Below are 57671 nucleotides of genomic sequence, written 5' to 3' on the forward strand. Positions count from 1 at the left end.
GGTCCTCGGTCAATTCATGCCTACGTGCCACCACGACCACACATCAAATCAAACCGGCACCTCAACCGCCCAGACTTTGAGGACACTCTCTAGGGAGCGCCGCACCCGGCCGGGCCTGAGCGCCGGCGGCAGCCGCCGCTGCCGAGAGGGATCGCTCGACCGTGGCCCGACCGGGCGACGGTCGAGACTCAGGCCGGCAGGCTGCCCGCGACCACGGGCCGCCCGGATTCGGCCGGATCGACCCGGACGGGCCCGACCCGGCCGCGCGCATCATCGCCGACCGCCCGGCACCCTCGAACCGCCCCGGCCCGCGGCACGCCGTGCCGTATCCCGTGACCGGCGTGTAGCCCGTAGGCGAAATCGCGAACGAATCGGATCAGACCCTGCATATCGACCTCCACTACACAGATCTGTAAAGTCCTGCTTCCCCTACGATAGGTACACAGGTCTGTGAACACAAGGAGTGGGATATGCCCGGCACAGCGCACAGCGCGGAAACGAAGCTGACACCGGCAGCTCGGCGCATCCTGGACACGGCGGCCGAACTCTTCTACGCCCGCGGTATCCATGCCGTCGGCGTCGACACCATCGCCGCCGAATCCGGTGTCACCAAGCGGACCCTCTACGACCGGTTCGGTTCCAAGGACGGCCTGCTCGTGACCTATCTCGAAGATCGCGATCGCCGCTGGCGAGCCCGCATCGACGCACACCTCGCCGAGCAGAGCGACCCTCTGCGCCGGTTGCTGACACCGTTCGACGTCCTCCCCGAATGGCTACCGGACAGCAGTAGGGGCTGCAGTTTCATCAACGCGTTCGCCGAACTGCCCGAACCGGATCACCCGGGCAGACAGGTGATCGTCGCCGAGAAGACATGGCTGCGCGACTACTTCCGCGACCACGCCGCCGCCGCGGGTGCGGCCACCCCGGACCTGCTCGCGGTACAGCTGCTGAGCCTGCACGAAGGCGCGATCATCAGCTATTCGATCACCGGCGACCACAGCGCACCGGCCGCGGTACGCGCGGCCGCGCAGCAGCTCGCCGAGCAGGCCACCGAGAAGTGACCCGTCGCTCGGCGAGCGAGCGGAACCACGATCAGCCGCGGATCCGGGCGAGCACCACCTCGACCGCGGAGTCGGCGGGAACGTCCTCGGTTTCCCCGGTGAACCGGTCGCGCAGTTCCACCTTGCCCTCGGCCCACCCCCGGCCGATGACCAGGACGTAGGGCATGCCCAGCAGCTCGGCGTCCTTGAACTTCACACCGGGCGAGGCGGTCCGGTCGTCGAAGAGAATGTCGAGACCCTGTGCGTTCAGCGCCGAGACCACTTCCTCGGCTCCGGCCCGGGCTGCCTCGTCCTTGTTGGCGATCACCACGTGCACGTCGTAGGGCGCGATCTCGGTGGGCCAGCGCAGGCCCTTGTCGTCGTGCTGCTGTTCGGCGACGACCGCCACCATGCGCGAGACGCCGATCCCGTAGGAGCCCATCACCAGCCGCACCGGTTTACCGTTCTCGCCGAGCACATCGACCTCGAAGGCATCGGTGTACTTGTAGCCGAGCTGGAAGATGTGGCCGATCTCGATACCGCGCGCCGAGACCAGCGGGCCGCGACCGTCGGGCGACATGTCCCCGTCGCGCACCTGCGCGGCCTCGATGGTGCCGTCCGGGGTGAAATCACGACCGGCCACCAGGCCGACGACATGTTTGCCGGTCTCGTCCGCGCCGGTGATCCACGAGGTTCCCGCGACCACACGGGGATCCACCAGGTAACGGACACCGTTGGCCTGCAACGCCTTCGGGCCGATATAGCCCTTCACCAGGAACGGGTTGGCGGCGAAATCGGTGTCTGCGAGCAACTCCACCTCGGCGGGCTCGACCGACGCACCGAGCCGTTTGTCGTCGACCTCACGATCGCCGGGAACACCGATACCGACGATCTCGGTCTTCCCGTCCGGGTGGCGCAGTTTCACCATGACGTTCTTCAAGGTGTCCGCCGCGGTGACCGGCCGGCCGTAACGCTCGGCGATCCCCGCGCCGTTCGCCCAGTCCACCAGGGTCGCGATGGTCGGAGTGTCCGGAGTGTCGTACACCTGCGCCGCGGGCTGCCCCTCGATCGGCAGCGGCTCCGGCGCCGCGGTGACCACGGCTTCCACATTGGCGGCGTAACCGGATTCCCGGCACACGACATAGGTGTCCTCGCCCACCGGGCTGTCGGCCAGGAACTCCTCGGAGGCACTGCCGCCCATGGCACCGGAGGTCGCGGCGACGATCACATACTTCACGCCCAGCCGGTCGAAGATGCGCTGGTAGGCCTCGCGGTGCGCGTTGTAGCTGGCCTTCAGACCGTCCTCGTCCAGGTCGAAGGAGTAGGAGTCCTTCATGATGAACTCGCGCCCGCGCAGGATGCCGGCCCGGGGCCGTTCCTCATCGCGGTACTTGGCCTGGATCTGGTACAGGGTGACCGGCAGGTCCTTGTAGGAGTTGTACTCACCCTTCACGGTGAGGGTGAACAATTCCTCGTGGGTGGGACCGAGCAGGTAATCGGCACCTTTGCGGTCCTGCAACCGGAACAGGGCGTCGCCGTACTCGGTCCAGCGGTTGGTGGCCTCGTAGGGTTCACGCGGCAACAGCGCGGGTAGCGAGATCTCCTGGGCGCCGATGGCGTTCATCTCCTCGCGCACCACCTCCTCCACCTTGTGCAGCACCCGCAGGCCCAGCGGCAGCCACGAGTACACACCAGGCGCGATGCGGCGCACATAGCCGGCGCGCACCAGCAGCTTGTGGCTGGGCACCTCGGCGTCGGCGGGATCGTCGCGCAACGTACGGAGGAACAGTCGGGAGAGGCGGGTGATCACGGTTGCCCAGCGTAGCCCCTGCGCGTTCGCCGGCCACACTCGATTACCGCTGGCGAGCGCACCCGTGAGCACGACCGCCCGGCCGCGGTCGCGGCACCCGGCATCCCCGCCACCGGGGCCGGCGGGCGCACCCGGCGACGACCGGTACCGTAACCGGTCGTGCTGGTGCTGCTCCCTCCTTCCGAAACGAAATCCGACGGTGGTTCCGGCGGCCCGCTGGATCTGTCCGCGCTGGCGTTCGGCTCGCTCACCGAGATCCGCGATCGGCTGGTCGGCGATCTGGTCGCCCTGGCCGGAGATCCGGCGGCGTCGCGCGCCGCACTCGGGCTCGGTAAGAACTCCGAAACCGAACTGGCCCGCAACGCCACGGTCCGCACCTCCCCGACCCGGCCCGCACTGGAGCGCTACACCGGAGTCCTCTACGACGCCCTCGGCGCCGGTTCGTTCACCAAAGCGCAGCGCGCCAAGGCTATGGCCCGGATCGCGGTGGGTTCGGCGCTGTTCGGCGCCGTCCGCGCCGGCGACCCCATCCCCGCCTACCGGCTGTCGGGCGGCTCGAAACTGCCCGGCCACCCGACCCTGGCCGCCGTCTGGCGCGACCGGCTGGGCCCCGCCCTGCGCGAAGCGGCCGGCGACGAACTGGTCGTGGACCTCCGTTCGGGCATCTACCAGCAACTGGGGCGCGTACCGGGGGCAGTCACCGCGACGGTGCTCACCGAAGCGCCCGACGGATCGCGCAGCGTTGTCAGCCACTTCAACAAACACCACAAAGGCCTGCTGGCTCGTGCCCTGGTACTCGGCCGCTCCGAACCCACCGATATCCGCGCTGTCGCCCGGGTCGCGAACCGGGCGGGTCTGCGCACAGAGATCGCCTCCGCTACCGAACTGGTCGTCCTCACCTGATCCGCGGCGGGCGGCTGCGGCGCACAGTGCGCCTGTCCGTAGGCTCGAGCCTTGTGCCGAACACGTCAGCCGATACCGACAACCTGTCCACCGGGGACTCCAACTACCTGGTCGGACTCGATCTGAACGGACGCCGGGTCGTCGTCGTCGGCGGCGGCAGCGTGGCACAACGGCGGCTGGGCCTGCTCGTCGCCGCCGGCGCCGCCGTCGAAGTGATCACCCGTGCGGCCACCCCCGCGGTGGAGGGTATGGCCACCGCCGGTCAGATCACCCTCACCCTGCGCGATTACAGCGACGGTGACCTCGACGGCGCCTGGTACGCCATCGCCTGCACCGACGAACCCGATACGAACGCCGCGGTCGTCGCGGCGGCGACCGAACGCCGCATCTTCTGCGTCCGCGCCGATCACGCGCAGTCCGGGACGGCGGTCACCCCGGCCACCGCCCGCTACGACGGGATGAGCCTGGGCGTACTCGCCGGCGGTCGGCACAAGCGGTCCGCCGCGGTGCGTACCGCGCTGCTCGAGGCATTGCAGTCCGGTGTGGTCACCGACGACGCGACACCCATGACGCCCGGTGTCGCGCTGGTCGGCGGGGGCCCGGGCGATCCGGATCTGATCACCGTGCGCGGCCGACGGCTGCTGGCCCGGGCCGATCTGGTGGTGGCCGACCGGCTCGCCCCACCGGAGCTCCTGGCCGAACTGGGACCCGATGTGGAAGTGGTGGACGCCGCCAAGATCCCCTACGGGCGCGCGATGGCGCAGGAGGCGATCAACGACGTTCTCGTCGCAGGCGCCCGGGCCGGCAAATTCGTGGTCCGGCTCAAGGGCGGCGACCCCTATGTGTTCGGTCGCGGCTACGAGGAACTCGAGGCCTGCGTGGACGCCGGTGTACCGGTGACGGTGGTCCCCGGGATCACCAGTCCGATCTCGGTTCCGGCCGCCGCCGGGATACCGGTCACCCACCGCGGGGTGACCCATGAATTCGTGGTGGTCAGCGGCCACATCCCGCCGGACCATCCGGATTCGCTGGTCGACTGGCCCGCGCTGGCCCGGCTACGCGGCACCCTGATCCTGATGATGGCTGTGGAACGGATCGAGCAATTCGCCGCGGTACTACGAGAAGGCGGCCGTCCCGCCGAAACCCCCGCGACCGTGATCCAGGAGGGGACCCTGCGTGGCCAGCGGGTACTGCGGGCGACCCTCGCCGATGTCGCCGAACGTGTGCGCGCCGAAGGTATCCGGCCGCCCGCGATCGTTGTGATCGGACCCACGGCAGGGTTCAGCGGCGAGGCGGTGACGGCCGGCGACCGTCGGTTACAGTGACCCACTGTGCTCGATAACCCCCCAGCTACCCAGTACCCGGTGACGAAACGGGCCTTCGGTCTCGCCATTCTCGTGCTGAGCGGGTTACAGCTGATGGTGGTGCTGGACGGCACCGTAGTGATCTTGGCCCTGCCGCGACTGCAGGAGGAGATGGGCCTGTCCAGCTCGGGCAGCGCCTGGACCATCACCGCCTACGGGCTGCCGTTCGCAGGTCTGATGCTGCTCGGCGGGCGGATCGGCGACTCGTTCGGGCGGCGACGCATGTTCGTTGTCGGGGTCGGTCTGTTCACACTGGCCTCGATGCTGTGCGGTCTGGCCCAGAGCGAACAGATGCTCGTCGCCGCACGTGCCTTCCAGGGCACCGGCGCCGCACTCGCCGCGCCCACCGCGTTCGCGTTGGTCGCCAGCACCTTCGCGCCCGGCAAGGTGCGCAACCAGGCCTTCGCGATCTTCGGATCGATGGTCGCGCTGGGCTCGGTCGGCGGGCTGGTGATCGGCGGAGCGCTCACCGAGGCCAGCTGGCGATGGATCTTCCTGATCAATGTGCCGATCGGCGCACTCATCGTGATCGGCGCGCTGCTCGCACTCCGCGATACTCACCATCACCGTCTCACACTGGATGTGCGCGGCGCCTTCCTCGGAACCCTGGCATGCGCCCTGATCGTCTGGGGCGCCACCGAAGGACCGGAACTCGGCTGGGGCGACCCGCTGGTCTACGGCACCCTGATCGCGGGCGCGGTGCTGCTGCCGGTTTTCGTCTTCGCGGAACGCCATGTGGACAACCCCCTGCTGCCGTGGACGCTGTTCGACAGCCGCGACCGCGTCTCCACCTTCGTGGTGATCCTGCTCGCCAGCGGCATATTGGGCGCCACCACCTATTTCGCGGGCCTGTTCGTTCAGAATGTGGTCGGCTACAGCCCACTGGTGGCCGGGGTCTCGTTCATTCCGTTCACCGTCGGCGTCGGCCTGGGCAGTGCGGTGGCCACCCGGCTGGCCCTGCACGTCGCTCCGCGCTGGCTGCTGTCCGGTGCCGCGGTGGTGCTCATGGCCGGTCTCGGCTACGGCTCCACCCTGGATGCCGATGTCGGCTACTGGAGCACTCTGCTGCCACTGTTCTCGGTGATCGGTTTCGGGATCGGGATCGCCATGGTGCTCATACCGCTGTGTGTGCTGGTCGGCGTACCGCCGGACGAGATCGGTCCGCTCTCGGCGATCGGCCAGATGTTCCTCAACCTCGGCACCCCCATCGCCATCGGCGTGCTCACTCCCCTCGCAGCGTCCCGGACGCTGTCCGAAGGCGGCACCATCAAGAAACCGGCCGAGATGACGGCCGCGGAGATCACCGCCCTCGGCGACGGTTACACGCTCGCGTTGCTGGTCGCGGCAGTCGGCGGACTGCTGGTGGGCATCATCGCGCTGACCCTGCGCTACACCGCGCAAGAAGTCGCCCGGGCCCAACACGCCCAGGACGAGGCACAGGCTGTGTGATCGGCCCCGCCTTCGGCGGGGCGGGCGGGGCCCTCGTGACCCCGGTTCTTCACTCCTACGCTCCTCCGCTTCGCTCCCCCGCTCCGTCGCTCCAGAACCGGGGCGGGCCCCGCCTTTATGGTGGGCTCCGCCTCCGGCGTCGTTGGCCGAGACCTTCATGGCCCTGAGTCTTCACTCCGGCGACCGGGCACTTCATACCCGGCGCTGTCGCTCGAGAACCGGGGCGGGCCCCGCCCTGGTGGTGGGCTCGGCCTCCGGCGTCGTTGGCCGAGACCTTCATGATCCTGAGTCTTCACTCCGGCGACCGGGCACTTCACACCCGGCACTGTCGCCCCAGAACCGGGGCAGGCCCCGCCCTTGCGGTGGGCTCCGGCGGCGCGGCGGGGCCCGGCGAGCCGCCGCCGAGGTGGAACATCGGGCGCGGCCAGGAGGGTTCGGTGCGGTCAGAGCCTGCCGGTGATCTTGGTCGGGGTGATCCGCACCGCCACCCGGGGGCCGTCGTCCACCGAAGCCGGATTGAACTCGGCGTAGCGCTTTCCGGTGTACTTGATCGACATCCGATCGCCGACGAGCATATCGGGGTCGGGGGTGAGGGTGGCGGTCCCGCGGATCTCGGCGTAGACGTACGGGTTGTCCGGCGGAATGATCAGCACCGAGATCCGTGGATCCCGGGCCAGGTTCTTACCCTGCACCCGGTCGGTGGTGGTGGAGTAGAGCAATTCGTCGCCGTCCCGGTCGATCCAGGTGACGGTCAGATGCGGGTGTCCGTCCCGGCCGATGGTGGCCACGGTGACGTACAGCTTGGCATCGTCGATGTACTGCTTGACGGTATCGGGCAACGAGATCACGCTCATGATCACGAGCAACCCACGCCCGCCGGTGTTCATTCCGGCTCAGCCCGGCGGACTCGCCTCCAATTGCGCCAGCAGCAGCGCCATCAGTCCCGTCTCCTGGGTCTGCGCGGTGATCATCTCCCGGGCCACCTGCTTGACCACTCCCTGGGTGAGCAGCGCGTCGGCGACGCGAGCCATGCCGATACCGCCCTCGTGGTGACGCTGCATGAGCCGCAGGAACAGGATCGCGGCATCGCGGCCACGCGCGGCCGACAGCGCGTCGAGTTCGGCCTGGGCGGCCATTCCCGGCATGGCGGCCGCATCCGGATCGTGCGCGGCGTGGTGGTCGTGGGTCTGTTCGGGCATCCAGCTCATCGGCGCGGAGCCGGTGACCGGCGCACCGGCCAGGCGTAACCAGCCCAGCAGGGTGCCGATCTCGGAGATCTGGGTGTCCTCGATCTGACCCGCCAGACCCCGTACCGCGGGGTCGGCGCCCGGATCGAGCCGCTGCACCATCACCAGCGCCTGAGCATGGTGGGCCGCCATATCCTGGATGAACCCGATCTCCGTGGCCGACAGGATCTCCGGCGGGCCCGGGTCGTCGACGAACAGCGGACGGATCGCCGCCCCCAGCACCAGCAGTAACCCGGCCGCCACGACGACGGCGACCGCGTTGCGCAGCCGGTTCACGACCGGTCTCCGGCCGCTCGATCCCGGTCGGTCGCCCCCGGACCGCCCGGATTCCTCCGGTTGCGCGTCACGCTCATCCTCGTCCTCCCGCAATCGTGCGGCCGTCACGAACCGCACATCACCCCGGTCATCGAAGGATTATGGTCGGCCCGGCGGATGGCGGGGCCGATACGCGAGGTTCTCGCAGGCCGAGGATCCGCCGAATCGGGCCCCGGCCGGACTGAAACACGTTACAGTTCCCGCACGCGGGCGGCCCGACGGCGTGTCACCGAGACGGTGGTGGGCCGGTCGCCGCGCCGAGGCCGGATGGCGTCAGGAGGACGATGATGCCCGACGATGTGAACCCCACCGAACATATGCAGCTCACCACCAGCGAACGCGATCTGGATTCGCTGGCCGGGCAGCTCGCCGAATGGCTGCGACAGCGGGTCGGGGCCGACGACCCCCCGGTGATCAGCAACCTGCAGCGCCCGCAGGCCGGTGGACTGTCCAGCGCCTCGGTGCTGTTCGACGCGCACTGGAAATCCGGCGGCGAAGCCGACGGGGGCGCTTTCGTCGCGCGAATGATCCCGGAGGAGGGCGCGTTCCCGGTCTTCGAGAAATACGATCTGGAACTGCAGTATCGGGTCATCGGCGAGGTCGCCGCCGCCACGGATGTCCCGGTGCCGCGCTTGCGCTGGCTGGAAACCGGCAGCGCGGCGTGCGGCGCCCCGTTCTTCGTGATGGACCGGATACAGGGGCGGATCCCCGGCGACAATCCGCCCTATGTGTTCGCCGGCTGGCTCTACGACGCGACGCCCGCCGAGCGCTCCGAACTCACCCGCAACACCCTCGAGATCCTCGCCCGCATCCACGCGTTACCCGATCCGGCACAACGGTTCCCGGAACTGGACGGGCCCGGTTCGGCGTTGCGCCGCCATATCGACGCCGATCGTGCCTGGTACAACTGGGCGCTGGCCGACGACGGTTACGAGATCCCGCTGATCGAGCGGGCTTTCGACTGGCTGGACCGCAATTTCCCGGACGATCCGGGGCCCGATGTGCTCAGCTGGGGCGATGCCCGGCCCGGCAACATCATCTACGACGGGTTCACCCCGATCGCGGTATTGGACTGGGAGATGGCCGCTCTGGGACCACGCGAACTCGATCTGGCGTGGATGATCTTCCTGCACCGCTTCTTCCAGGACATCGCCACCGGTTTCGATTTCCCCGGGCTCCCCGACTTCCTGCGGCGCGACGAGGTGGTGGCGCAGTACGAGAAGGTCAGCGGCCACACCGTCCGGGACCTGGACTTCTACCTCACCTATTCCGCGCTGCGGCACGCGATCGTCATGGCCCGCATCAAACGCCGGATGATCCATATGGGCGAGGACACCGCACCGGCGGAGCGCGACGACTACATCATGCATCGCGCCACCCTGGAAGCCATGCTCGACGGCACCTACGGATGGGACTGAGATGAGCGAAACCACCGCCCACACCCCGGCCACGGCTCCCGGCCCGCTGGACGAGTTCCCGATCCACCAGACGCCGCTACCCATCGCCCGGGCCGCGTCCAGTGACCGGAACTTCTACGACCGCAGCTACTTCAACGCGCACAACCGGGACGGCGCCCTCATGCTGGTCACCGGATTCGGGGTGTACCCGAACCTCGGGGTCGTCGACGGTTACGCGGCGGTGCGCCGGGGCGAGGAGATCACCTCGGTGCGGTTCTCCGACGCCCGCACCGACCGGAGCCTCGATATGGCGGTCGGCGGATACCGGATCGAGGTCGTCGAACCTCTGCACCGGGTCCGCGTGGTGTGCGAGCACGAGGACCTGGGCCTCGATATCACCTGGACCGGCGCTTTCCCGGCAATCCAGGAGCAGCCGCACGTCATGCTCGCCGGTAACCGCCCGACCTTGGACGCCTCCCGATTCGCCCAGGTCGGATCCTGGGCAGGCACGATAACGCTGCGCGGCGAGGACATCCCGGTGGATCCGGCGATCTGGACCGGTACCCGGGACCGGTCCTGGGGAATCCGTCCCGTCGGCGAAGCAGAACCCCCCGGGCGGGCCGCCACCGAGGGGTCGGGCGGGTTCTGGTGGCTGTACGTACCGCTGCGCTTCGACGATTTCGCGGTGGTGGTGATCATCCAGGAGAACCCGGACGGCTACCGCACCCTCAACGACGCCGTGCGGGTGTTCCCGGACGGTTCGGTCGAACAACTGGGCTGGCCGCGGATCACCATCGACTACCGGTCCGGGACTCGCCATCCCGAACGCGCGAGCCTGGAACTGGCCACTTCCGACGGTAAACCGCTGACCATCGATATCCGCACCGTCACCGGGATCCCGCTGCATATCGGTTGCGGTTACGGTGGCGACCCGGACTGGCAGCACGGACAGTGGAAGGGCCGGGACTGGTCGTGGGCCAACAGCTACGACCTGACCGATCCGGCGATCGCCGGGCGGATCCCCTGGGGTGTGACCGACCATATCGCGCACGCCCGCTGCGGAGATGCCGAGGGCTGGGGTCTTTTCGAGCACGCCAGCGTCGGACGGCACGACCCCACCGGATTCGCTGATCTGCTGTCGGTGGCACCGTAGCCGTCGAGTTCGACGACGACCGGCACTGCGTGGTCCACACCTGTGCCGGTGCCGTCGGCGGATCTTCTCCGGCGTCGGACGATCGGCGATGTGGAAGCGGGACTCGGCGGAATCGGACCGGTTGACGGTCGCGGTGTAGATGCACCGGCCGGCCCCGGGCCGAATGGGTGATCGGGTTGTTCACCCGCTCGACGGGTACCTCGTCGTCGGCCGTGCCCGCCTCCGCCCGGAAGCATCGGCTTCCAGAGTAAGTGGAATCAGGCCTGTCGCGGCGAATTCCGGTCGGGTCGCGCGGCGGTCGCAGCCACCACGACACCCTCGACAACCTGTCGCGGCACCAGCAACGGCCCGGTACCGGCCAGCAGCGCCGCGGCTTCGGCCACACCCGGAACGCCCAGTGCGGCGAGCACCCGATCCGACGGGTTCGGCACCGGTACCCGCGCCAGTCGCTCGGCGCAATAGCCGTGCAGCGGAACTCCCAGCACGGCGGCCGCCCCCAGGGGACCCGGTTCGCCGGCTCGGCGGTCCAGAGTCGCGAGGCAGGCTATCCGCTGTCCGGGAAGGATCTCCGCCAGCGCCGCGAGAACCCCTTCGACGGACAGACCCGGACGCAGCCCGAGCCCGACCGCGAGCGGCTGCGGCGACACCACCGGCGGTATGGGGACGGCACCGGATCGCCGGGCGCAACCCGTCACCGGGTTCTGCCCGGGCCCCGACGAGCATGGTGGTGTGATCGCATCACCGGGCGCGCGCGGCAGGCCGCGTGTGCTGATGGGCGCGTGCGGCAGTGACGAACCGGCGCAACGCGACCGGGTTCCCGGCCGGATGGGTATGCAGGTAGGACGCATGGACCCCGGATACGAGCGCACCCTCCCGCAGCTGTTCACCCGCGGTGCGCCATCCCCAGGCCGGCGGGGCTTCGCCGGATCCCACCAGCCGGGTCCGATGGAACTCGTGGCCGCGCACCCGCTCACCGGTCCGCCACAGGGCGGAATCGCCCAGCGCCACCGCTTCCCGGTAACCCAGGGTGAGGCGCGGTCCGAATTCGGCGACCGCGTCGATCACACCCGCCATCGGATGACCGTCCAGGGATCGGGTGAGGTACAGCAGCCCGGCGCATTCGGCGTGGATCGGCAACCCCGCCCGGGCTCGGGCCGCCACTGCGGCGCGCAGCTCGGTGTTGGCCGCCAGCGTGCCCGCGTGCTCCTCCGGGAATCCGCCCGGCAGTACCAGCCCGGCGGTATCGGCCGGCAGGGTGTCGTGCAGCGGATCGAATACCGCGACCTGCGCGCCCGCGGCGGTGAGCACTTCCCGGTGTTCGGCATAGCCGAACGTGAAGGCCGGTCCACCGGCCACCGCGATCACCGGATCCGGCCCCACGGGCGGAGGTGTGTCGCCCGCGATCTCGGCTGCCGCGTCCCAGCTGGGCCCGGCCTCCGGCGCGGCGGCCAGGGCGGCGACCGCGGCCAGGTCGATATGCCGGGCGGCCAGCTCGGTCATGGCGTCCACCGCGCGCATCGCGGCGACACCGTGTTCCACCGCTGGGATCAGGCCCAGGTGCCGGGACGGGACCTCCAGTTCGGGCAGCCGGGGCAGCGCGCCGAGCACCGGCAGGCCCACCCGGTCGCAGGCGGCACGTAACACCTGTTCGTGGCGCGCGCTACCGACCCGGTTCAGCACCACTCCGCCCAGCCGGACACCGGTGTCGAACGTGGCGAAACCGTGCAGCAGCGCGGCCAGGCTCTGGCTGTGGCCGCGCGCGTCCACGACCAGGACGACCGGTAGCCCCAGCAGGCTCGCGACCTGAGCGGTGGAGCCCTCCGCGACGGGGTCGACGGCCTGCTCGTCGATCCGTCCGTCGAACAGGCCCATCACCCCCTCCACCACCGCGATATCGCATTCGCGGGCACCGTGGCGGTAGAGCGGGGCGATCCGGTCGTGTCCGACCAGCACCGGGTCCAGATTGCGGCCGGGGCGGCCGGCGGCGAGGCCGTGGTAGCCGGGATCGATATAGTCGGGCCCGACCTTGAACGGGGCGACCCGTCGGCCCGTACGGCGCAGCGCGCCGATGAGCCCGGTCGCGACAGTGGTCTTCCCGCTACCGGACGCCGGCGCGGCGAGCACTACTCCCGGGGCGACGCTCATCGCACCGGATTCGCGGTCGGGCGACAGGCACCGCACCGGCTCCCGGTGGTCCCGCGGGCGAGGCCGGTCCACGTCACCATTCGATACCCCGCTGTCCCTTGCGCCCGGCATCCATGGGGTGGCGCACCTTGGTCATCTCGGTCACCAGATCGGCGGCTTCCACCAGCTCCGGCGGTGCGTCCCGCCCGGTGATCACGACATGCTGGTTCCCCGGACGCTCGCGCAACGTCTGTACGACCTCCGCCACATCGACCCATCCCCATTTCAGCGGGTAGGTGAATTCGTCGAGGACATAGAACCGGTGTTCCTCGGCCCGCAGCCGGCGCGCGATCTCCTGCCAGCCGGCCAGCGCGGCGGCCGCGTGATCGGTCTCGGTGCCCTGTTTACGCGTCCACGACCAGCCTTCGCCCATCTTGTGCCACTGCACCGGCCCGCCTGTACCGGTCTCGTCGTGCAGCCGCCCGAGTTCGCGGAAGGCCGCTTCCTCGCCGACCTTCCATTTGGCGCTTTTCACGAACTGGAAGACCGCCACATCGAAACCCTGGTTCCAGGCCCGCAGCGCCATCCCGAAGGCGGCGGTGGATTTACCCTTGCCCGGTCCGGTGTGCACGGCGAGCACCGGCTGATTACGACGCTGCCGGGTGGTCAGGCCGTCGTCGGGAACTTGCTCCGGCACCCCTTTGGGCATGCGATCTCCTCGATCCGATTCGGTTTCGTGCGCAACCGGTGATCCCGGTCCGGGTCAGGCCGCTCGCGCGCCACCGGCACCCGTGCGGACCACATCGGCCACCGCGGCGCCGGTCAGTTCGGTGAGCCGCACGACAGTGCCACCCAGGGCGGTCGCCAGATCCGCGGCCAGCCCCAGCCGGACCATTCCGCGTTCGCAGTCGACCACAACCGAGGTCACCCCGTCGCGGGCCAGCCGGCCGGCCGCCGCGCGGGCACGCGGCACCGGATCGCTTCCGCCGGTGGCCCGGCCGTCGGTGAGCAGGACCAGCATCGGCCGCCGGTGCGGATCGCGGACACGTTCCCGGTAGACCACCTCCCGGGCTTTCCGCAGCCCCGCGGCGATCGGAGTCTTCCCGCCGGTGCGCAGTCCGGTGAGGCGGCGGACGGCGATATCGATCGAAGAGGTCGGTGGCAACACCAGTTCGGCTTCGTCGCCGCGTACCGAGATCACCGCGACCTTGTCGCGCCGCTGGTAGGCGTCGCGCAGCAGGGTCACCACCGCGCCGGTCACTGCGGACAGACGATCGCGGGCGGCCATCGAACCGGAAGTGTCCACCACGAACAGCACCAGATTGCCCTCGCGGCCTTCGCGGTGGGCACCGCGCAGATCACCGGGCGCGAGCACCAGCGGACCGGTGCGCCGCCCCCGCGCCCGCTGCTGCGGCGCCGCGGCCCGCAGCGTGCCCAGCAGATGCAATCCGCCGACGGGTTCCGGCGTCGAATTCACCACCCGGCCCTGCCGGGTCTGCGCCCGAGACCGGCGTCCGGGCGCGCCTTCGCCGACACCCGGTACCTCCCAGCGGGGCGGCCGGACCGGCGTCGCCGCCGGTGCGCCGGTATGCCCGGTTCCGCCGGGCCCACCCCGCTCGCCGGAGTTCTCGTTTCCCGAGGTGTCGTCGCCGGGGGTGTCCGCGCCGCCGCCGGGACCGTCGGGATCGTCGTCGGGATCGCGCGGGCCGCCTTCGGGCGCCTCGTCGCGGTCGGCCGGATCCGGCCTGTCCTCAGCGTGCTCGGCCGCGTCGCGCATCGCGTCGTCGAGCTGTTCGGGGGTGATCCCGGGTTCGTCGAACGGATCCCGGCGCCGACGGTGCGGCAGCGCCAGCTCGGCCGCGATCCGTACGTCCTCGGCGGTGACGGCGCCGCGTCCGCACCAGGCGGCATGCGCGACGGCGGTACGGGCCACCACCAGATCCCCGCGCATACCGTCCACATCGAAGGAGGCGCACACCGCGGCGATCCGCCGCAATTCCACATCGTCGAGCACGACGTCCGGGAGCCGGTCGCGTGCGGTGAGGATACGATCGGCGACCTCGGTGTCGGCGCCCGCGTAGGCGGCCGCGAAACCTCCGGGGTCGGCCTCGTAGTCCAGCCGGCGCCGTACGACAGCCATCCGGACGTCCACATCCCGGGACGCTGTCACATCGACGGTCAGTCCGAATCGGTCGAGCAGCTGGGGCCGCAGCTCACCTTCCTCCGGGTTCATGGTGCCGACCAGTACGAAGCGGGCGGGATGCGAATGCGAGATCCCGTCCCGTTCGATATGCACCCGGCCCATGGCGGCCGCATCCAGCAGGACGTCCACCAGATGGTCGTGCAGCAGGTTCACCTCGTCCACGTACAGGACACCGTGGTGCGCGGCGGCCAGCAGCCCGGGCCGGAACGCCTGCTCGCCGTCGCGCAGGACGCGTTCCAGATCGAGTGAGCCGACGACCCGGTCCTCGGTGGCGCCGACCGGCAGTTCCACCAGGCGCGCCGGACGGGCGCCGGATTCGTCCACCACCGGCGGCAGCAGCCGCGCCAGCGCCCGGACCACCGTGGACTTGGCGGTCCCCTTCTCGCCGCGGACCAGTACACCACCGATCCCGGGGTGCACCGCGCACAGGATCAGCGCCAGCTGCAGTTGTTCCTGGCCGACCACCGCGGAGAACGGGAACCCGGCCTCACCACCGTCCGCGGCGGATGCGGTCGGGCGGGATGCGGGCCGGGCGGTTTCGGTGGAGGACACGGCCCCACTCTAAAACGTGCCCGCGGCCGGCCCGGTCCTCCCCTGCCCGAGACGGGCCGCGGGCGCGCGGTCAACCCCTGCGCATCGGTACGTGCGCGACACCGTCCTCGATGAACTCCGCACCGTCCACCTCGAACCCGTGCTTGGTGTAGAGATCGATGAGGTAGGTCTGCGCGTTGAGCCGGACGGTATGCGAACCGGTCTCCGCGAGGGCCGCTTGCAACAGCCGGGTGGTGTAGCCGTGCCCGCGGGCCTCGACCGCGGTACACAACCGGCCGATCCGGAAGGATTTCACGCCGTCGTCGTGCTCTTCGAGCAGTCGCAGGGTCGCGATGACCTCACCCTCGTCGTCGAGCCACAGATGCCGCGTCTCCGGCAACAGGTCCTGCCCGTCCAGTTCCGGGTACGCGCACTTCTGCTCGACCACGAACACTTCGACACGCAGCTTGAGCAACTCGTACAGGGTGGCGTTATCGAGATCCTGCGCCCATGACCGGCGGAGTGCGACCGTTGACATCATCGCGCCTTGCTATCACACCTCGGCCCGATATGCACGTGAACGCCCGCGGGCGCCCGGTCCGCGACAGTGGTGACACGACTGCGGCCCGCGGGGTTCACTGTCCCGCGGGCCGCAGCGTCGGACTGTCGGATCAGACGCCGGCGCCGACCGCCGTGGGCTCCTCGGAACGGTTGAGCTGCAACGCCTTACCGGTCCACTCCCACACCTCGGCGAACAGCCGCTGGTCCTCCGACAGCTTGACACCCAGCGAGGGGACCATTTCCTTCAGCTTGGGTGTCCACTGCTCGTACTCGGCCGGGAAGCAGCGTTCCAGCACATCGAGCATGGCCGTCACACAGGTCGACGCGCCCGGCGACGCGCCCAGCAGTCCGGCAATGGAGCCGTCCTGCGCGGTGACGACCGCGGTACCCAGTTCGAGGACCCCACCGGCACCCTTGCGCCGGATCACCTGGACCCGCTGCCCGGCGGTGATGAGTTCCCAGTCCCGGCCCTCGGCCCGCGGAATGAACTCCTCCATCGTGTACACCCGGCCGGACTGCGATTTCATCAGCTCGGTGACCAGGTATTTGACCAGGCTCAATTCGGTGACGCCGACGCCGAGCATCGGGACCAGGTTGCCGGGTTTGATCGATTTGAACAGGTCGGCGTTGCTGCCGTCCTTGAGGAACTTGGGGGTCCATCCGGCATACGGGCCGAAGAGCAGCCCGGGCTTGCCCTTGATCACGCGGGTGTCCAGGTGCGGTACCGACATGGGCGGCGCACCGACTGCGGCCTTGCCGTACACCTTGGCCCCGTGCTGGTCGATCAGATCGGCGTCGGTACACCGCAGGAACTGTCCCGAGACCGGGAAGCCCGCGAACCCGCGGATCTCCTTGATCCCCGCCTTCTGCAGCAGCGGCAGGGCCCCGCCGCCGGCCCCGACGAAAACGAATTTGCTGATCAGTGTGCGGGTGCGGCCGGTGCGGGTATTGCGCACCGTGACCTTCCAGCTGCCATCTTTCTGTTTGGACAGATTACGGACCTCGACACCGAACCCGATCTCCCCGCCGCTCGCGCCGATATAGGCGAGCAGTTCCTTGGTGAGCGATCCGAAATCGATATCGGTGCCGCCGTCGGACCAGTTGAGAGCGATCGGATCGGAGAAATCGCGGCCCCGAGCCATCAGCGGCAGCCGGCGGGTGAACTCGTCGGGGCTGTCGATGTACTCCATCCCCGCGAACAACGGGTGCCGCGACAGCGCCTCGTAGCGTTTGCGCAGATATTCCACGTCGTCGGCGCCGTGCACGAAGCTCACGTGCGGGATGGGATTGATGAACCGCGAGGGATCGCCGATGATGCCGTTCTCGGCCGCGTAGGCCCAGAACTGGCGCGACACCTGGAAACGCTCGTTGATATCGACGGCCTTGCCGATATCGACCGAACCGTCCGGCTTCTGCGGGCTGTAGTTGAGCTCACACAGTGCCGAATGTCCGGTACCGGCGTTGTTCCACGGATCGCTGCTCTCGGCCGCGGCGGCGTCCAGCCGCTCGAACACCGAGATCGACCAGTCCGGCTGCAGCTGACGCAGCAGCGCGCCGAGCGTGGCGCTCATGATGCCGGCACCGATGAGGACTACATCGGTCTTTTCAGTCTGGGCAGCGTTCGGCACGGGTGTTCGACTTCCTTGTCCTGATGCGCGGGGCGCGCATCCGTGGGATGCGGGCCCGCTGGGGCACGGGCGCATTGTGCAGTTGTGTACGGGTCGCGATGGTGAGCCCGCCGGGCTCGGCCGAAATGTAGGTTACCCGTCGTTCACTATTGCCAATTGTGCACCTCGACACGCACAGAATCCGCAGCCAGGGCGGCGATTGTGACGTAGATTCCTCCACCTCGTCACCTTCGGGCCTGCCGTTGCTACTCATCGGTCGCCTAGATTGGAGGCCGTGACGAACGAATCCGCGGCCGGTACCAGCGCCCTCGGACGAGCTGCCGAATGGCAGCCGGATGTCCTCGGTGACGAGTACGAATTCCGCACACTGGAGCTCGGGCCCGATCCGGACGGCGAGGGCGATATCGTCGCAACCCTGGTCCGCCATCTGCCCGACGTCACGGCCACGGCCGACGCGGTGCTCTACGTCCACGGGTTCACCGACTATTTCTTCCAGCGGCACGTCGCCGAACACTTCGCCGCCCGCGGGCACCGTTTCTATGCGCTGGACCTGCGCAAATGCGGTCGATCGCTGCAGCCCGGCCAAACTCCCCACTTCATCAGCGACCTGGCACTCTACGATCGCGAGCTCGACGAGGCATTGCGCGTGATCATGGCCGAGGCGTCGGCGAAGGTGCTGGTGGTGGCACATTCGACCGGCGGTCTGGTGGCCTCGCTGTGGCTGGACCGGCTACAGCGCGCGGGCGGAAGCGCGGCAGCCGGGATCAGCGGGCTGGTCCTGAACAGCCCGTGGTTCGATCTGCAGGGCCCGGCCTATGTCCGCACGGTCGGCACCCAGGTCATCAACACTGTCGGCCGGTTCCGGGCCAAGTCCGCGCTTCCGCTCGGCAAATCCAGCGCCTACGGCGACAGCCTGCATCAGAGTATGAGCGGGGAATGGGACTACGACCTGGACTGGAAACCGCGGTACGGCTTCCCGGTCCGGGCCGGTTGGCTGCGGGCGATCCGGCTGGGCCAGGCACGGCTGCATCGCGGTCTGGACATCGGGGTGCCCGCGCTGCTCCTGCGGTCGAAACTCACCGAGTTCGCGCGGGAGTACGGGCCCACCGTGGACGTCGCGGACGCGGTACTCGATGTCGCGCAGATCCAACGCTGGGCGGGTTGCCTGGGTGATCGCACCAATATCGTCCCGATCGACGGCGCCCGCCACGATGTGTTCCTGTCGGCCGAGGTTCCCCGCACCGAGGCGTTCCGGGAGCTGGACAACTGGCTCGACTGGCTGGCGGGCCGACCGGCCTGATTCACCACATACTGGTGCGCAGCACGATTTCGGTCGCGAACTGCTGATCGGCCTCGGCGGCGACATTGTCGACGTCGACACCGACCACCCGGAATTCGCCGTAGACGTGCCGCCCGGAGTTGTCGGCGACCGGACGGGGCAGCTGTTTGGTCACCAGCACGGTGGTGGGCAGTTCGACCGCCGGACATCCGGGATCGAGTATCTGTCCGGCACCGTCGGGCACCGCCGGATGCCCGCGGTCGGCGACGACCAGGCTGACGAACCGGCCGAAACCCTTCGCGCACACCTCCCACGCCACGCTGGCTCCGGAACCCCGCCCGGCGACGTTGGCCCAGGGCACGCCGATCTCGTCGAGGGCCGCGTACACACCGGCGGTATCGAGCCCGTCGGCTGTTTCGAACACGATGGTCCGCAGATCGGAACTGTGCAGACGTGCGCAGACCCGGTCGTAGACGTCCGGCGGGTCACCGGAATCGGGTAGCAGAAGCACGCTGTGCTGGGTTACCGGCCCGTCCACCCGCACCGTCCAGTCCCGGTCACCGACCGCGATGCGCCGAGATTCCATGCCGGTTGACGCTACACCGCCCGCCCGGGCCCCGGGTGCGTCCGGGTCGGACAGCGCAGAGATCGTGACACGGCGCCGGGGGTGGCGACCGTCCCGCTCAGCTCGTGCCCGACAGCGCGTCCAGCGTGGAACCGACACTGGGCAGGCCGACCGGGACCCCCTCGGTCAGCAGCCGCTCCAGTTCGGCGATATCCAGATGCTCGGACACCAGATCGGCCAGCAGATCGAGTTGTGCGGCGCGCACGGCCGCCACCCGCGTCCCGGGTGCCACGGTGAATCCGGTGCGGTCGGCGCACCGGGCGACGGTGATGAGCCAGTTCCGGCGAAATTCGTCGGACTCCAGGAGCCCGTGCAGGTGGGTGCCCCAGACCGCGCCCCGAACGGCACCTTCCGCGACAGGTTCCCCGGGCGGGGGCTCCGCCGCGCCCGCAGCCGGGCCGCCGTACGTCCAGCCGGTCAGACGGAGCCAGGGCTCCTCGCCGGTACGCCGGACGTATCCGTGGTGGATCTCATAGCCGGTCGCCCCGGTACCGGCCGGTCCCGGCCCCGCGCCGGGAGCGCTCACCGCCGTCGTCCGGCGCAGAATCTTCGCCCGTCCGAATTCGATATCCATATCGAGCAGTCCCAGCCCGGGCACCTCGCCCGCGCCGGACTCGACCGTGTCCACGATCCGGCTGCCCAGCATCTGATAGCCGCCGCAGATACCCAGGATCGGCCGGCCCGCCGCGGCCCGGCGGGTCAGTGCCTCGGCGATACCGGTCCGGCGCAGCCAGGCCAGATCGGCCACGGTCGCCTTGCTGCCGGGCAGTACGACCAGGTCGGCGGCCGCCAGTGCGGACGGATCGTCGGCCCACCGCACCGCGACCCCCGGCTCACAGGCGAGGGCCTCCACATCGGTGGAGTTCGAGACCCGCGGCAGCCGGACGGCGGCGACGGTGAGCCATTCGCTGCCGATCGGGCCGGCCGGCCGGCCCACCGGGGCGCCGGCCACGGTGCCCAGCGAATCCTCGGCGTCGATCCACAGTTCGTCGCAGTACGGGAGCACCCCGAGCGTCGGCCGGCCGGTGCGGGCGGTCAGCTGGTCCAGTCCGGGCCGCAACAACCCCACGTCCCCACGGAATTTGTTGATCACGAATCCGGCGATCAGCCGCTGATCCTCGGGTTCCAGTACGGCGAGGGTGCCGAACAGATGCGCCAGTACCCCGCCCCGGTCGATATCGCCGACCACGAGCACCGGAAGCCCGGCCGCCCGGGCCAGGCCCATATTCGCCAGATCGGTGGCGCGCAGGTTGATCTCGGCGGGCGACCCGGCGCCCTCACAGATCACCACATCGAATTCGTCGCGCAGTGCGGCCAGTTCGGCGGCCACCACCTCGCGCAGCCGGGTGCGATGGGTGAAATAGTCGGCCGCGCCGACCGTATCCACCACCTGTCCGCGCACCACCAGCTGGGATCGGCGGTCGCTGCCGGGCTTCAGCAGGATCGGGTTGAACCGGACGCTCGGTTCCAGACCGCACGCCTGGGCCTGTAGCGCTTGGGCGCGGCCGATCTCGCCGCCGTCCAGAGTGACCACGGAGTTGTTCGACATGTTCTGCGCTTTGAACGGCGCCACCCGCACCCCGCGCCGCCGCAACATCCGGCAGATCCCGGCGACCAGCACACTCTTCCCGGCATCGGAAGTCGTCCCGGCGACCAGCAGCGCCCCGCCGGGCCGGCTCACGGCAGGGTGAGGATTTCGGCGCCGGTCTCGGTGACCACCAGGGTGTGCTCGAACTGGGCCGTCCACTTACGGTCCTTGGTGACCACGGTCCAGCCGTCGTCCCAGATGTCGTAATCGATCCCACCCAGGTTGATCATGGGTTCGATGGTGAAGGTCATCCCGGGTTCGATGACCGATTCGACCGCGGGCTGGTCGTAGTGCAGGATCACCAGGCCGCTGTGGAAGGTGGGGCCGACACCGTGCCCGGTGAAGTCCCGGACGACGCCGTAACCGAACCGGTTGGCGTAGGACTCGATGACCCGGCCGATCACATTGAGGGCGCGCCCCGGGCGTACCGCCTTGATGGCGCGCGCGGTCGCCTCCTCGGTGCGCTCGACGAGCAGCCGCACCTCCTCGTCGACCTCACCGGCCAGGAAGGTGGCATTGGTATCGCCGTGGACACCGTGGATATAGGCGGTGACATCGATATTGACGATGTCACCGTCGGTGACCACCGTGCTGTCGGGGATACCGTGGCAGATCACCTCGTTGAGCGAGGTGCAGCACGATTTGGGGAAACCCTTGTACCCGAGGGTGGAGGGGTAGGCACCGTGGTCGCACATGTACTCGTGAGCGATCCGGTCCAGTTCGTCGGTGGTGACTCCAGGCGCGACCGCCTTGCCGGCTTCGGCCAGCGCCCGGGCCGCGATCTGCCCGGCGATCCGCATCTTCTCGATGGTCTCGGGTGTCTGCACCCAGGGTTCGGACCCCTCCTTGGCGGTCTTCTTCCAGACGTATTCCGGCCGTTCGATACCGCGAGGGACCTCGCGGATCGGCGTGGGGGTTCCGGGAAGCAGCGGCTGGCGGGTACGCACGGACATGGTTCCAGAGTAGTCGGCGCAGGCCCGGCGGTCGCCGGGAACGTACCGTCGGCCCGGGTGCCGAGCACCCAGGCCGCGCGTCAGCGGCCGCGGCCGCCCGTACGCACCTCGAAGGCGACCCGGTCACCCCGGTAGAGGGCGGCGACCCGCTCGATCGGCCGACCCTGGGTATCCATACCGCGACGCACCACCCGGAACAGCGGGACGGCCGGGCGGCAGCCGAGCAGCCCGGCTTCGCGGGGCGCGGCGAGCACGGTCTCGATCCGTTCGGTGGCACCGCCGTATTCGACACCGGAATCACCGATCGTCGCCGACAGCGAACCGAGCGGGTCGAAACCTGCGCGCAGCCAGCCGAATCGGTCCAGCGACAGATCGATCCGCTCCAACGCGATCGGGTCGCCGTCGGCGTGCAACAGGCGTTCCAGCGTCATGATCGGTGTCCGCAGCGGGAGTTCGAGGTCTCGGGCGATCTCGGCGTCGGCCTCGCCGTCCTCCCAGGACAGCAGACTGCGCACCACTCCGGACCCGTCCTCGACGGAGGGCTCGGGAGCCAGCGGGCGGACCACTTTGGGGCGAGCCAGGACGGTGCCCCGGCCCTGTCTGCGGATACGGCCCTCCACCGCGAGATCTCGTAGGGCGTGACGGACCGTTTCCCGGGCGACCCCGAATCGACCGGCCAGTTCCCGTTCGGCGGGTACCCGGTCGCCGGGGCGTAGTTCGCCGAGCATCGTGTCCAGTTCGGCACGAACCCGGTAAACCTTCGACAGGGCGGTGATTCCCGGCACCGCTGCTGTCCCTGTGTCGAGGTCTCGGTGCGCCGATACGACGCCTACGACCTCTTCCGTCTGCCTCATGGCAGAAACTACCTCCAATTGGCCTGCACCGATGGGTAACCGGACGTTCGCCGTATGATTCCATTCGGTCTAGGCCATTCGACAATCTGCAGTCTTTCGCGTGCCCTACTCAGAGGTTCGACGACGTCCAGCGGACTGGACGTGGCGGTGATCCGCCGAACCTCTACTGCACCGGCAACCGTCGGCGCCCGCCCGCGACCTCGGCGATCAAATCGGTGTAACCGTCGACGAGTTCGGCAAGGTGGTACCAATGCCGGTGCGTCCGGTCGCTGCGAACTCCGTCGGCCTCGATCGCTTGATTCGCGGCCACCCAGCTGTGCGCCATCCGGTCGATCACCGCGCCGAGACTCTCGGTGTGCAACGAGGCCCCGTTGCGGTGTTGCGGCATCTTCCGGGTGATCCAGTCGTTGATCTCTTCGACGAGTTGCCTACGGCGACAATCTATTTCGGCGATCTCCGCCATATCTCGAACATGTGCGCGGCGTTTGTGCAGTTCGACCAGCGCATGCGCGAAGCGCAGCAGCACACGCTCCTGGAACCGCCGCCCCTGGAAGGCGCACAGTAGTTGTGGCGCAGTCGGCAGGGTCCCCAGAGTGGGTGCACTCATCCGCACCCCTCGAACTCACCCGGCACCATCACACTCTGTACCAACATGATCGGCTCTCGATTCGGTAATCCCGGACATCGGATCGTTGTTCACAACAAGGCTAGCTGGATCATGCTCTTACATATGCAAGAACACAAGACTTCGATACGCAATGTTGCGAACAGCGTCCTGCGCAAGCCTAACGATCCCTTCCGCGGAACCCCACACGGTCCCACCGAAAACGCGTACCCGCCATGACCGTTCCCGTCGGCGGTCCGAATCCCCGCCGCCCCGAACCATACCCGTCACATCGACGAGACCAGGCACGACGACGCGCTACGCGACCACATCGCAACCGTGCCGAGATATAGCCGCACCACACAGCGGAAACCATACCGATCCTTATGGTGCTGCGACACAAGCACCCCGGGCACATCGCCCGCCGTAACGGGTCCACGGGCGACCGCCGGCGTACACCCTTTCCGGACCCCGAGCGAGCGAACGGTCGTACAGCGGCGATGCACGCTCAAACACACAGTACCGATTGCCAATAGTTTGCCAGCTCGTTCGGATGCCCTGCCCCCGGTCCATTTCCGGATCCCGGGCCCATTTCAGGTGATGCACGGCCGGTATCCGATCGCCACGGCCGGTCGCCGATCCGCCCGCGCCATGCGGTATGGATTCTCTGGACAGTTGTCGACAAGGATGTGGACCCCGATGAGCAGTGCCCCAGACCCCCGAGCCGCCGCCGCGCGCGCGGCCGCCGAGCTCACCGGCCCCGGCGGACCCTTCGAACTGTCGACCGAGACGGTGCTCGGCGCCCCGCTCGCGGTCCGGCGGGATCGTCACCGCTCACTGCGCGAACTGCTCGACGCCTCACAATCCTGGGGTGACCGCGACTACCTGGTCACCGCGGACCGCCGCATCTCCTTCACCGAGCACGCGGCGGCAGCCCACGCGCTGGCCCGGGCACTGGCCGAGCGGTACGGCATCGGCCGTGGCGACCGGATCGGCATCCTGGCCGCCAACAGCCCCGAATGGGTGGTCACCTTCTGGGCGGCCCAATGCCTGGGCGCGGTCGCGGTCGCGTACAACGCGTGGTGGGCCGCCCCGGAGATCGAATACGGAATCCGGCACACCGGGCCCGCGGTCGTCGTCGCGGACGCGAAACGTGCCGCGCCGGCCGCTGCCAGCGGGGTACCCGTCCTCACCACGTCCGCGGACCTACCGCGGCTCATCGCCGACCATCCGGGCACCGCGCCGGTGGCGCCGGTCGCCGAGGACGATCCGGCGGTCGTCCTCTATACCAGCGGGACCACCGGCCGCCCCAAGGGTGTGGTGCACACCCACCGCAATCTGATCGCGATCGCCGATTACCACCGCTACACCGATGCGCTCGGCGCGGCACTGGCCGGCCGCGCGCACCGGGAACCGAGCGATAAGAGGTTTCTGCTCACCTCACCCCTTTTCCATATCGCCAGCCTGCACAATCTCGCGATTCCCCGGCTCGGCACCGGAGCAGCGGTGGTCCTGCACACCGGCGCCTTCGATGCCGAACGGGTACTGGCGCTGATGGCGCGGGAGCGGGTCACCAACTGGGGCGCAGTACCGACCCTGGCCGCCCGCCTGCTGGAACACGATCTACGCGGATACGACCTCTCGGCGCTCACCTCGCTGTCACTGAACGCCGCGCCCTCCTCCCCGGCTTTCCAGCGGCGCCTACGAGGCCGTTTGCCCGGCACCGGAATCGCACTGACGACCAGCTACGGCCTCACCGAGAGCGGTACCGCCGCCACTGTCGCGACCCCCGCGGAACTCGCCGCCGATCCGGACACCGTGGGGCGCCCGATCCTGGGCGTATCCGTCGAGATCCGCGACGCCGCCGGAGTTCCCGTACCCGCGGGCACCGAAGGTGAGATCTGGGTTCGCAGCCCGTACGTGATGCTCGGGTACTGGGGGGACGAGGCTGCCACCGCCGCGGCCGTCGACAGCCGACGCTGGCTGCGGACAGGCGATTTCGGCACGCTCGGCGACGGCGCGCTCCGGATGGCTGGGCGCCGTACCGATCTCATTCTCCGCGGTGGAGAAAACGTGTACCCCACCGAGATAGAGAACGTGCTCGACGAGCATCCGGCCGTGCGCGAGTCGGCGGTGCTCGGAGTGCCCGACGACGATCTGGGGCAGCGGGTCGCGGCAGTGGTGGTGACCGACGATCCGGATACTCTGAGTGCCGACGAACTCCGCGCGTTCACCGCCGAACGGCTAGCGTATTTCAAGGTTCCGGAGCGCTGGACGATCACCGCCGCACCGCTGCCGCGCAATACGACCGGAAAGGTGCTACGCCGCGAGATCACGTCATGAGCACCTGATTGTGACCACTGCCGGTCCCACATCGGGCCTTTCCTCGATATTGTGGCTCGAAGGAGGCGCGACGGACGAGAACATGTGATGGTCAGGCCGTACCGCTGGAGGCGAAAGGGATGACATGGCAGGCAAACGCACCGTCCTCACGGCGGGCCTGCGTCGGCTCTCGGTGCTACTGCTGGAGATGCGCGACGACGCCGGGCTGAGCAAAGAGGACGTCAGCGCCCGGACCGGGATCAATGTGACCACCCTGTACCGCATCGAGACCGCGCAGGCCCGGCCGCAGCGCCGCACCCTCATGACCATGCTCGACCTCTACGGAGTCGAGCAGAACCGGCGCGACGAAGCGCTGGAGCTGCTGTCGGACGCCCAGAAGCCCGGTATGTCGCGGCCGTACGAGGCGAGTCTTTCGGAGGTGTACGCCGCGTACATCAATTTCGAATCGGTGGCGCTGTCGGCCCGGCACTATCAGACCTCGTTCGTTCCCGGGCTGCTGCAAACCGAGCAGTACGCGATGGCTGTGATCGATACGTGCATGCCGAAACTGGAGGCCTCGGATCTGGAACGCCGGGCGCGGGCCCGGATGGACCGCGCGGCGGTACTGGCCAAGGACGATCCGCTCGAATTGTGGGTGGTGCTCGACGAAGCCGCCATCCGCCGGATCGTCGGCGGACCCGAGGTCATGAGCGGCCAGTTGCGCCGGTTGGGCGAGGCGACCAAACGCAAGAACGTGATCCTGCAGATCCTGCCGTTCGACGCCGGCGCGCACCCGGGGATGGCCGGTTCCTTCACAATTCTCGATTTCCCGGACCCCACCGATCCCGAACTGGTCTATGTCGAGGGGATTTCCGGTGACGCCTTGGTCGAGGGCCATACCGAGATCCGGCGATTCGGGGTGATGTTCGACCAGCTGCGGGCGATGGCGCTGAGCCCGCGCGACTCCGCGGTCGTGATCGCGGAGGCGGCGGCGGCCGCGGAGGCGCTGGCCTGGTGAACGGCCGGTGAAGTAGGAGTCCGGGCCGTATCGAGTGGGTATCCAGTCCGGGACTGTTCGATTCACGGCTCGTACGGCCACTGCGGGGATGAGGGGTTCTCTTGGCAGACGTCACCGACCGGACCGATCCGGCACAGCAACCGGAGCTCAAACGGGTCATGGGCCCCTGGCTGCTGTTGCTGTTCATCGTCGGCGATATTCTCGGTACCGGTATCTACGCGCTCACCGGCCGGGTGGCCGCGGATGTCGGTGGAGCGGTATGGGTTCCGTTCCTCGTCGCCTTCCTGGTCGCGATGATCACCGGCCTCAGCTATCTGGAACTGGTCACCAAATACCCGCAGGCCGCCGGAGCCGCGCTCTACACGCACAAGGCCTTCGGCATCCATTTCGTCACCTTCATGGTGACCTTCGCGGTGATGAGTTCCGGTATCACGTCCGCCGCGACGGCGGCCAAGGCCTTCGCGGCGAATTTCGCCGAGGCCTTCGAATTCGACGGCAACGGGCTACTGCTCACTGTGATCGCCCTGGCGTTCATGGCGGCGGTCGCCGCGATCAACCTGCGCGGCGTCGGCGAGAGCGTGAAAGCCAATGTCCTGCTCACCTGTGTGGAACTGTCCGGTCTGCTGATCGTGGTGTGCATCGGGCTGTGGGCGCTCGGCTTCGGCAACGGCGATTTCGGCCGGATCGTCGAATTCGATACCGGGGACCGATCCGCCCTCGGCGGAGTCATCGCGGCGACGACACTGGCCTTCTTCGCGATGGTCGGGTTCGAGGATTCGGTGAACATGGCCGAGGAGACCAAGGCACCCAGCAGGATCTTCCCGAAGATCCTCATCAGCGGGCTGCTGATCACCGGCGCCATCTACGTCCTGGTGTCCGTCACCGCCGTGGCGCTGGTCCCGCCCGGGGAACTCGCCCGGGGCGATACCCCGCTGTTGCAGGTGGTGGAGATCGGCGCACCCGGATTCCCGACCCAGATCTTCGCCTTCATCACCATGTTCGCCGTGGCCAACTCCGCATTGATCAATATGCTCATGGCCAGCCGGCTGCTGTACGGAATGGCGAAGCACAAGGTGATCCCGCGGGTACTGGGCCGGGTCAACCGGGCCCGCCGCACGCCGCATATCGCGATCCTGTTCACCACCGTGCTGGCCTTCGGGCTGCTCACCTTCGTCGACGAGGTACCCGAACTGGGCGGTACCACCGCGCTGCTGCTCCTCGTGGTCTTCACCATCGTCAATATCGCGGTCCTGGTACTCCGGCGGGACACGGTCGGGCACGAACATTTCCGCACCCCGACCGCGCTACCGGTACTCGGTGCGCTGTGCTGTGCGTATCTGGCCACACCGTTCACCGATCGCAATCCGCAGCAATACGCCATCGCCGGGGTGCTCTCGGTGGTCGGCGTCGTTCTGTGGGCGTTCACCGCGCTGTGGAACAAACAGCACAATGTCCGGTCCGTGGGTCCGGAGATCGATATCGAGTAAGTGGCCGCTTCCCGCCCAGGTCGCCGGTTCTCCACCGGTGCGCGGGAATTCGCGGAAGTGACGAGCGGACGCGCGATCGGTAACGTATTCGCCGATGACAAGCATGGACGCCAGGTTCGGCGATGCGGCTGGGTCGGTGCCCCTGCCCAGCCCGTGGGACCTCAACGCCTACCTCGCCGAGGTGGCCGCGCACCGGAAGCGGCCGATCTCTCTACAGCCGGCCCACCGGTCGGCGCTGGCCGATCTGGGATGCAACGGTAACGGTCTCTGGATCGCCCGCAAGAACGACGACATCATCGTCTTCGACGCATCGGCCTCGGGCCGCAATGCCGACCACATCGTGTTGCATGCGATCGGTCATATGCTGCTGGGCCACGGCGGGCCCGGCGCCGAGGATCCGGACACCACCCGCATCTCACTCGGCGCGCTCAATGCCTCACTGCTCGACGCGCTCGCCACAATCGCGCCCGGTTCGATCACACAGATTCTGGGCCGCGACGACTTCGGTGCGGACCGGGAACGCGAAGCGGGGGTGTTCGCCGAAATGACCATGGTCTACGCGGCGCTGCCCCGTCGGCGCACCCGATCCTTCTGGCCGTTCGGGCGGCGTCGCAACAAGTAGCGCCGCTCCGGCACGCGGACGGGTACGGGTACTTCCGATACCGGCACGAGGGTCTACTCTTGTGGGCCGTGGCCGAACAGCAGATCCCCGCCCCGCACCCCGCTGTCGCCCCGCTGGCCGGATTGCTCGGCACCTGGCGCGGTGCGGGCCGGGGTGATTACCCCACGATCGAACCCTTCGGGTATCTGGAGGAGATCACATTCGGGCATCTGGGCCGGCCCTTCCTGACCTACCGGCAGCGCACCCGGCACGCCGACGACAACCGCCCACTCCATGTGGAGACCGGTTATCTCCGTTGCCCCGACCCCGACCGGGTGGAACTCATCCTCGCCCATCCCACCGGGATCACCGAGATCTGCGAGGGAAAACTCGCCCTGGGCGACGACGAGATCCGGTTGGAGCTGGAGTCGACCGCGATAGGCCTGAGCTCTACGGCGAAGTCGGTGACCGCGCTCGGTCGCACCATCCATATGCACGCCGGAGTCATCGACTACACCCTGCAGATGGGCGCTGTGGGCCTGCCACTACAGGATCATCTCGCGGCCAGTCTGCACAAAGTCTGAATGGCAGATAACGAGTAGATCACGGAATTCGAAAGCCGGGTCACGATTTGCTCATCATCGATTTTGTGCACCTTTCCATCTTGTCTCGGCGCGCATTCGCGGCTTAGGTTGACCTGAGCAGCAAATCACCAGATAACACTTCCGCAGAGCCCGGTCGCGCAGCGGCACCACGAGCTCGCTGTCTGTCGAACCTCTGAATCGGAGGGAGCCGGAAATGAAGCGTTCCACCGTTGCTTTCATCACCGCCGGATTGATCCTGGGGGGCACCGGAGTCGTCGAGATCCTCGGTACCGACACCGCCTCGTCCGCGCCGGTCACCGACCACACGGTCTCGGTCGTCGCACCCGCCCGGGTCAGCGATTCGGTGACCACCGATACCCGCATCACCGATATCGGTCACCGTTACGCGACCCCGGCGGGGACCGAGACGGCCGGACAGTAGTGCCCGTCAGCGCTCGCGCGGATCAATACCCCGCGGGCAGTGCGGCGAGCATATCTCGCGTCACAGCCACCGCGTTATCGGAACTTCCGCCCCTGACCAGCAGCGTCGCGAAGGCGATATCGCCCCGGTAACCGACGAACCAGGAATGTGAACCTCCCTCCACCTCCGCCTCGCCGGTTTTGCCGAATACCGTTCCCTGGTCGGCGATCCGCTCGGCCGTACCCGTGACGACCACCTGCCGCATCATCGTCCGCAGACCGGCCACCACGTCCGGATCGAGCGCGGGCCGCGCGCCGTCGACCACCGTTTCCCGTCCGGCGATCAGAAAAGGAGTCGGTGCCGCGCCCGCGGCGACGGTCGCGGCCATGAGGGCCATACCGAACGGACTCACCACGACCCGCCCCTGACCTATTCCGTCCTCGGTCCGCTGAGTGCGATCCTCGGTCGCGGGCACCGACCCGGAAAAGGTCGGCAGCCCCGCCACGGAATAATCCGGACCGATTCCGAAAGCCGCCGCACTGTCGGTCAGTGCGGATTCCGGCAATTCACTGGCCAACCGGGCGAACGAGGTATTGCACGACCGCGCATACGCGGTGGTCATCGATACGTCGCCGACCGAGAAACCGTTGTAATTCGGAATCATCCGCTCGCCGATGGTGATCGCGCTCGGGCAGGACACCACCGTTTCCGGCGTCGCGACCCCCGCGACCATGGCAGCGGCGGCGGTCACCGTTTTGAACACCGAACCGGGCGGGTACTGACCGATGGTGGCGACGGGACCGTCCCCGTCGGCCGCCGTGTTCTGCGCAACCGCGAGGATCCCGCCGGTCGAGGGTTCGATCACCACCATCATGGCCTGTTCCCGGCGTCCGTCGACTGCCCGCTGGGCCGCGTTCTGGATCCGCCGGTCCACGCTCAGCGCGAACGACGGGGCGGGCTGCGCGGCCACCTCCTGCAATACCCCGGTCTCGGCGCCGTTGGCATTGCGGGCCACCACCTGCCAGCCCGCCCTCCCGTCGACATCGGCGATCACCGTCTGCCGCACCTGAGCCATCAGATCGGGAGCGAATCTCCGGTCGGTGGGCGCCATATCCCACTCCTGGGTCACCCGAACCCCCGGAAGCCCGATGAGCCGGGGTCCCGCCCGGCCGAACTCGGCCTCGTTCAGCACGACCACCGTGTACACACCACCGTCGGCGGCACGCGCGGAATCCAGGATGCGCTGCGGGGTGAACCGTTCGTCGAGATCGACCAGAGCCTGCGACAACGCCGTCGCCACCCGCTCCGGATCCGCGGTGTCGGCCGCATCGAAAGTGACCCGCGAGACTGTGCCCGGCACCAGCACATCGCTACCGGACTGCTCGTTCACCCGCGCCTGGGGCGCCGGCTCGATCGACAGCGCCAGGGTCTGGGTGTCGCCGAGCCGGGGATGGATCGCCGCTCCGCTCCAGCGCACGGTCCAGGAACCACCGCTGCGCACCATCGGCAGCTGCCCCGAATAGGTCCAGGCGCGACCGCCGGTCAGCCGCCATTCGTAGGTGTAGTCGACCGTGGCGGTATCGCCGCTGATCCGCGCCGCCCCGGTATTCGCCCGGAGTTCTTCGGCGTCCAGTTCGTCCCATGCCGAAGTCAATGCGGCGAAAGCCTTTTCGGGTCGAGTGGTCAGGCCGGCAGCGGTTTCGATATCGCGGGCGGTGAAGGCGTCGAGGAAACTGTCCGCCGCGGTGATCGGCCCGGACGAGCCCGCCCCGCAGCCGGTCACGGCGAACATCAGCGCCGTGACCACGATCACGAGCGCCGACCGGATCGCCATCGCAGCCGATGGTAGGCGACCGGACCCGGTGATCACCTGCGGCACACCGGATCCGGTCCGGATCAGTCGAGCAGAACGGTCGCGAAGGTGGCGATCTGCCGGAATCCGACCTTCCGATAGGCGCGCCGGGCCACCTCGTTGTAGTCGTTGACGTACAGACTGGCCGTCCGGCCCGCGGCGACGACCGAATTGGCGACCGCGGCCGTTCCCGCTGTTCCCAGTCCCTGCCCGCGATGTTCCGGATGCACCCAGACACCCTGGATCTGACCGGTGCGGCGGGATTGGGCACCCACTTCGGCCTTGAACACGACCTCACCGTCGACGAACCGCGCCCAGGCCCGGCCGGCCTCGATCAGCCCGGCCACCCGGCGCCGGTAGCCGCGGCCCCCGTCGCCGGCGCGTGGATCGACGCCGACCTCCTCGATGAACATCGCGATCGCCGCCGCGAGGTACCGGTCCAGTTCTTCGGGCCGGACCTGGCGCACCTCGGGGTCGGCGGCCGAGACCGCGGTATCGGTGAGCGCCAGCAGCGGCTGCGCGCCCCGTATCTCGCGTTCGGGACCCCAATGATCGGCGAGCATCTCCCACAGCGGCAGTGCCAGTTCTTGCCGCCCCACGACCGAGGAGCACATCCGAGGCCAGCGGATCGCGCGATCGGCGAAAGCACGCAGGGCGTCACGCCCGCCGCGCAGCGGGATGAGGTTCACCCCGGAGAAGCACAGTGATTCGGACGGGCCGCCGTGGCTCCACAACTCACCCTGACCGCACCGGTTGTCCAGACCGTATTCCTGTAGCCGGGCAGCGACCATGCAGGTGGCCACCGGATCCTCGTCGAGGACCCGGAGTACCTGCGCCAGGTCCCGCTTGGCGAGCTGGCGCGCGGGAACGTATTTCGCACGCCGGGTCGGCTCCAGCAGACTCCGCACCTAGAACAGCCTGCCATGAACCGAGCCGGGACGGTACGCATATCCGAAAAGCGTGTATCCGCGCCGGACATCGCCGTCCGGCCCGCCCCGGTGGCAGGCCGGACGCGTGGGGCGCTCAGCCCACGCTGACGACCGGTTGCCCGGCCTCGGCGTCCTCACCCATCTCCTCGGCGATGCGCATGGCCTCCTCGATCAGGGTTTCCACGATCTGCGCCTCGGGCACCGTTTTCACGACCTCACCCTTGACGAAGATCTGGCCCTTGCCATTACCGGAAGCAACGCCCAGATCGGCCTCGCGGGCTTCGCCCGGGCCGTTCACGACACATCCCATCACCGCGACCCGCAACGGCACCTCCAGGCCGTCCAGACCGGCGGTGACCTCGTTGGCGAGGGTGTACACATCGACCTGTGCGCGACCGCACGAGGGACAGGACACGATCTCGAGCTTGCGCGGGCGCAAGTTCAGCGACTGCAGAATCTGCCCGCCGACCTTCACTTCCTCGGCCGGCGGCGCCGACAACGACACCCGGATCGTATCGCCGATCCCCTCGCTGAGCAGCGCACCGAACGCCACCGCGGATTTCACGGTGCCCTGGAACGCCGGCCCCGCCTCGGTGACGCCGAGATGCAGCGGATAGTCGCACTGCGCGGCCAGCTGCCGGTACGCCTCGACCATCACCACCGGGTCGTTGTGTTTGACCGAGATCTTGATATCGCCGAAACCGTGTTCCTCGAACAGGCCGGCTTCCCACAGCGCCGATTCCACCAGCGCTTCCGGGGTCGCCTTGCCGTATTTGTCCATCATCCGCTTGTCGAGGGACCCGGCGTTCACCCCGATCCGGATCGGGATACCGGCGGCACCGGCCGCCTTGGCGACCTCTTTCACGCGGCCGTCGAATTCTTTGATATTGCCCGGATTCACCCGCACCGCCGCGCAGCCCGCATCGATGGCGGCGAAGATGTAGCGCGGCTGGAAATGGATATCGGCGATCACCGGGATCTGCGATTTCTTCGCGATCAGGGGTAGCGCGTCGGCATCCTCCTGCCGTGGGCACGCCACCCGGACGATATCGCAGCCCGATGCGGTGAGCTCCGCGATCTGCTGCAACGTCGCGTTCACATCGTGTGTTCTGGTCGTCGTCATCGACTGCACCGAGATCGGGTGGTCGCTGCCCACACCGACACCACCCACCATCAACTGACGGGTCTTACGTCGCGGCGCGAGCACCGCGACCGGTGCGGTCGGCATCCCCAATCCGACTGTGCTGGTCACTTTCGGCTGCCTACTTTCGTACTGGTCCGGCCGGTCGGTGCCGAGTCTAGTCCGGCCCCGACCGGGAGCCGTCGAGACATCGGCAACAGTCAGGACCGGCACCGGCACGTCACCGCACCGTAACCGACGGTTCTCCGCGCGATACCGCAGCCTTCGGCGGAACCCGCCGGCTACCGGGGTTTGCGCCGCAGCAGCACGTCCCTGATCACGAGGGCGCCCAGTGCCGCGGCGAAGCCGATCAGGTAGAGATCCTCGACCTTGCCGTGGTGGTTGCCCTTGAGCATGCCCAGCAGGATGACGATCACCACGATCGCGGCCACCTGGAACGTCCGGCGGGACTCCCCGCTCCAGCCCCAGGCCGCCGACGGAACCTCTGCGGGGTCCACCTTGGTGACGACTTTGTCGCTGGTGGTTTCGACTTCCGTGGCGGCCACGATCGCTCCTCCTGAGAGAACGGATACTGCCCGATATCGTGGCATACGACCGCCCGTCGTAGCCAGCAGGGGCACGGTCGGCGACAATGGGCGGGTGTCAGATCTCCGCAGAGTCCTCCTGCTCGGCAGCACCGGTTCCATCGGCACCCAGGCGCTCGAGGTGATCGCCGCGAATCCGGACAGATTCGAGATCGTCGGCCTCGCCGCCGGTGGCGGGAACACCGAGCTGCTGGCCGCGCAGATGGCCGCTACCGGGACGACCGCGGTGGCCGTCGCCGATCCGGTCGCCGGAGCCGAACTGGGCGTCCCGTTCACCGGCGCCGGCGCGGTCACCGAACTCGTCCGGCGCACCGAGGCCGATGTGGTCCTGAACGCGCTGGTCGGATCGCTGGGCCTGGAGCCGACGCTGGCCGCGCTGGAGACGGGGGCCACACTGGCGCTCGCGAACAAGGAATCGCTGGTGGCGGGTGGGTCGCTGGTCACCCGCGCCGCGCGCCCGGGGCAGCTGGTCCCGGTCGACTCGGAGCATTCGGCACTGGCCCAGTGCCTGCGCGGCGGCCGGGCCGACGAAGTGGACAAGCTGGTTCTCACCGCTTCCGGCGGACCGTTCCGCGGTTGGACCACCGAAATGCTGGACGGAGTGAACCCCGCCGAAGCGAAAACCCATCCGACCTGGTCCATGGGCCCGATGAACACCCTGAACTCGGCCTCGCTGGTCAACAAGGGGCTCGAACTGATCGAAACGCATCTGCTGTTCGGTATCCCCTACGACCGCATCGAGGTCACCGTGCACCCACAGTCGATCGTGCACTCGATGGTCACCTTCACCGACGGCTCGACCCTCGCCCAGGCCAGCCCGCCCGATATGAAACTGCCGATCGCGCTCGCGCTGGGCTGGCCGGACCGGGTTCCCGGCGCCGCCGCCCCGTGCGATTTCGGCACCGCGGCCACCTGGACCTTCGAACCGGTGGACGACGAGACCTTCCCAGCCGTGGAACTGGCTCGCCGGGCCGGTACCGCGGGCGGCTGCGTCACCGCCGTGTACAACGCAGCCAACGAGGTCGCGGTGCAGGCTTTCCTCGACGGCCGGATCCGGTTCCCGGAGATCGTGCGCACCGTGGAACAGGCCGTACACGATGCCGGCCAGTGGCAGGCCGAGCCCACCGAACTCGCCGAAGTACTCGCTGCCGACGAATGGGCCCGCGAACGGGCCCGTATCCTCGTACAGCGGTAATCGATATCGCGGATCGTCGAGGTACGGCCCGCGTGCGGCTACTGTGGACACGTGCTCGCGACCGCTCCGGTCTCCGTGCGGGCCGGGAGTAATGATCTGCGCACCGCAGGAGGGCTGTAGACCACATGCTGTTCGTGTTGGGGTTCGTGTTGTTCGCCCTCGGCATCACGATTTCGATCGCGTTGCACGAATGCGGGCATATGTGGACCGCGCAGGCCACCGGTATGAAGGTGCGCCGGTATTTCATCGGCTTCGGCCCGAAGGTGTTCTCGTTCCGCCGCGGGGAGACCGAGTACGGGTTGAAATGGCTCCCGCTCGGTGGGTTCTGCGATATCGCCGGAATGACGGCACTCGACGAACTCGAACCCGAAGAGGTCGACCGGGCCATGTACCGGCAGGCCACCTGGAAACGCCTCGTCGTGATGTCCGGCGGGATCGGGATGAATTTCCTGCTCGGTTTCCTGCTGATCGTCGTGCTCGCGGTCGGCTGGGGTCTGCCCAACCTCAATCAGCCGCCCGAGACCACCATCGGCGATATGAGCTGCGTGGCACCGCAGAACCCCGATCGGACGCTCGCCGCGTGCACCGGCCCCGGTCCCGCCCAGCGGGCCGGGCTGCAACGCGGCGATGTGGTGACCGCGATCAACGGCGAGGAAGTGGACAGCTGGACCGAGTTCCAGACCCTGACCCAGCAGCAGAACGGTCCGTTCACCTACACCGTCGATCGTGACGGGCAGACACTGGACATCCGGGTCGTGCCCGAGCAGGCACTGCGCTACCCCAAGGACGGCGGGCCCGGCCGGGAAGTGAGCGTGGTCGGCGTCGGTCAGGAGTTCTACGAACCGGTGCAGTACGGCGTCCTCGCCGCGATTCCCGCCTCGGCGGCGTTCACCGGGGAGATGTTCATCCGTACCTTCCAGTCGCTCGCCCAGATGCCCGCCAAGGTCGCCTCGCTGTGGGACGCCGTCACCGGGGGCGAGCGCACCGCCGACACCCCGGTCAGCGTGTACGGCGCCAGCAAGATCGGCGGTGAGACGGCCGAGCGCGGCTATTGGAATATGTTCATCCTGGTCCTGGCCAGCCTGAACTTCTTCCTCGGGGCGTTCAATATCCTGCCCCTGCTGCCGTTGGACGGCGGACATATCGCGGTGGTCCTCTACGAGAAACTGCGCAACACCTTCCGCGGCTGGAAGGGGCTGGCACCGGGCGCCCCGGTCGACTACCTGAAACTGCTACCGCTCACCTACGTCGCGGTGGTGATCGGCGGGGCGTACATGCTGCTCACGCTGGCCGCCGACATCATGAACCCGATCAACCTGTTCCCCTGAGGGTCGGCGGCGGTTGAGGATGTCAGTTCCTGGTCGCCACCCGTTCACCGATCCTGCTCGCGCTGCCCGGTGCCACGATCTCCCGGATCGACGAGGGCGTCCTTGCCCTCGATGACGTCCACGACGTACTCGGCGATGGCCAGCGAGGATGTCGCCGCGGGTGAGGGCGCATTGCGGATCGCGGTGACCGGGCCCAGCCGGTCGATCCGGAAATCGTCGACCAGGCTGCCGTCGGCATCGAGGGCCTGGGCACGGACGCCGGCACCACCGCGCACCACATCCGCGGCACCGATGGCCGGGATATAGCGCTGCGCTCGACGCATGTAGGCCGTTGTCGACAGTGAACCGTACATCTCCTCGATTCCGGTGCGCCAATGCTGCCGCGCCATCCGGCGGAATCCTGGCCAGCGCAGGGTATTCGCGAAATCGCGGGCCGAGAAGTCACCGCGTCGGTAGCCCTCACGGGCGAAGGCAAGCACCGCGTTGGGGCCGACCTCCACTGTTCCGGAGACCCGCCGGGTGAAATGAACACCCAGGAACGGGTACCGCGGATCCGGGACGGGGTACACCAATCCGCGCACCATATCAGCTTTCGCCGCAACCACATTCATGTACTCACCGCGGAAAGGCACGATTCGCGGCTCCGCGTCGCCACCGGCCAGGCCCGCGACGGTATCGGCATGCAGTCCCGCGCAGACGATCACCCGGTCCGCGCGCAGCACCTCCCCGCCCGACGCGATTTCGATGGACGACGCCGTCCGGCGGATTCGGTCCACCGGTGACGACAGCCGAACCTCCCCACCGGAATCCGCCAGGTCCGCGGCGAAGGACTGCGCGATCCGCGAGAAATCGGTGATCGCCGTCCGCGGCGAGTACAGCGCGGCGATCCCTTCGGCGAACGGCTCGATCTCGCGGATCTCCGAACGGCCCACCCGGCGCAAACCAGGGACGGCGTTGTCACCGGCACGGGCTCGCAGGGCTTCGAGCCGCGGCACCTCGTCCGCGTCCACCGCGATCACGAGTTTGCCGCATTCGTCGTAGGGCAGGGCACGCTCGACGCAGTAGTCCCGCAGCAGCGTGCGACCCCGCGCGCACAGGACGGCCTTCAGGCTTCCCGGCTGGTAGTAGATCCCGGCGTGCACCACCCCGGAATTGTGGCCGGTCTGGTGCGCCGCGACCCGGTTTTCCTTTTCCAACACCACGATCCGGTCGGCCGGACGACGGCGGGCGAGTTCCCGCCCGATGGCCAGCCCGACTATTCCGGCCCCGACGATCGCGACGACCTGCTCACCCATGTATCCGTTTCCCTCACACCACGTTCGGTTGCACCCGGTCCGGGTCCGCGTCTACGGCTGTTCCAGCGAATCGAAGGGGATCGTCGCCTCGACCGGTTCGTCCAGCAGCAGCACCCGGCGGTGCACGGTGTGCACCAAGTACCGTCGGCCGGACCAGTCCAGGCGGTATTCCTCGATTTCCTCGATCCTGTCTTCCTTCTGGTCGAGCCGGATGATCAGGTAGCGGGGGATCCCTGCAGCCGCATACTGGATGCGTTTGTCGGTGATATCGACATCGATGGTGGATCCGGAGGTGACCTCGACGATCAGCAATATGTGATCCCGCACCGTATCTACGTCGTACGGTTCACAGTCACGAATCCAGATATCCGGATACCGGATGTTCAGCCGCCGATCCGAGGCCGAAGAATCCGAGTCGGCGAACCGCGCGGCGATATCGGAATCGACGACCATGCACGGACCGCCTTCCCGGCGTCCGCTTTCGAGCAGGCCGGCCAGACGTCGGATAACCCTGCTGTGCAGCGGGCTCTGGGCCATGAGTCGTATGACACGGCCGTCGACGATCTCGATATCACCGAGTTCGGCCGCGGCACCGTCGGCGAACTCGTCGGCGGTGAGGCGCAGCTCATCGTGCTCGTCGGGGGCGCTCATGCAGGCATCATGTCAGGTCGGGTGAGAACGGGCCACAACGAAGCCCTTCACCCGCCGCTCCACAGCGGAGGCTCCCGTACCGAGGCGGAACTCAGCCCTCGGCCGCGAGCTGGCCGCAGGCTGCGGCGATCTCCTGACCGCGGGTGTCGCGGACCGTGCACGGCACACCCTGGGCCTCGACTCGGCGCACGAATTCCCGCTCCACCGGCTTGGGGCTGGCGTCCCATTTGCTGCCGGGGGTGGGGTTCAGCGGAATGACATTGACATGCACCCGGGAGCCGAGCGCCTTGTGCAGCTTCTGGCCCAGCATCTCCGCACGCCACGGCTGGTCGTTGATATCGCGGATCAGCGCATATTCGATGGAGACCCGGCGACCCGACTTGTCCGCGTAGTACCGGGCGGCGTCGAGGACCTCGGCGACCGGCCAGCGGTTGTTCACCGGAACGAGGGTGTCGCGGAGCTCGTCATCGGGGGTGTGCAGGGAGACCGCCAACGTCACCGAGAGATCCTCGTCGGCGAGTTTGCGGATCGCCGGAGCCAGCCCGACCGTCGAGACCACCACATTGCGCTGGGAGATCCCGAAACCGTCCGGGGCCGGCGAGGTGATGCGGCGGACCGCGTTCACCACCCGCTTGTAGTTCGCCAGCGGCTCGCCCATCCCCATGAAGACGATGTTCGAGAGACGCCCGGGGCCGCCGGCGACCGCGCCGTCACGCAGATCGGCCGCGGCCGCGCGCACCTGATCGACGATCTCGGCGGTGGACAGGTTGCGGTCGAGTCCGCCCTGTCCGGTCGCGCAGAAAGGGCAGGCCATACCGCAACCGGCCTGACTGGAGATGCACAGGGTGGCCCGGTCGGGGTACCGCATGAGCACGCTCTCCAGCAGGGTGCCGTCGCCGGCCCGCCACAGCGTCTTGCGGGTCTCCCCCGCATCGCAGGCGATCTGCCGGATCGGGGTGAGCAGCGGCGGGAACAATGCCTCCGCCACTTTCTCCCGGACCGCGGCCGGAAGATCGGTCATCTGCTCGGCATCGGCCTGCAACCGCCCGTAGTACTGGCGCGCGATCTGGTCGGCGCGGAATTTCGGCAGGCCGAGCTCGGCCATCGCGGCACGGCGGCCCTCGGCATCCAGATCGGCCAGATGGCGCGGCGGCATGCCGCGGCGCGGTGCGTCGAAAACCAGGGGCAAGGAGGCGGTCATAGTCCTACCAGTGTGTCATCTCGGTGAATGTGATCCGTGCCGAGCCACCCGATGGCCGGTCGGACCGCACCGATACCGACCGGCGGGGCCGAAATCCGTGCGCAGTCGATAGCAGTCGGCAATCATCGACATATGGCGACACCTGATGATCGAACACCCGAGACCCACGCACCACCCGAGGACTTCCCGCCCCCGGAAGTTCCGGGCACACCGGCCGGATACGAACCCGATACCACAGCCGGAAAACCCGCGGTACGCAAGCGCAAAGGGGTGGAGAAATCCCGCGTCGGCAATGCATGGATCGCGCTGATCGTCGCGGCGCTGCTCGGTATCGTCCTGCTGATCTTCATCCTGCAGAACTCCGAGAGCGCCGATGTCGAAATGCTGTTCTGGAACTTCTCGCTACCGCTCGGGGTGACGATCCTGCTGTCGGTGATAGCCGGCGCCCTGGTGATGGCGCTGGTGGGTGGGGTCCGCATCGTCCAGTTAAGGCGCGCCGTGCACCGCCACTGAACCTCAGATCAGGGTGCTCAGCACCAGCCAGGACACAAAGGCCGAGGGCAGCATCGAATCGAGCCGGTCCATGATGCCGCCGTGCCCGGGGAGCATGGTGCCCATATCTTTGATGCCCAGCTCGCGTTTGATCTGCGATTCGACCAGGTCGCCCAGGGTCGCGACCACCACCAGGCCGATACCGAGCACCACGCCGATCATGGAATTGGCATCGAGCAGCAACGTGACGGTGAGCAATCCCCCGATCACGGCGAAGACCAGCGAACCGCAGAAACCCTCCCAGGATTTCTTCGGGCTGATCGAGGGCACCATCGGATGGCGGCCGAACAGCACTCCGGCGACGTAGCCGCCGACATCGGAGCACACCACCAGGATCATGAAGGTGAGCACGCGCAGATTACCGTCGGGATCCTCCAGCAGGAGCAGCACCGCGAACGACGCCAGCAGCGGAATCCAGGCCAGAGTGAACACGGCGATCGCGGTATCGCGCAGGAAATTGCGCGGGGCGGTCTGCAGGCCGTGATCGAACAGGCGCCACACCATGCAGACCAGCGCAGTCGCCGCGAACGCGCCGGTGACCCCGCCCGGACCGAACGGCCAACCCAGCCAGAAGACCGCCTGACCACCCACGATCAGCGGGGTTCGGGGCACCAGCACATCGGCCTCGCGCAGCCGCTTGGCGACCTCCCAGGTGGCGATACCGACCGCGACACCAGCGACACCGATGAACACCTTGGGGACGAAGATCAGGACCGCGATGCACAAGACCCCGAGAGTCAGTCCGACCGCCAGGGCCGCGGGTAAGTTCCGGCCCGCGCGGGACCGTTTGGGCTCGGTGCCCGCGGGCGCCGGTGTCGGTTCGGATATGCCCTCGGCCGGCGGCTGCGGTCGGGCCGCACCGGTCGCGGCGGCTTTCTCGGCCACGATTGTCCCGTCGCTCAACTCGTCGTCGTTCCGTTCGTTCCCACCCGAAGCGGGCGTCGCTCGCTCCGCTGTTCCCATTGTGCGGCAGTCCACCGGCCAGGGTGCCGGGTCGACCGCCGGTCCGATGCCCGCTCACTACGAGCACCGCATTCCGCGCGACACCTACCGCTCGTGCCGCTCTCGGACGATCCTGCGGGCCGGGCAGAGGCCCGGCCACGCCTGCGCAAGGTACCACCGCGAACCCGACGGGCCGAGTGCCCGTCTGCGCGCTCAGACCTCGAGCAGTTCGGATTCCTTGTGCTTCACCAGCTCATCGACTTGGCCGACATATCTGGCTGTGGTCTTGTCCAGTTCCTTCTCCGCGCGCCCGACCTCGTCCTCGCCGGCTTCGCCGTCCTTCTGGATCCGACCCAGTTCCTCCATGGACTTGCGGCGCACGTTGCGGATCGCGACCTTGGCGTCCTCGCCCTTCTGCTTGGCCTGTTTGACCAGCTCCCGGCGTCGCTCCTCGGTGAGCTGCGGAATGCTGATCCGTAGGATGTCACCGTTGTTGGTCGGGTTGACGCCCAGGTCGGAGTTGCGGATCGCGGTCTCGATCGGGCCCAGCTGTGCCTGCTCGTAGGGTTTGACCACCACCATCCGTGGCTCGGGCACGGTGATACTCGACATCTGGGTGATCGGGGTCGGCGATCCGTAGTAGTCGACCACGACCCGGGAGAACATACCCGGATTCGCGCGCCCGGTACGGATTCTGCCGAGATCGTCCTTCGCCACCGAGACGGCCTTCTCCATCTTCTCCTCGGCGTCGAAGAGCGCTTCTTCAATCACGACCGTTCCTCCACTGCGTCGTCATCGTCATGACCCGCGGGCCCGCGGTATCAGGATCGAACCAATGTGCCGATCTTCTCACCGGCGACCGCTCGGGCGATATTGCCCTTGGTCAACAAATTGAACACCAGCATCGGCATCTGGTTGTCCATACACAAACTGAACGCCGTCGCGTCGGCGACCTTCAGATCGCGTTCGATCACTTCCTTGTGCGTGATCTCGTGGTACATGGTGGCGTCGGGATCCAACCGCGGATCGGCGTTGAACACACCGTCGACCGCCTTGGCCATGAGCACCACCTCGGCGCCGATCTCCAGCGCCCGCTGTGCGGCCGTGGTGTCGGTCGAGAAGTACGGCATCCCCATCCCGGCACCGAAGATCACGACGCGACCCTTTTCCAGGTGCCGCTTGGCCCGCAGCGGCAGATAGGGCTCGGCCACCTGCCCCATGGTGATGGCGGTCTGTACCCGGGTGTCCACCCCCTGCTGCTGCAGGAAATCCTGGAGCGCCAGGCTGTTCATCACGGTTCCGAGCATGCCCATGTAGTCGGACCGGGCGCGTTCCATGCCGCGCTCCTCGAGCTCGGCACCGCGGAAGAAGTTCCCACCGCCGATCACCACCGCGACCTGTACCCCGGACCCCACGATCTCGGCGATCTGCTCGGCCACGGTCTCCACCACATCGGGATCCAGGCCCACCGCGCCGCCACCGAACATCTCACCGCCGAGTTTCAGCAGTACCCGGCGATATCCTGGGCGGTCGGTCCCCGGGTACGTCATCGGTTGGCGTCTCCTTCGGCATTCGGTGTGTGCTCGGTGGTCGTGCTCATGATGGTGGGTGAACGCGCGGGTGGTCGCCGGATCCGGGGACCGGCCGGCGCCTGCACCGGCCGGGTCCGGGCGCGAGGGGGCACGCCGGTTTCGGCACCAACAGAAAGCGGCCTCTATCCTGCCCTACTCGCCCACGGGCCCTGGTACTAGGTCCCCCGTGCGGGACTGTTCGCGGCCGATCTCAGAACGAAACCCCCGTCGCGGTGGACGCGGCGGGGGTCTCGTACTGGGCCGTGGATCGGATCAGGCCTGTCCGACCTCGAAGCGGGCGAACGCGGTAACGGTGACACCGGCTTCGTCCAGCAGCGCTTTCACGGTCTTCTTGTTGTCGGTGACCGACGGCTGCTCCAGCAGGACGACGTCCTTGAAGAAACCGTTGACGCGGCCCTCGGTGATCTTCGGGAGCGCACCCTCGGGCTTGCCCTCTTCGCGGGCGGTCTGCTCGGCGATACGACGCTCGTTCTCGACGATATCGGCGGGCACCTCGTCGCGGGTCACGTACTTCGCCTTGAGGGCGGCGACCTGCATGGCGGCGGCACGGGCGGCTTCGGCGGCCGCCTCACCGGAACCGGTGTACTCGACCAGTACACCGACGGCCGGGGGCAGGTCCGACGCACGCTTGTGCAGGTAGGTGGCGACCGGGCCGTCCAGGGAGACGACGCGCCGGAGTTCCAGCTTCTCGCCGATCTTGGCGGCCAGCGCCTGCAGCGCCTCGTCGACGGTCCCGCCGTCGAGAGCCACAGCCTTCAGCGCGTCCACATCGGCGGGCTTGGCGGCCGCCGCGGCGGCGGCGATCTTGTCCGCCAGCGCCTGGAACTCCGCGTTCTTGGCCACGAAGTCGGTCTCGGAGTTGATCTCGACCATCACGCCGTCCTTGGCGATGACCAGGCCCTCCGCCGTCGTGCGCTCGGCCCGCTTGCCGACATCCTTGGCGCCCTTGATGCGCAGCAGCTCGACGGCCTTGTCGAAATCGCCCTCGGTCTCGACCAGCGCGTTCTTACAATCCATCATTCCGGAGCCGGTGAGCTCCCGCAGCCGCTTCACGTCAGCGGCGGTGTAGTTCGCCATCGGGGGCGAGCCTCCTTCGAGAAAGTCTGATACCGGGCAGTGGTGGTCACGACTCGACGAGGCGTGACCACCACTGTGGGAAGTTCGATCCGGCGGGCGCTCATCATGGCAATGGCCGGTGAGCGCCCGCCGAACGCGAGGTTACGACTCAGGCGTCGGCCGGGGTCTCCGCCGGGGTCTCCGCCGGCGCCTCGGCGGCGGCTTCGGCCGGCGCCTCGGTGCTCGGGGCGGCCTGCGCCAGCAGTTCCTGCTCCCACTCCGGCAGCGGCTCGGCGGCGCTCGCCTCGGGCTTGTCGTCGCCGCCGGAACGGCCGGCCCGGGCCTGTACACCCTCGGCCACCGCGGAAGCGACGACCTTGGTGAGCAGCGCGGCCGAGCGGATCGCGTCGTCGTTACCCGGGATCGGGTAGTCGACCAGGTCGGGATCGCAGTTGGTGTCCAGGATCGCGATGACCGGGATGTTCAGCTTGCGGGCCTCGCCGACGGCGATGTGCTCCTTGTTGGTGTCGACGACCCAGATGGCCGACGGCACCTTCTGCATATCCCGGATACCACCGAGGGTGCGGTCCAGTTTGTTCATCTCACGCGTGAGCATGAGGATTTCCTTCTTGGTGCGACCCTCGAAACCACCGGTCTGCTCCATCGCCTCGAGTTCCTTGAGGCGCTGCAGGCGCTTGTGCACGGTGGAGAAGTTGGTGAGCATGCCACCCAGCCAGCGCTGGTTCACATACGGCATACCGACCCGGGTGGCCTCGGCCGCGATGGACTCCTGCGCCTGCTTCTTGGTGCCGACGAAAAGGACGGTGCCGCCGTGGGCGACGGTCTCCTTGACGAATTCGTAGGCCTTGTCGATGTAGGTCAGCGTCTGCTGCAGATCGATGATGTAGATGCCGTTGCGGTCGGTGAAGATGAACCGCTTCATCTTCGGGTTCCAGCGACGGGTCTGGTGCCCGAAATGCGCGCCGCTGTCGAGCAGCTGCTTCATTGTTACGACAGCCATGGCTCCCGTATCTCTCTTTCGTTGCCGGTTGACGCAGCGGGCCGGCGGCCTGCTGCCCTGGCACCACAGAACGCTCGGACCCGATCAGCGGATCGGGACCAGCCGAGACGTTCCCCTGTTCCGGAATTGCGCCGACCCCGGCCGGCTCCGACAGGAGTTCGGTGGGGCAACGCCGTGTGAACAAGCACGGTGGTGCGCGAAGTCGGTCGGTGCGAACACGGACCGCTCGGCCAGTTTACGGCGTGGGCTGCGCGTACGGGAAATCGCCCGGTCGGATCACCTGAGTATCGGCAATCCGGGCGCCCGAATGAAACATCAATTGTTCACAGTAGGTGAGTTGTCCACAGGCGGCGGAATTGCCGGTTCCGGGCCGGTCATCGCGGCGGCAGGCTTGGCATATGACCTGCGAAACCACTCCCACCGGGGCCGATGCGGCAACCGCGGCGAATCCTGACCTCCCACCGGCGCCACAGAGCTGGCCCCATATCGCGCGCCGCACCCGGACACCGGATACCGGCGGGTACCCGACCCGGCCGTTACCGGCCTGGCCACGCCGGACCACCGAGCAGGCATCCGGCCGGCGCGATATCCATCGCGGTCGCGGCACCGGGCGATGCACCCGCCGGACGGCTACCGGCGGGACGGTGGCAGCGGCCGCCTCGCCGCCCGGCGCGACCGGAATCCGGTCGACCGGCCGGCACCGGGCAGTATCGACGACTCGGCCCGAGGAGCGCGTGGTGCCCGATCCACCCCGTGCCACCGGCCCGAGCGATCTGGAACGACGCGCCAGGCGATACGAGCGCCGGATGACGAGCCGGGCAGCGTCGTCCCCTCGCCGCGAACGCTCCATCCCGGATTTCCCGGACCCGGGAGCCGTCCGCGGGTCACAGCGGACCGCACCGGTACACCCGACCCGATTCCCCGCCGTGCGCCCCGGCCGGCCACCCCTGCCCGGGCCGGCACCGGCCCGGCACGCGCCCGATCGTCACCTCCGGCGTGCCCCGGGAAGAAACCCGATTCCGCGCCCCGATGTGGACAACCGACGACCACCCGGCACCGGGCAGCGCGGGCCCGGGCCGGGCCGCCGCCGAGCGGCCGCACCGCGCAACCGGCTGGATACCTTGATCGGTGCGGCGCTGACGACGATGCTCATCGCATTCCCGCTCGGTCCGGCAACCGCGGCCGCGGCCTACGCCGGCGAACCCGCCACAGTGACCCGCTCCGGAGCGGCGATGGGCCGCCCGACCCTCGCGGTCGCCGGACCGTCCCCGATCCGCAGCACCCCGGCCGAGACACAGGGAAACAGACCGCCTCTACTCCACCGCGTTCCCCTCGAGAGAACAACCGGCTCCGCCGTGGGTACACCGGAAACGGCTGTGGCCGAACCGAACGCTCCTTCGGCGCGGGAAGTCTTCCAACCGGCGAGCACAGACGAGGGCGCTCCCGTCGCCGAGCCGTCCTCGACCGATATCGCGGCCGCCGCACCGACCGGGTCGAGCCGGGCCCGTGCCTGCGGGACGGGATCGCATTCGGGTTCGGGCACCGGATCTGCGGCGGTGTGCCGGGTGATCCCACTGCTGCGGGATCTGGTGCGCGAACTCGTGCGACTCGCGCCACGGCCGGTATCACCGTGCCCGTGCCCCGACCGTGCCCGGTGACCGGAATCCGCGACCTTCCGGGGTGTGCGCCACCCACCCAGCGACGGAGTGGATGGCGATCGGGCTGTATCCACCACCGAGCCGGGCGGACACCGCGGGCCCGCCCGGCCGTCGGGGTGGCTCGCGTAGCGACAGTCGCGGTACTCGCGACCGTGGCAGTGCACATCCCGGGGTCCGCGGCGGCCGCGCCGGAGACCCGGTTCGACTGGCCGTTGCGTCCACGACCGGTGGTCGGGCGGCCGTTCGATCCACCCGAGCAGGACTGGCTGCCCGGCCATCGCGGCGTAGACCTGGCCGGTGTGCCCGGGCAGGCCGTCTACGCGGCCGGTTCGGGAACCGTGGTCTTCGCCGGGAAGGTGGCCGGTAAAGCAGTGGTGGCGATACTCCACCCGGGCGGTTTACGAACCACCTATGAACCGGTGGACAGCGAGGTGCCGGTGGGTCGGCGGGTCACCCGCGGCGTTCGGATCGGCGAATTGGCTGCCGGCCACCCCGGATGCGCCGCATCTGCCTGCCTGCACTGGGGTCTGCGCCGGGAGAACACCGCACACGCGTCACGTGAGTACCTCGACCCGCTGGGTCTCCTGCGCAGGACCCCGATCAGACTGAAACCGGTGGACCCGGCGAACGCTCCCGGCACCTGAGAGTCGCTTCCTACCGTCGTGCGAGCAACGGCGCGAGTACCCGGCTTCGGCGCAACTCACGGACCGGAGCGTTTCGGCACGGGCCTATGGACCGACCGCTTCGACACAGGCCTACAGACCGACGGCTTCGGCGCAACTCGCGGGTTCGACAGTTTCAGCACAGGCTTACAGACCGACGGTTTCGGCACAGGCCCACAGGCTCGACGGCTTCGGCAAACAGGTCACAGCTCGATGAGACCGGCCCGAGGCTCGGTGATCATCGAGGGCACGGAAGGAAGGCGGCCGGCATCCTCGGCATGCACGATCTCGGCGAAACGCCGATGACCTCGGCCCCGGTTCGGGTATGCGCTCCGGCGTGAGCCACTCCGCTCCGGCCACGCCCTTCGGCCGTATCCCGGCACTGTTACCGGAGATGACCGATAGGGCGATATCGGACGGGATGAACGCGCGGTCACACGCGGGCCGCGGGTAACCGGCGCGACCCGGCTCGCCTTCGGCTACCCGTGCCTCACCCGGGTGGTCCGGGATGCACCACCACGTATCCGGCCACGACCAGCACCGCGATCGCCACTGCAACGGCCACCGACCGGATCGTCGGCACAGCCGAACCGGCAGCTCCGAGATGCAGGCGGCGATTGCGCCGATATCCCAGTGCGGCGATGGTCAGCAAGACCAGGCAGGCGATACCCGGCAGGAGCGCGGCCGGATCCCACCCCTCCTCGAAGACTGCGCGCAGCAGCAGAATCGCGACCGCCACACATCCCAGGCAGGTACGCCGCCAGGACAGCGCTGTGCGTTCCGCGGCCAGCCGGATCTCGGTCGGATTCGTCACGGCGCCACCTCAGTGCAGGAGTACGGCCACACAGGCGAGTACCGCAACGAACGCGGTGCCGGCGGACAACACCGGAACCAGTACGGTGCCCGGCAGCGGCCGCCCCTGATCCATCGCAACCCGGATCCGCCGCCAATGCAGATACGCACCCACCGCCACCACCAGCGAAAGCACCAAGCAGCTCACAGCCAGCGCGGTCCGGAAATCCGTACTCCACTGCTCCTGTACGACCGCGTGCACCGCCACCCCGCCGGCCAACAGCCCCAGCGCGGTGCGGATCCAGGAGAGAAATGTGCGCTCGTTGGCAAGCGTGAACCGGTAGTCGATCGGCGCCGTATCGTCCACTGCCGCATCCCCGGACTCCTCGCGATCCGGACTCATCCGGCGATCGCGCTGGTAGTGGTTTGCACGCTCACCTCCCGCTGTACCGGTCGGCCGCAGTTGGACGGCTCCGCCGGACAGCGTAAGCGCCGGGCCGGGACGCGTCCAACCATCGGCTCGGCACGGTGCGTGTCCCGCGACGTGCCCGTATCGACACCCGACCAGGTCGGTGATCCAGCCTCGCTCCGGGCGGTTACGCGGCCTTCCCATGAGGCGCCGAGAATTCTGTGTGCGCCGGAACCCGCCGTTCGGGACGGTTCGCCGAGCGGGCGCGGGACGTCGTCCGATCGGAACCCGAGCGCCGGAGGGCAGGACAGACCGGGCACCACAGCCGGGATCCGGGCCGCACCGGCCCGGAGCGGGGACATGCCGTGGATTGCCGTTCCGCTCCGAGATGGCCGCACTCGAACGGGTCAGGCCCGCGGATGCGCTTGGTCGTGGGCTTTTCGGAGACGGTCGATGGACACATGGGTGTACAGCTGGGTCGTCGCGAGGCTGGCGTGGCCGAGCAGTTCCTGCACCACCCGCAGATCGGCGCCGCCTTCCAAGAGGTGTGTAGCCGCGGTGTGCCGCAGTCCGTGCGGACTCATATCGGCAGTGCCCGGCACCGCGGACACCACGGCATGTACCACCGCCCGCGCCTGACGTTGGTCGAGCCGGCGGCCGCGCCGGCCCAGCAGCAAGGCGCGACCGGATTCGGCGGTGGCCAGGGTGGGTCGTCCATAGCGCAGCCATTCGCCCACGGCGTGGTCGGCGGGTCCGCCGAACGGCGCCGAACGCTCTCGATTGCCCTTGCCCAGCACTCGCACCAGCCGCCGCTCCCGGTCGATATCGTCGATATCGAGCCCGCACAGTTCGCCGACCCGGATACCGGTGGCGTACAGCAGTTCGACAATGAGCCGATCCCGCAACGCCATCGGATCGTGCTGCTCGGCACCTGATTCCGCGGCATTCATCACTCGGCCGGCCTGTTCCTGTCCGAGAACGGCAGGCAGGCTGCGGTGGGCTTTCGGCGCGGCCAGCCGGAGACCGGGATCGACAGTGAGCAGACCGGACCGGGTGAGCCACGCGGTGAACGCCCGCGCCGCCGAGGCCCGCCGGGCCATACTCGTGCGGGCCGCTCCGCGCTCGGCGTGCGCCGCCAGCCACGAGCGCATGGCCGCCAGGTCCAGTTCCCGGACCGAGGCGTCGGCGGCGTGATCGACCAGATGCCCCAGCAGCGATCGGATATCGCCCAGATAGGCCCGCACCGTATGCGCCGACCGGTTACGGCCGAGCCGCAGATACCGGCCGTACTCGGTCAGCAGGGCTTCGAGATCCTCGGGCAACTCGCGCACCGTCCCACCGTCGCCCGCTCCCCCGCGAACCGCAAGCCCGCACGCCGAAATCGGTCCGCCGATATCTGTCGGGCACGAGCCGGCGGGATCACGGCGCGCGCAGATACGGGAATGGATGGCAAAAGGCCGAACCGGTGCCCCGCGCACCGACGGGATGCCCAGCGGGATCACGTGTCGCGCACTGTCACCTGCGGTCCGCGCGATGCCGCGAGCGCATCGGAACCGACCCAGCGGGCACAACACTCGGCTGCGCACCCATCTCAGGGACAGGGTCGCCGAATATGTGCGCTGTACCTTGCCCGTTCGGATGTCGCTCTCACGGCCAGGACAGGACTCCCAGCATGCACGCTTCGTTTCGACGCGGAACGCAGTGATCGCGGCCCGGTCGATTACGGCGAATGCGGCCTGTCCATTCGGCGGCGCGCGCTCTGTGCACGGCGATGGGTTCGGCGCGACGGCGACGGTGGGCCGGACAACACGTGAGACCCGGCAAGCCGTCGCGGGGACCGCCCGTTTTCCGAGTGCCGGGCTCGGGCGGGGCTCACTCACGCTCCACCCGACCCAGCCGGTACCAGCCCGCCGCCCCGCGGCCGGCCGCCCCGGCCAGATCGAGCGCGACCAGAGCGGCCCGGACCTCGCCTGCCGTCATTCCGGTCGATGCCGCGATATCCGGCGGCCATCGGCCGCCCACGCTGGGAAGCGCGGCCAGGACCCGGGCATCGGTACCGGCCGGTCCGGCCGCGGACGACGACCGGACAGCGGACAGCGGCAGGTGCAGAGGCGCGGTTTCGGTGAGCACATCCTCCGGACCGGTGACGAGCACCGCTTCCCCTTCGCGGATCATCCGGTGACAGCCCGCGGAGGCCGCCGAATCCACCGATCCGGGCACCGCGAGTGCCGGACGCCCGATCCGGCGTGCCCATTTCACGGTATTGCGGGCGCCGCTGCGCATCCCCGCCTCGACCACCAGCACTCCGTCGGACAAGGCGGCGATCAGCCGGTTCCTGGCCAGGAAGTGATGCTTCCGGGCGGCCACGCCCGGCGGGTATTCGCTCACCACCAGACCGGCCTCCGCGATCCGGGCGATCAGCCGATCGTGCTGAGCAGGGTAGGGCCGGTCCGGACCGCAGGCGAGCACGGCGACGGTGGGCCCACCGGCAGCGAGAGCGGCCCGGTGCGCCGTGCCGTCGATACCGAACGCCGCGCCGGAGACGATCGTCCAACCACGAGATGCCAACTCTCCGGCGATCTCGCTCGCCACCCTGTCGCCGTAACCGGTACTGCACCGGGCACCGACCACCGCGAGCGCTCGCTCGGTGAGTTCGCTCAGATTCCGGTCGCCGCGAACCCAGAACACCAGCGGTACCGCGCCGTCCGGGTCACGGCCGGGAGCCAGCCGGGTCAGTCCCAGCATCCGCCAGGCCGGCCATTCCGCATCATCCGGTGTGACGAGCCGTCCGCCACCGTCGCGAACGGCCACCAGATCGCGCGCGGCCGAATCCAGCTCGCGCCGCCGTGCGGTGGCACCGAGCAGCACTGGAGGCAGCGCGTGTTCGCGCACCGCCCGGGCCGCCTCGCGTACTCCGACCGATTCGATCAGTGCGGTCAGCGCCGGACACGGCCCGAGCACCACCCGGGACAGATATGCCCAGGCCAGTTGCACCTCCTCGTGCTCGCCGAGTGGCGCCCCCGCCGACGGCGAGCCCGCACCCGTGGTGTTCACCGTGGGCTCCGCTGCCGGAAGTCGAGCGCCTGCATCGCATCGTGGGCGGTCGGCCTGTCGCCGCCACGTAGATCGCAGACGGTCCAGGCGACGCGCAAGGCCCGATCGGCGCCCCGCGCCGAGATCCGGCCCAGCCGCAGCGCCGATTCCACCGGCGCCGTCGTCTCGGCGGGCAACGGAAACCGCCGGCGCAACGCATGGCCGGGAACCTCGGCATTGGTGCGCCAGCCGTCATCACGCCAGCGCGCCACCGCGGCGGCCCGGGCGGCGGTCACCCTGGTGCGTACGGTCGCGCTGTCCTCCGATTCCGCCGCCGTGAATCCGGCTCCCGAGATCGGGTGCATCTGCAGCCAGATATCGATGCGATCCATCAGCGGGCCGGACAGTTTTCCGAGATAGCGGCGCCGAGCGAGCGGCGCGCAGATGCAGTCCACATCACGAGCCGGGGCGCAGGGGCAGGGATTCGCGGCCAGGACCAGTTGGAACCGCGCCGGATAACGAGCCACACCGTCGCGGCGCGCGATCCGGACCTCGCCCTCCTCCAGCGGGGTCCGCATGGCCTCGAGTACCTTGGCACCGATCTCGGCGCATTCGTCCAGGAACAGCACGCCCCGGTGGGCGCGGCTCACCGCGCCGGGCCGCGCCGATCCTGATCCGCCGCCCACCATGGCACTCACCGAAGTCGAATGATGCGGCGCGACGAAGGGCGGGACGGTGATCAGCGGTTGTTCGTCGGACAGCGTGCCGGCCACCGAGTGCACGGCGGTGACCTCGAGCGCCTCGCTCTCCGACAGTGGCGGCAGCAGCCCGGGCAGGCGTTGCGCCAACATGGTCTTGCCGATACCCGGTGCGCCGGTGAGCAGCAGGTGATGCCCGCCCGCGGCGGCGACCTCCAACGCCCAGCGCGCCTCGTGCTGGCCGGCGACATCGCGGAGATCCCCGCCCGGTACCGGCGGCCGGGCCGGGCGGAACCCCGGTGATTCGGCCAGGTCTGCTTCGCCGCGCAGCCAGTCGAGAACAGCGCGCAGAGTGGGCGCGCCCAGGACCCGGATCCCCTCCACCGAACCCGCCTCCGGCCCCGCTTCCTCGGGGACCACGACTGTCCGGTGACCGGCGCGCCGGGCCGCGAGCACGGCGGGCAGGATTCCCCGGACCCGGCGCAGTCGGCCGTCGAGTGCCAGTTCGCCCAGGAGCACCGTATCGGTGAGACGCTCCGCAGGTACGGCGCCGGCGGCATCGAGGACCGCGACCGCCAGCGCGAGATCGTAGACAGATCCGACCTTGGGCAGCGTCGCCGGCGACAGCGCCAGGATCACCCGCCCGTCCGGCCATTTCTCGCCGGTGTTGGCGACGGCCGCACGGACCCGGTCCCGGGATTCCTGCAATGCGGCGTCCGGCAGACCCACCAGATGCACCGACGGCAGACCCTGGCCGATATCGGCTTCGATCTCGACGACCAGTCCGTCGATCCCGCGCACGGCGATGGAGCTGGCCCGGCCGAGCGGCATCAGAACACCGCCCGCAGATGATCGATCACCGGCTCGGCGGTGCGGGAGAGCAGGATCGCGATCACATCGAAGCGGATCCGCTGCCACGGCCCGTCCTGTTCGGTGAGCCAGAGCAACGCCAACCGGCGGATCCGTTGCCGCTTGTCGTAGGTGACGGCCTCCGCCGGAGTCCCGTAGCCGAGCCCCGATCTGGTTTTCACCTCGACGAACGCGATTACGCCCGCATCGCGGACCACCAGGTCCAGCTCGCCGTATCGGCACCGCCAATTACGGCAGATGATCTCCATACCGGCGGCCTGCAGATACCTGGCCGCCAGTTCCTCCCCTTGTGCGCCGAGCGCCGCGTTGTGTCCCACCGGCCCAGCATCCGCGGCCGCCCCGCAGTCGATGCGGTGATCACCTGCGGAAACAGCAGGCCTGTGGACAACCCGGGCCTGTGGACAGATCACCCGGCGGACCGCACGCGCCTTGCGGCGCGACGGCTCATTCGGGCAGGCGCAGGTCCGGCTTCTCCAGCTCTTCGATGTTCACGTCTTTGAAGGTGATCACGCGGACGTGTTTGACGAAGCGGGCGGGCCGATACATATCCCACACCCACGCATCACTCATCCGGACTTCGAAGTACACCTCGCCGTCGGCGTTCTGCGGTCGTAGCTCCACCGAGTTGGCCAGATAGAAGCGGCGTTCGGTTTCCACCACGTACGAGAACTGACCGACGATGTCCTTGTACTCCCGGTAGAGCGAGAGCTCCATCTCGGTTTCGTATTTCTCGAGGTCCTCGGCACTCATCTGGTGGAACGTCCTCCTTCTCGCCGCAGTGCGTCTGCTGACATCATCGCTCATCACGCCCGGGCATGTCACCGTGGGCCGGGCGGCACGGCGCCGGTGCGCCGCCCCGAGGGTCCTGGTGGGCCGCGCGGGGCCCGGTCAGGCGGCGCCGCCGGGGTCGGCGGCCGCGAACACCAGGGATTCGGTCGCCGCGGATACCGGCGCGCCGCATTCGCGCACCGTACGCCAGGACCGGCGATGTTCCGGGCACGGACCGAGCCGGCGCAACGCTTCGAGGTGCTGCGCCGTGTTGTAACCCTTGTGCTCGGCGAATCCATAGCCCGGCCGCCGCTGATCGAGTTCGACCATCATCCGGTCCCGAGTGACCTTGGCGAGCACACTGGCCGCGGCGATACAGGCGGCACTGGCGTCGCCGCCGATCACCGGCAGCGACGGCACCGCGAGGCCCGGCACCCGGAAACCGTCGGTGAGCACATAGCCCGGCGAACAGTCGAGGCCCGCGACCGCACGCCGCATACCCTCGATATTGGCGACGTGGATCCCGATGACGTCGATCTCCGCGGCCGGGATCACCACGACCTTCCAGGCCAGGGCCAGGCGCTTGATCACCGGGAACAGCGATTCCCGGGCCGCCTCGGTGAGCTTCTTGGAATCGTTGAGCCCGGCCAGCGCGGCAGACGCTTTCGGCGCGAGAACACACGCGGCCACCACGAGTGGCCCGGCGCTCGGCCCGCGACCTGCCTCGTCCACACCCGCGACCGGCCCGAGGCCGCTGCGGATGAGCGCCGAATCGAGCGTCCGCAAACCCGCCGCCCTGCGTATCACCGCACGCGGCGGCCAACTGCTGCCTCGCCCCGTACCGGCGCCGGCACGCTTACCTCGTGTCACTCGCCACCTCGCGACAGATGATCGGAACCACGCCCCGATTATCGCGCACCGGATCGGACGCTGCGCCGGTAGGTCCGGTCGAACGGCTTGCCGGGCAATGCGATCGGCCGCACCGGAAACGCAGCGGGGCTCCGGGATACCCGGCCGGACGACGGCCGAGCACCTTCCCGACTATTGCGGATTCTGCGAAGTGACCGGACCGATCCGGCCGGGCGGCCAGATCTTGAAGACGGCTTTACCGCGCACGTTCTCGATGGGCACCGTGCCCTGCAGGTCGTCGCCGACGTGGGCGCGGGAATCGCGAGATTCGTTGCGATTGTCGCCCATGACCCACAGATGACCCGGCGGAACCAGTACGGGCCCGAACACCCGGCCGACCGGGTACGCGGCGTTCTGCTGACCCTGCACCCACGGATAGTCGTCGGCGACGTAGGGCTCGTCCAGCGGTTTACCGTCCACCATGACCCGGCCCTGGTCGTCGCAGCATTCCACGGTCTGGCCGCCGACCGCGATCACCCGTTTCACCAGGTCGTTCTCATCCGGTGGTACGAGGCCGAAGAAAGCGAAGAAGTTCTGGATACCGCGGACCGCGGGATTGTCCGAGCGGATGGAGACGTAGTGATCGTTCCAGGACGGCGGTCCCACGAACACGACCACATCGCCGGGTTTCGGATCGCTCCAGTAATAGCTCACCTTCTGCACGTAGATCCGGTCGCCGGTGCAGCCGGCGCAACCGTGCAGGGTGGGCTCCATCGACTGGGATGGGATGACATACGGGCGGCCGACGAAGGTGACCATGAGGGCGGCGATGATCGCCGCAATGACCAGCAGGATGGGGAGTTCCTGCCAGAACGGGCGCTGCCGCTTCGCTTTGACCTGCTTTCGCGCCCGACGCCTTCTCGGCGGTTCGTCCCTGGATCCGGATCCGGAAACCGACCAACTCTCATCTGCCACGCGAACAGCGTAGCCCGGTGCCACAACGGAATCGTGGCACCGGGCTACATATGCTTTTCGCCGAGGTCACCGGCGTGCACCGGGGCGCACGGGTGTCGGCGGTCAGCGAAGGGTCAGCGCTTTTCCTTGATCTTGGCGGCCTTACCGCGCAGCTCGCGCAGGTAGTACAGCTTGGCACGGCGGACATCACCGCGGGTCACCACATCGATGTGATCGATGGTGGGGCTGTGCACCGGGAAGGTGCGCTCCACGCCGACACCGAACGACACCTTGCGCACGGTGAAGGTCTCGCGGATACCGCCGCCCTGGCGCCGGATGACGACGCCCTTGAAGACCTGGATACGTTCCTTGGAGCCCTCGATGACCTTCACGTGCACATTGAGGGTGTCGCCCGGCCGGAAGTCGGGGACGTCGCTGCGCAGCGAGCTCTCGTCGACGAAATCAAGGGTGTTCATGATCATCCTTCTGATGGTCGCGCGAACAGAGGAACCTGGCGGCGCGGTTGCTCGACCGGTTCGTGCTCCGAATGTGGGATGCGCCCGGGACGTGCCCAGGGCAACCTGTGCATTGTGCCAGATCAGGGGTCGCTTTCGGAAACCGGCCCCGATCGGCTCGCCGCCTCCTCGCCCGGATCGGGCCGATCGTGCGGCCAGAGGTGCAAATCCTCCAACAGGGGGTGGGGCCGCACCGGCGGGGGTGGGGCCGGTTTCACCTTACGCGCCAGTTCCGCCTCGGCCGCCGACCGCGCGTGGCCGACATCGGGGCTTCCGGCGATCAGGTCCTGGACGAAGATCTTGGCCCGGATCACCGGGCGGCGGTACCGGCGTTCCCGCACGATGGCGCGATACATGAGGCGCCGGCGGCTGCCGTAGCGCCAGCGCGCCCAGGGCGCACCCGGACGGCTGAGCCGCAGCGCGCCGACCACCAGCAGCGGCAGGAAGAACATGCCGAACAATCCGGTCCAGATCTTGCCCTTGGCGATGACCACAGCAGCCAGCCCCAGATTCACCACCGCGAACCCGGCGACCAGCACCCGCGTGCCGATACCGGGCTGGTGCCGCACCCCGTTGATCTCCAGCAGCCACAGCGGATGGAATCCCAGCAGCAGCAGGCCGGTGACCGCGAGGGCGACGAATACGGCATCGACCGAAGTCCGGCCCTGTTCCTCCCAGTACACGTCGCGCAGGTAGTACAGCAGCGCGAACTCGTCGAGCACGAGCGCGGCGCCGACTCCGAAGGTGGCGGCCAGCACAGACGCCGCGCCAGTGCTGTTGCCCTCACCTCCGGCGATCATTCCGATACCGGACAGCAGTACCAGCACCACACCGAACACCATGTGGTGAATGTGTACGCCGCCGGATTTCAGGTTGCCGGGCCACCAGCGCACCCGGGCCCGGATCAGCCGGACACTGAGCCGGATCACCAGGAATCCGACGATGAAGCCGAACAGGAAACACAGCAGCGGGAGCCGGCCCGCGGCGATCACGTCCTCGGACAGCCACTGCCGCATACCGGCCCCCGAATCAGCTCGTGGTCACTTCTTCCCGAAACCCGCCC

General features: G+C 68.5%; 57 protein-coding genes (1 of these 57 running past the window's edge). 18 read left to right on the forward strand and 39 right to left on the reverse strand.

What is annotated here, in order from left to right:
- Nucleotides 1-188 precede the first annotated feature (188 nt).
- Complete coding sequence (locus tag ACWCPQ_RS18460; RefSeq protein WP_449900262.1) at nt 189-389, reverse strand: hypothetical protein; 201 nt, start codon at nt 387-389, stop codon at nt 189-191.
- Between the two features lie 81 nt (nt 390-470).
- Here ACWCPQ_RS18460 and ACWCPQ_RS18465 point away from each other — a divergent pair, with 81 nt between their 5' ends.
- The gene (locus ACWCPQ_RS18465; protein ID WP_449900264.1) at nt 471-1061 is read left to right on the forward strand and encodes a TetR/AcrR family transcriptional regulator; all 591 of its coding nucleotides are present in this window, start codon (nt 471-473) and stop codon (nt 1059-1061) included.
- A gap of 31 nt (nt 1062-1092) precedes the next feature.
- Here the strand turns inward: ACWCPQ_RS18465 and ACWCPQ_RS18470 are convergent, their stop codons facing one another.
- Nucleotides 1093-2850 (reverse strand): proline--tRNA ligase, encoded by a 1758-nt coding sequence (locus ACWCPQ_RS18470; protein ID WP_449900267.1) that lies wholly within the window; start codon nt 2848-2850, stop codon nt 1093-1095.
- A gap of 159 nt (nt 2851-3009) precedes the next feature.
- On the opposite strand from ACWCPQ_RS18470, the gene yaaA reads away from it, so the two are divergent.
- The 3 genes from yaaA to ACWCPQ_RS18485 are packed head-to-tail and all read left to right on the forward strand — an operon-like array spanning nt 3010 to nt 6566.
- On the forward strand, nt 3010-3753 hold the full coding sequence (gene yaaA, locus ACWCPQ_RS18475) for a peroxide stress protein YaaA (protein WP_449900270.1): 744 nt from the start codon (nt 3010-3012) through the stop codon (nt 3751-3753).
- Nucleotides 3754-3806: 53 nt separating this feature from the next.
- The gene (cobA, locus tag ACWCPQ_RS18480) at nt 3807-5078 is read left to right on the forward strand and encodes a uroporphyrinogen-III C-methyltransferase (RefSeq protein ID WP_449900272.1); all 1272 of its coding nucleotides are present in this window, start codon (nt 3807-3809) and stop codon (nt 5076-5078) included.
- A 6-nt stretch (nt 5079-5084) separates the two neighbouring features.
- The gene (locus ACWCPQ_RS18485; protein WP_449900275.1) at nt 5085-6566 is read left to right on the forward strand and encodes an MFS transporter; all 1482 of its coding nucleotides are present in this window, start codon (nt 5085-5087) and stop codon (nt 6564-6566) included.
- 443 nt (nt 6567-7009) lie between these two features.
- Here the strand turns inward: ACWCPQ_RS18485 and ACWCPQ_RS18490 are convergent, their stop codons facing one another.
- Nucleotides 7010-7453 carry a PPOX class F420-dependent oxidoreductase gene (locus tag ACWCPQ_RS18490; RefSeq protein WP_449900277.1) on the reverse strand — a complete coding sequence of 148 codons (444 nt, stop codon included), beginning with the start codon at nt 7451-7453 and terminating at the stop codon, nt 7010-7012.
- A 6-nt stretch (nt 7454-7459) separates the two neighbouring features.
- Entirely contained in the window at nt 7460-8089 is a 630-nt protein-coding gene (locus ACWCPQ_RS18495; protein WP_449900586.1) for a DUF305 domain-containing protein, read from the reverse strand.
- Between the two features lie 323 nt (nt 8090-8412).
- On the opposite strand from ACWCPQ_RS18495, the gene ACWCPQ_RS18500 reads away from it, so the two are divergent.
- Nucleotides 8413-9546 carry a phosphotransferase family protein gene (locus tag ACWCPQ_RS18500; protein ID WP_449900278.1) on the forward strand — a complete coding sequence of 378 codons (1134 nt, stop codon included), beginning with the start codon at nt 8413-8415 and terminating at the stop codon, nt 9544-9546.
- Between the two features lies 1 nt (nt 9547).
- Nucleotides 9548-10678, forward strand: coding sequence for a hypothetical protein (locus ACWCPQ_RS18505; protein WP_449900280.1), 1131 nt, complete (start codon nt 9548-9550; stop codon nt 10676-10678).
- A 257-nt stretch (nt 10679-10935) separates the two neighbouring features.
- Here ACWCPQ_RS18505 and ACWCPQ_RS18510 read toward each other — a convergent pair whose 3' ends face one another.
- The 6 genes from ACWCPQ_RS18510 to mqo form a co-directional block, all read right to left on the reverse strand.
- Nucleotides 10936-11328, reverse strand: coding sequence for a cobalamin biosynthesis protein (locus ACWCPQ_RS18510; protein WP_449900282.1), 393 nt, complete (start codon nt 11326-11328; stop codon nt 10936-10938).
- Nucleotides 11329-11416: 88 nt separating this feature from the next.
- Nucleotides 11417-12823, reverse strand: a complete 1407-nt coding sequence (locus ACWCPQ_RS18515; RefSeq protein WP_449900283.1) for a cobyrinate a,c-diamide synthase — start codon at nt 12821-12823, stop codon at nt 11417-11419.
- A 73-nt stretch (nt 12824-12896) separates the two neighbouring features.
- The gene (gene cobO / locus ACWCPQ_RS18520; protein WP_449900285.1) at nt 12897-13511 is read right to left on the reverse strand and encodes a cob(I)yrinic acid a,c-diamide adenosyltransferase; all 615 of its coding nucleotides are present in this window, start codon (nt 13509-13511) and stop codon (nt 12897-12899) included.
- A 54-nt stretch (nt 13512-13565) separates the two neighbouring features.
- A complete protein-coding gene (locus tag ACWCPQ_RS18525; protein ID WP_449900589.1) occupies nt 13566-15470 on the reverse strand; it encodes a magnesium chelatase subunit D family protein in 1905 nt (634 codons plus the stop codon).
- Between the two features lie 157 nt (nt 15471-15627).
- Complete coding sequence (locus ACWCPQ_RS18530; RefSeq protein WP_449900288.1) at nt 15628-16077, reverse strand: GNAT family N-acetyltransferase; 450 nt, start codon at nt 16075-16077, stop codon at nt 15628-15630.
- Nucleotides 16078-16207: 130 nt separating this feature from the next.
- The gene (gene mqo / locus ACWCPQ_RS18535) at nt 16208-17668 is read right to left on the reverse strand and encodes a malate dehydrogenase (quinone) (RefSeq protein WP_449900291.1); all 1461 of its coding nucleotides are present in this window, start codon (nt 17666-17668) and stop codon (nt 16208-16210) included.
- A 331-nt stretch (nt 17669-17999) separates the two neighbouring features.
- Between mqo and ACWCPQ_RS18540 the strand changes: the two genes are divergently transcribed.
- Complete coding sequence (locus tag ACWCPQ_RS18540; RefSeq protein ID WP_449900294.1) at nt 18000-19025, forward strand: alpha/beta hydrolase; 1026 nt, start codon at nt 18000-18002, stop codon at nt 19023-19025.
- Between the two features lies 1 nt (nt 19026).
- On the opposite strand, the gene ACWCPQ_RS18545 is transcribed toward ACWCPQ_RS18540, so the two are convergent.
- The 5 genes from ACWCPQ_RS18545 to ACWCPQ_RS18565 all read right to left on the reverse strand — a co-directional run bounded on the left by ACWCPQ_RS18545 (nt 19027) and on the right by ACWCPQ_RS18565 (nt 23631).
- Nucleotides 19027-19590, reverse strand: coding sequence for an alpha/beta hydrolase (locus ACWCPQ_RS18545; RefSeq protein WP_449900296.1), 564 nt, complete (start codon nt 19588-19590; stop codon nt 19027-19029).
- Nucleotides 19591-19687: 97 nt separating this feature from the next.
- Nucleotides 19688-21310: a cobyric acid synthase gene (locus ACWCPQ_RS18550; protein WP_449900299.1), complete on the reverse strand. Its 1623-nt coding sequence runs from the start codon at nt 21308-21310 to the stop codon at nt 19688-19690.
- Entirely contained in the window at nt 21307-22170 is an 864-nt protein-coding gene (gene map, locus ACWCPQ_RS18555; protein WP_449900302.1) for a type I methionyl aminopeptidase, read from the reverse strand. Before map ends, ACWCPQ_RS18550 begins: the two co-directional genes overlap by 4 nt.
- 80 nt (nt 22171-22250) lie before the next feature.
- Nucleotides 22251-22898 carry a GntR family transcriptional regulator gene (locus tag ACWCPQ_RS18560; protein WP_449900592.1) on the reverse strand — a complete coding sequence of 216 codons (648 nt, stop codon included), beginning with the start codon at nt 22896-22898 and terminating at the stop codon, nt 22251-22253.
- 289 nt (nt 22899-23187) lie between these two features.
- Nucleotides 23188-23631, reverse strand: coding sequence for a DUF4254 domain-containing protein (locus ACWCPQ_RS18565; RefSeq protein ID WP_449900305.1), 444 nt, complete (start codon nt 23629-23631; stop codon nt 23188-23190).
- 696 nt (nt 23632-24327) lie between these two features.
- Between ACWCPQ_RS18565 and ACWCPQ_RS18570 the strand changes: the two genes are divergently transcribed.
- The 6 genes from ACWCPQ_RS18570 (at nt 24328) to ACWCPQ_RS18595 (ending at nt 30082) form a co-directional block, all read left to right on the forward strand.
- Nucleotides 24328-25971, forward strand: coding sequence for a class I adenylate-forming enzyme family protein (locus ACWCPQ_RS18570; RefSeq protein ID WP_449900307.1), 1644 nt, complete (start codon nt 24328-24330; stop codon nt 25969-25971).
- A gap of 124 nt (nt 25972-26095) precedes the next feature.
- Nucleotides 26096-26968, forward strand: coding sequence for a helix-turn-helix domain-containing protein (locus tag ACWCPQ_RS18575; RefSeq protein WP_449900309.1), 873 nt, complete (start codon nt 26096-26098; stop codon nt 26966-26968).
- Between the two features lie 158 nt (nt 26969-27126).
- Complete coding sequence (locus ACWCPQ_RS18580) at nt 27127-28455, forward strand: APC family permease (protein WP_449900594.1); 1329 nt, start codon at nt 27127-27129, stop codon at nt 28453-28455.
- A 94-nt stretch (nt 28456-28549) separates the two neighbouring features.
- Nucleotides 28550-29077 (forward strand): hypothetical protein, encoded by a 528-nt coding sequence (locus tag ACWCPQ_RS18585; RefSeq protein WP_449900311.1) that lies wholly within the window; start codon nt 28550-28552, stop codon nt 29075-29077.
- A 68-nt stretch (nt 29078-29145) separates the two neighbouring features.
- On the forward strand, nt 29146-29640 hold the full coding sequence (locus ACWCPQ_RS18590) for a peroxynitrite isomerase (RefSeq protein WP_449900313.1): 495 nt from the start codon (nt 29146-29148) through the stop codon (nt 29638-29640).
- A gap of 214 nt (nt 29641-29854) precedes the next feature.
- Nucleotides 29855-30082 (forward strand): hypothetical protein, encoded by a 228-nt coding sequence (locus ACWCPQ_RS18595; RefSeq protein ID WP_449900315.1) that lies wholly within the window; start codon nt 29855-29857, stop codon nt 30080-30082.
- A gap of 22 nt (nt 30083-30104) precedes the next feature.
- Here the strand turns inward: ACWCPQ_RS18595 and ACWCPQ_RS18600 are convergent, their stop codons facing one another.
- The 4 genes from ACWCPQ_RS18600 to ACWCPQ_RS18615 all read right to left on the reverse strand — a co-directional run bounded on the left by ACWCPQ_RS18600 (nt 30105) and on the right by ACWCPQ_RS18615 (nt 34528).
- Entirely contained in the window at nt 30105-31895 is a 1791-nt protein-coding gene (locus tag ACWCPQ_RS18600) for a penicillin-binding transpeptidase domain-containing protein (RefSeq protein ID WP_449900317.1), read from the reverse strand.
- A gap of 62 nt (nt 31896-31957) precedes the next feature.
- The gene (locus ACWCPQ_RS18605) at nt 31958-32821 is read right to left on the reverse strand and encodes a GNAT family N-acetyltransferase (protein WP_449900319.1); all 864 of its coding nucleotides are present in this window, start codon (nt 32819-32821) and stop codon (nt 31958-31960) included.
- 115 nt (nt 32822-32936) lie between these two features.
- Complete coding sequence (ispG, locus tag ACWCPQ_RS18610) at nt 32937-34094, reverse strand: flavodoxin-dependent (E)-4-hydroxy-3-methylbut-2-enyl-diphosphate synthase (RefSeq protein WP_449900321.1); 1158 nt, start codon at nt 34092-34094, stop codon at nt 32937-32939.
- A 170-nt stretch (nt 34095-34264) separates the two neighbouring features.
- Nucleotides 34265-34528 carry a DUF2631 domain-containing protein gene (locus tag ACWCPQ_RS18615; RefSeq protein ID WP_449900323.1) on the reverse strand — a complete coding sequence of 88 codons (264 nt, stop codon included), beginning with the start codon at nt 34526-34528 and terminating at the stop codon, nt 34265-34267.
- A 94-nt stretch (nt 34529-34622) separates the two neighbouring features.
- On the opposite strand from ACWCPQ_RS18615, the gene dxr reads away from it, so the two are divergent.
- Nucleotides 34623-35762 (forward strand): 1-deoxy-D-xylulose-5-phosphate reductoisomerase, encoded by a 1140-nt coding sequence (dxr, locus tag ACWCPQ_RS18620; RefSeq protein ID WP_449900325.1) that lies wholly within the window; start codon nt 34623-34625, stop codon nt 35760-35762.
- A 125-nt stretch (nt 35763-35887) separates the two neighbouring features.
- The gene (locus ACWCPQ_RS18625) at nt 35888-37090 is read left to right on the forward strand and encodes a M50 family metallopeptidase (RefSeq protein ID WP_449900327.1); all 1203 of its coding nucleotides are present in this window, start codon (nt 35888-35890) and stop codon (nt 37088-37090) included.
- Between the two features lie 44 nt (nt 37091-37134).
- On the opposite strand, the gene lhgO is transcribed toward ACWCPQ_RS18625, so the two are convergent.
- From lhgO to rlmN, 3 genes are all read right to left on the reverse strand, one after another.
- Nucleotides 37135-38385, reverse strand: coding sequence for an L-2-hydroxyglutarate oxidase (lhgO, locus tag ACWCPQ_RS18630; RefSeq protein WP_449900329.1), 1251 nt, complete (start codon nt 38383-38385; stop codon nt 37135-37137).
- Nucleotides 38386-38436: 51 nt separating this feature from the next.
- On the reverse strand, nt 38437-39036 hold the full coding sequence (locus tag ACWCPQ_RS18635; protein ID WP_449900331.1) for a Uma2 family endonuclease: 600 nt from the start codon (nt 39034-39036) through the stop codon (nt 38437-38439).
- A 91-nt stretch (nt 39037-39127) separates the two neighbouring features.
- The gene (gene rlmN / locus ACWCPQ_RS18640; protein ID WP_449900333.1) at nt 39128-40237 is read right to left on the reverse strand and encodes a 23S rRNA (adenine(2503)-C(2))-methyltransferase RlmN; all 1110 of its coding nucleotides are present in this window, start codon (nt 40235-40237) and stop codon (nt 39128-39130) included.
- Between the two features lie 132 nt (nt 40238-40369).
- Between rlmN and ACWCPQ_RS18645 the strand changes: the two genes are divergently transcribed.
- Complete coding sequence (locus ACWCPQ_RS18645) at nt 40370-40750, forward strand: lipopolysaccharide assembly protein LapA domain-containing protein (protein WP_449900335.1); 381 nt, start codon at nt 40370-40372, stop codon at nt 40748-40750.
- A 3-nt stretch (nt 40751-40753) separates the two neighbouring features.
- Here the strand turns inward: ACWCPQ_RS18645 and ACWCPQ_RS18650 are convergent, their stop codons facing one another.
- The 5 genes from ACWCPQ_RS18650 to rpsB form a co-directional block, all read right to left on the reverse strand.
- Nucleotides 40754-41752, reverse strand: coding sequence for a phosphatidate cytidylyltransferase (locus ACWCPQ_RS18650; RefSeq protein ID WP_449900336.1), 999 nt, complete (start codon nt 41750-41752; stop codon nt 40754-40756).
- A gap of 192 nt (nt 41753-41944) precedes the next feature.
- The gene (gene frr / locus ACWCPQ_RS18655) at nt 41945-42502 is read right to left on the reverse strand and encodes a ribosome recycling factor (protein WP_449900338.1); all 558 of its coding nucleotides are present in this window, start codon (nt 42500-42502) and stop codon (nt 41945-41947) included.
- Nucleotides 42503-42552: 50 nt separating this feature from the next.
- Entirely contained in the window at nt 42553-43281 is a 729-nt protein-coding gene (gene pyrH, locus ACWCPQ_RS18660; protein ID WP_030521770.1) for a UMP kinase, read from the reverse strand.
- A gap of 294 nt (nt 43282-43575) precedes the next feature.
- On the reverse strand, nt 43576-44400 hold the full coding sequence (gene tsf, locus ACWCPQ_RS18665) for a translation elongation factor Ts (protein ID WP_449900341.1): 825 nt from the start codon (nt 44398-44400) through the stop codon (nt 43576-43578).
- Between the two features lie 148 nt (nt 44401-44548).
- Complete coding sequence (rpsB, locus tag ACWCPQ_RS18670; protein WP_449900343.1) at nt 44549-45400, reverse strand: 30S ribosomal protein S2; 852 nt, start codon at nt 45398-45400, stop codon at nt 44549-44551.
- Between the two features lie 1376 nt (nt 45401-46776).
- Between rpsB and ACWCPQ_RS18675 the strand changes: the two genes are divergently transcribed.
- Nucleotides 46777-47058 carry a hypothetical protein gene (locus ACWCPQ_RS18675; protein WP_449900345.1) on the forward strand — a complete coding sequence of 94 codons (282 nt, stop codon included), beginning with the start codon at nt 46777-46779 and terminating at the stop codon, nt 47056-47058.
- A 152-nt stretch (nt 47059-47210) separates the two neighbouring features.
- On the forward strand, nt 47211-47702 hold the full coding sequence (locus ACWCPQ_RS18680; protein WP_449900346.1) for a M23 family metallopeptidase: 492 nt from the start codon (nt 47211-47213) through the stop codon (nt 47700-47702).
- 508 nt (nt 47703-48210) lie between these two features.
- Here the strand turns inward: ACWCPQ_RS18680 and ACWCPQ_RS18685 are convergent.
- The 12 genes from ACWCPQ_RS18685 to ACWCPQ_RS18740 all read right to left on the reverse strand — a co-directional run.
- Entirely contained in the window at nt 48211-48534 is a 324-nt protein-coding gene (locus ACWCPQ_RS18685) for a DUF202 domain-containing protein (RefSeq protein ID WP_449900347.1), read from the reverse strand.
- A gap of 9 nt (nt 48535-48543) precedes the next feature.
- Nucleotides 48544-48879 carry a YidH family protein gene (locus tag ACWCPQ_RS18690; protein ID WP_449900596.1) on the reverse strand — a complete coding sequence of 112 codons (336 nt, stop codon included), beginning with the start codon at nt 48877-48879 and terminating at the stop codon, nt 48544-48546.
- A 449-nt stretch (nt 48880-49328) separates the two neighbouring features.
- Nucleotides 49329-50252, reverse strand: coding sequence for a tyrosine recombinase XerC (locus ACWCPQ_RS18695; RefSeq protein WP_449900349.1), 924 nt, complete (start codon nt 50250-50252; stop codon nt 49329-49331).
- Nucleotides 50253-50793: 541 nt separating this feature from the next.
- The gene (gene dprA, locus ACWCPQ_RS18700; RefSeq protein WP_449900598.1) at nt 50794-51909 is read right to left on the reverse strand and encodes a DNA-processing protein DprA; all 1116 of its coding nucleotides are present in this window, start codon (nt 51907-51909) and stop codon (nt 50794-50796) included.
- A 62-nt stretch (nt 51910-51971) separates the two neighbouring features.
- Complete coding sequence (locus ACWCPQ_RS18705; protein ID WP_449900352.1) at nt 51972-53483, reverse strand: YifB family Mg chelatase-like AAA ATPase; 1512 nt, start codon at nt 53481-53483, stop codon at nt 51972-51974.
- A complete protein-coding gene (locus tag ACWCPQ_RS18710; protein ID WP_449900353.1) occupies nt 53483-53839 on the reverse strand; it encodes a YraN family protein in 357 nt (118 codons plus the stop codon). Before ACWCPQ_RS18710 ends, ACWCPQ_RS18705 begins: the two co-directional genes overlap by 1 nt.
- Before the next feature lie 127 nt (nt 53840-53966).
- Nucleotides 53967-54272, reverse strand: coding sequence for a DUF2469 domain-containing protein (locus ACWCPQ_RS18715; protein ID WP_011210678.1), 306 nt, complete (start codon nt 54270-54272; stop codon nt 53967-53969).
- Between the two features lie 138 nt (nt 54273-54410).
- Complete coding sequence (locus tag ACWCPQ_RS18720; RefSeq protein ID WP_449900355.1) at nt 54411-55160, reverse strand: ribonuclease HII; 750 nt, start codon at nt 55158-55160, stop codon at nt 54411-54413.
- A gap of 171 nt (nt 55161-55331) precedes the next feature.
- On the reverse strand, nt 55332-56114 hold the full coding sequence (gene lepB / locus ACWCPQ_RS18725; RefSeq protein WP_449900358.1) for a signal peptidase I: 783 nt from the start codon (nt 56112-56114) through the stop codon (nt 55332-55334).
- Between the two features lie 113 nt (nt 56115-56227).
- A complete protein-coding gene (rplS, locus tag ACWCPQ_RS18730) occupies nt 56228-56569 on the reverse strand; it encodes a 50S ribosomal protein L19 (protein WP_030521783.1) in 342 nt (113 codons plus the stop codon).
- A gap of 122 nt (nt 56570-56691) precedes the next feature.
- Nucleotides 56692-57624, reverse strand: a complete 933-nt coding sequence (locus tag ACWCPQ_RS18735) for a hypothetical protein (RefSeq protein ID WP_449900361.1) — start codon at nt 57622-57624, stop codon at nt 56692-56694.
- Between the two features lie 24 nt (nt 57625-57648).
- Nucleotides 57649-57671: the end of a Tex family protein gene (locus tag ACWCPQ_RS18740; RefSeq protein ID WP_449900363.1), read on the reverse strand. Its footprint extends 2488 nt past the window's final position; 23 of the gene's 2511 nt are visible here — the last part of the coding sequence; its start codon lies beyond the right edge, outside the window; the stop codon is at nt 57649-57651.

Source organism: Nocardia sp. NPDC001965, from assembly GCF_053594175.1.

Coding starts and splice junctions, on each gene's coding strand:
- ACWCPQ_RS18460 (WP_449900262.1), bottom strand. CDS start 389: ATGCAGGGTCTGATCCGATTCGTTCGCGATTTCGCCTACGGGCTACAC.
- ACWCPQ_RS18465 (WP_449900264.1), top strand. CDS start 471: ATGCCCGGCACAGCGCACAGCGCGGAAACGAAGCTGACACCGGCAGCT.
- ACWCPQ_RS18490 (WP_449900277.1), bottom strand. CDS start 7,453: ATGAACACCGGCGGGCGTGGGTTGCTCGTGATCATGAGCGTGATCTCG.
- ACWCPQ_RS18500 (WP_449900278.1), top strand. CDS start 8,413: ATGATGCCCGACGATGTGAACCCCACCGAACATATGCAGCTCACCACC.
- ACWCPQ_RS18505 (WP_449900280.1), top strand. CDS start 9,548: ATGAGCGAAACCACCGCCCACACCCCGGCCACGGCTCCCGGCCCGCTG.
- ACWCPQ_RS18515 (WP_449900283.1), bottom strand. CDS start 12,823: ATGAGCGTCGCCCCGGGAGTAGTGCTCGCCGCGCCGGCGTCCGGTAGC.
- cobO (WP_449900285.1), bottom strand. CDS start 13,511: ATGCCCAAAGGGGTGCCGGAGCAAGTTCCCGACGACGGCCTGACCACC.
- ACWCPQ_RS18530 (WP_449900288.1), bottom strand. CDS start 16,077: ATGATGTCAACGGTCGCACTCCGCCGGTCATGGGCGCAGGATCTCGAT.
- mqo (WP_449900291.1), bottom strand. CDS start 17,668: ATGAGCGCCACGCTCGGCGCGCTGCTGCGTCAGCTGCAGCCGGACTGG.
- ACWCPQ_RS18545 (WP_449900296.1), bottom strand. CDS start 19,590: ATGGAATCTCGGCGCATCGCGGTCGGTGACCGGGACTGGACGGTGCGG.
- map (WP_449900302.1), bottom strand. CDS start 22,170: ATGTCCGTGCGTACCCGCCAGCCGCTGCTTCCCGGAACCCCCACGCCG.
- ACWCPQ_RS18560 (WP_449900592.1), bottom strand. CDS start 22,898: ATGCTCGGCGAACTACGCCCCGGCGACCGGGTACCCGCCGAACGGGAA.
- ACWCPQ_RS18565 (WP_449900305.1), bottom strand. CDS start 23,631: ATGAGTGCACCCACTCTGGGGACCCTGCCGACTGCGCCACAACTACTG.
- ACWCPQ_RS18570 (WP_449900307.1), top strand. CDS start 24,328: ATGAGCAGTGCCCCAGACCCCCGAGCCGCCGCCGCGCGCGCGGCCGCC.
- ACWCPQ_RS18575 (WP_449900309.1), top strand. CDS start 26,096: ATGGCAGGCAAACGCACCGTCCTCACGGCGGGCCTGCGTCGGCTCTCG.
- ACWCPQ_RS18580 (WP_449900594.1), top strand. CDS start 27,127: ATGGGCCCCTGGCTGCTGTTGCTGTTCATCGTCGGCGATATTCTCGGT.
- ACWCPQ_RS18585 (WP_449900311.1), top strand. CDS start 28,550: ATGACAAGCATGGACGCCAGGTTCGGCGATGCGGCTGGGTCGGTGCCC.
- ACWCPQ_RS18595 (WP_449900315.1), top strand. CDS start 29,855: ATGAAGCGTTCCACCGTTGCTTTCATCACCGCCGGATTGATCCTGGGG.
- ACWCPQ_RS18600 (WP_449900317.1), bottom strand. CDS start 31,895: ATGGCGATCCGGTCGGCGCTCGTGATCGTGGTCACGGCGCTGATGTTC.
- ACWCPQ_RS18625 (WP_449900327.1), top strand. CDS start 35,888: ATGCTGTTCGTGTTGGGGTTCGTGTTGTTCGCCCTCGGCATCACGATT.
- lhgO (WP_449900329.1), bottom strand. CDS start 38,385: ATGGGTGAGCAGGTCGTCGCGATCGTCGGGGCCGGAATAGTCGGGCTG.
- ACWCPQ_RS18635 (WP_449900331.1), bottom strand. CDS start 39,036: ATGAGCGCCCCCGACGAGCACGATGAGCTGCGCCTCACCGCCGACGAG.
- rlmN (WP_449900333.1), bottom strand. CDS start 40,237: ATGACCGCCTCCTTGCCCCTGGTTTTCGACGCACCGCGCCGCGGCATG.
- ACWCPQ_RS18645 (WP_449900335.1), top strand. CDS start 40,370: ATGGCGACACCTGATGATCGAACACCCGAGACCCACGCACCACCCGAG.
- ACWCPQ_RS18650 (WP_449900336.1), bottom strand. CDS start 41,752: ATGGGAACAGCGGAGCGAGCGACGCCCGCTTCGGGTGGGAACGAACGG.
- pyrH (WP_030521770.1), bottom strand. CDS start 43,281: ATGACGTACCCGGGGACCGACCGCCCAGGATATCGCCGGGTACTGCTG.
- tsf (WP_449900341.1), bottom strand. CDS start 44,400: ATGGCGAACTACACCGCCGCTGACGTGAAGCGGCTGCGGGAGCTCACC.
- rpsB (WP_449900343.1), bottom strand. CDS start 45,400: ATGGCTGTCGTAACAATGAAGCAGCTGCTCGACAGCGGCGCGCATTTC.
- ACWCPQ_RS18705 (WP_449900352.1), bottom strand. CDS start 53,483: ATGCCGCTCGGCCGGGCCAGCTCCATCGCCGTGCGCGGGATCGACGGA.
- ACWCPQ_RS18715 (WP_011210678.1), bottom strand. CDS start 54,272: ATGAGTGCCGAGGACCTCGAGAAATACGAAACCGAGATGGAGCTCTCG.
- rplS (WP_030521783.1), bottom strand. CDS start 56,569: ATGAACACCCTTGATTTCGTCGACGAGAGCTCGCTGCGCAGCGACGTC.
- ACWCPQ_RS18735 (WP_449900361.1), bottom strand. CDS start 57,624: ATGCGGCAGTGGCTGTCCGAGGACGTGATCGCCGCGGGCCGGCTCCCG.